Genomic DNA, 57,671 nt, shown 5'->3' on the forward strand with positions numbered 1-57,671 from the left:
TCGCCGCCTGTTCCGGATCGCCCGCGGCATCCTGCGCAACGACAGCGAGGCGGAGGACGTCGTGCAGGAAACCTATGTCCGCGCACTCACCCACCTGGACGCGTTTCGCGGCCAGTCCAGCCTGTCGACGTGGCTGGTTCGCATCGCGATGAACGAGGCGATGGGGCGGCTGCGCGGGCGGCGACCGGCACTGCAACTGGATGCGGAGCGAGAGAACAAGCCTCGGGCCGAGGTCATCCAATTTCCCGCCACGTCGAGCGATCCGGAGAAGTCGGTGGCGCAGCGCCAGATCCAGGCCGTTGTCGAACGGGCGATCGATGACCTGTCCGAGCCGTTTCGCCTGGTGTTCATCGCCCGCGTGATCGAGGAGATGAGCATCGACGAGACGGCGGACTTGCTCGGATTGAAGCCCGAGACCGTGAAGACGCGCCTGCATCGCGCCCGCGGCATGTTGCGCGAGAACGTCGAAAAAGAGATCGGTCCCGTCCTTCTGGACGCGTTTCCCTTCGCCGGCCCGCGTTGCGAGCGGCTGACCGAGGCCGTGCTCGATCGTCTTCGACGTCCGACCTGAAGATTCTCGGGAACGTCGGCTCCCGCTTTTCATCCAATCCCTGTGCAGTCATTCACCCGCCGGCCACGAGGTCCGGCGGCACAGGAGATGAGAACCATGTTCAAGCATATCGGTACGATCGCCCTCGCGCTCTGCCTCACGAGCAGCGCCGCCCTGTCGCAGGGCGCCAAGCTCAGCGATCCGCAGATCGCGCATATCGCCTACACCGCCGGCGAAATCGACATAAAGGCGGCGAAGCAGGCCTTGGACAAGTCCGGCAGCAAGGAGGTCAAGGAGTTCGCGCAAGGCATGGTGCGGGACCACGAGGCGGTCAACAAGCAGGCCCTCGCCCTGGTCAAGAAGCTGAAAGTGACGCCGGAAGACAACGACACCAGCCGCGCGCTGTCGAAGCAGGCGAGCGAGAAGCTCGACGAGCTCAGCAAGCTCAAGGGCGCGGCATTCGACAAGGCCTATATCGCCAACGAGGTCGCCTACCACAAGACGGTGAACGGCGCGCTGGAGACGCAGCTCATTCCGTCCGCAACCAACGCCGAGCTGAAGGAGTTGCTGCAGACCGGCCTGAAGCTCTTCCAGGGCCACGAGCAGCACGCCGAGCATGTCGCGGCGGATCTGAAGTAGGACGATCCGATGCTGTCGGGACGCATCACTCTCGTGAGTGTGGTTGTGCTCGCCGCCATGAGCGTTCCGGCGCGCGCTGCCACGATCCGGATCTTGGTGGACAAGCTCGAATTCTCGCCGGCCGTGGCTTCGGCCAAGGTCGGCGATACCGTCGAATGGGTCAACAAGGATGCGCTGGCTCATACGGCCACGGCGCGGGATGGCGCCTTCGATGTCACTTTGCCGCCGAGCAAGACGGTGAGCTCGGTCCTCAAGAAGGCGGGCACGGTCGACTACTACTGCCGCTTTCATCCCAACATGAAGGCGACACTGACCATCGCGCCGTGACGCCGTTGGCCTCAATGCGGGTTCTCCAGGCTGAAGGTCTCTGACTGCTCGTCATAGGCGAACAGCTCGGCATAGCGGCCCCATGACACGATGGTGTGCAAGGTCTCGTCGGCGTAGTGCTCGGACATGTAGTCCTCGAGCTCGATGCGGAAGCGCGCAGCCGGAGCGGCGTGCGAGGGGCGGTCGTCGAGCACGCGGCGGATCAGCCCCATCAGCGGCACGTTCTCCATCAAATGCTTCGCGAACAGCTTCTTGCGCTCGTCGGTCTCCTGATGGGCGAACCGCCGTCCGTCCTCGGTCAAGGTCAGGTCGCCTTCACTGAGCTGGGCGAAGCGCAAGAGCTGCAGCGCCTCGGCCAGCGGAAAGATCTCGTCGACCTCGAGCTGCAGATGGCCCGCCAGCACCGGCAGGTCGGCATGCCCATTATAGGGTTCGCCGGCTAGCGTCTCGATCAGGCCGGAGATCGAGTTCGAGGAGACGTGGTTGAGCACCATGCCCACGCCGGCGCTGGCGGTGCTCGGCAGCTTCGGCTCGGGCCGCTGCGTCATGCGGGCATAGAGACTGTCGACGAGCTGGCGGAACGCGGGATCGAGCCGGTTGCGCGGATGCGGCAGGTCGATCCTGAACTCGGCGGCGACGCGGCCGGGATTGGACGAGAACACCAGGACGCGGTCGCACATCAGCACCGCTTCCTCGATGTTGTGCGTCACCATCAGCACCGACTTGATCGGCAGCCGGCCGTCGGTCCAGAGATCGACGAGGTCGGTGCGCAGCGTCTCGGCGGTCAGCACGTCCAACGCCGAGAACGGTTCATCCATCAGCAGGAGGTCAGGATGCACGACGAGCGCGCGGGCAAAGCCGACGCGCTGGCGCATGCCGCCGGACAGCTCCTTCGGAAAAGCCGATTCGAAACCGTCGAGACCTATCAGGTCGATCGCGGCCAGCGCGCGTTTGCGCCGCTCGGCACTGTCGACACCGAGCGCCTCCAGGCCGAGCTCGACGTTCTGCAGCACGGTGAGCCAGGGAAACAGCGCGAACGACTGGAACACCATGGCGACGCCAACAGGGGGGCCGGCGATGATCTCGCCGCGGCATCGTGCTTCGCCTGAGGATGGCGACACCAGGCCGGCGATGATCCGCAGCAGGGTCGACTTGCCCGAGCCGGAGCGTCCGAGCAGGCCGACGATTTCGCCGGCTCGGATCGTGAGGTCGACCTTCTCCAGCACGACGAGATCCTCGCCGCTGCCCTTTGGGAAGAGCCGGCTGACGCTCTTGATCTCGATCAGCGATGTGTCCTTGACCTGGTCGCGCATGATGATCTCTCCCGGTCAGCCGAGCCGCAGCCGGCGCTCGCCGAAGGCATACAGCGGCCGCCACAGCAGCCGGTTGAACAGAGTGACGAGGATGCACATCACGGCAATGCCGAGTACCACGCGCGGAAAGTCGCCGCGCTCCGTCGCCGCGGCGATGTAGGCGCCGAGCCCCGACGCCGTCAGATGCGTGTCGCCCCAGCTCGCGACCTCTGCGACGATCGCCGCGTTCCATGAGCCGCCCGAGGCGGTGATGGCGCCGGTGATGTAATAGGGGAAGATTCCGGGCAGCACGACCTTGAACCACCAGCGCCAGCCGGTCAGGTGCAGGCTCGCGGCCGCCTCGCGCAGGTCGGTCGGGAAGGCGCTGGCACCGGCGATGACGTTGAATAGGATGTACCATTGCGTGCCCAGGATCATCAGCGGGCTCAGCCAGACATTGGCGTCGAGGCGAAAGCGCACGATCAGCACGACGAACACCGGGAAGGCGAGGTTGGCCGGGAAGGCGGCGAGGAACTGCGCCAGCGGCTGGATGCGCTCAGCGAGCTTGGGCCGCAGCCCGATCCAGACGCCGACGGGGACCCAGATCAGCGACGCCAGCCCGATCAGCACCACCACGCGGATCAGCGTGATCAGGCCATAGCCGATGGCGGAGAGGACATCGGCGGGCGCCAGCGTGGCCGAGAGGTAGAGGTACGTCTTCCAGCCGGCATAGGCGCAACCGAGAACGACGACGGCGAGCCAGAGGCCGTCGACGAGCTGCGACGGTGGCGCGTGCCGCACCGGGCCGCTCCAGGTTTTAGGCCAGTTGATCCGCAGGTTCGAGACGGCGCGATTGACCGCGGCGAACGGGACGGACAGCGAGCGCAGCGCGCGGGTGCGCCGGAACAGGTCGAGCATCCACGAGCTCGGCGGATTGCCCGAGGCGGTCTGCTCGAAGCGGAATTTGTCGGCCCAGGCCACGATCGGACGGAACAGCAGCTGATCGTAGGCGGTGATGACCAGCAGCATGGTCAGCAGCGCGGCGCCGATCGCGGCGAGATCCTTCTGCTGAATTGCCAGCGCGACGTAGGAGCCGATGCCGGGCAGGGTGACGGTGGTGTTGCCGACCGTGATCGCCTCGGAGGCCACGACGAAGAACCAGCCGCCGGACATCGACATCATCGCATTCCAGATCAGGCCGGGCATCGCATAGGGGACGTCGAGCCGCCAGAAGCGCTGCCAGCCGGAGAGGTGGAAGCTGCGCGTCGCCTCCTCCAGATCCTTCGGCACGTTGCGCATCGACTGGTACATGCTGAAGGTCATGTTCCAGGCCTGGCTGGTGAAGATCGCGAACACGCAGGCGAGCTCGGCGCCCAGCACCTTGCCGGGGAGCAGGTTCATGAAGAACACGACGGTGAAGGTGAGGAAGCCGAGGATCGGCACCGACTGCAGGATGTCGAGCAGCGGGATCAGCACGATCTCGGCGCGCCGGCTCTTGGCCGCCAGCGCGGCGTAGACGAAGGTGAACACGAGCGAGCACGCGATCGCGAGCAGCATGCGCAAGGTCGTGCGCAGCGCGTAGAGCGGAAGGTTGGCCGGATCGAGCGACACCGGGGCGGTATCCAGCGCCGACAGCGGCTGGGTGGTCTGCTCGCCGCCATAGACGATCAGCACCATCGCGCCCACCACGATCACCAGCGCGACCACGTCCCAGATGTTGGGACGGACGGCGTCGCGCAGCACTGTGGTCCGGAGCTCCTGAAGCATCATCGGCGTGTCTCGTCTCGTCGTCCGCAGCCATCGGCGGTGGCTGCGGACGGTGCTTGTCATGGCGTATGGGCTGGTTCGCGCCGGCTGGGGCTGCCGACCGAATCCGTACCCTAAGTGCCCTGTGTGATGGTTTGATATCAAGCGGCGGCGGCCGGGATCCGGTACCACATGTCGGCCTATCAAAGGATACGCAGGCCGCGTCTTCACGTTCCCGCGACATCGGCTGTCCGGGGTATGCCTGATCGCGCGCCACTCGCTCGATCTGCGCCTCCGCCGCGTGCGAGGGAGGTCGCATCGCATGGCAGATGCGAAGCGGGTGCGAGAATGCTCCGGCGGGGCGCACTGTCGTTGCGGCGACAGCACGGGTTCAGCTACCCCACATTCGGCTCGCCGCCCTCCGGCGCGAGCCTGGTCGCCAGGATCTTGTCGATGCGGCGGCCGTCGAGGTCGATGATCTCGAAGCGCCACCCCTGCAGCTCGAAGCTCTGGCCGACCTCGGGCACGCTGCCGAAGTGCTGCAGCACCAGGCCGGCGACGGTGTGATAGCCGCGATGTGGCGGCACCTCGATGGCGAGGACGTCGGCGAACTCGTCGAGCGGCATCCAGCCGGAGACCAGCAGCGAGCCGTCGTCGCGGCGGACGCAGGCGGGCTCGGGGGGACCCTGCTCGGACGAGAATGCGCCGACGATCGACTCCAGAATATCCGCCGCGGTCACGACGCCTTCGAACGCGCCGTATTCGTCGTGGACCAGCCCCATATGCACGGGCGCTACCTTGAGGATCGCGATCACGTCGCGCGCATCGACGGTGGAGGGAATGATCGGCACCTCGCGCACCAGGCTGCGCAGGTCCGGCGTCTCGTCGCGCAGATAGGCCGCCAGCAGGTCCTTGGCCTGGAGCACGCCGATCGGGCGGTCGCGCTCGCCGTCCGACACCGGCAGTCGCGAATGCGGGCTCCTGGCGAGCAGCTCGCGAATGGCCTTGGGATCGTCGTTGAGGTCGACGACGTCGACCTCGGGACGCGGCGTCATGATGGCGCCGACCGGGCGGTCGCCGAGCCGCATCACGCCGGCGATCATCTCCTTCTCGCCCGGCTCGAGCACGCCGGCAGTCTCGGCCTCGCGCACCAGATGATGGATCTCCGCCTCCGAGACCTTCTCCTCGGCCTCGCCGGAACGGCCGAGCAGCGTCAGGATCAGCTTGCCGGAAAGGTCGAGCAGCACGACCAGCGGCAGCGACACCTTGGCGAGCACCTGCATGGCCGGCGCGACGCGGACGGCAATCGCCTCGGGATCACGCAGCGCGAGCTGCTTCGGCACCAGCTCGCCGACGATCAGCGTGGCATAGGTGATGATGGTGACGACCAGGCCGACGCCGACGATGTCGGCGACGGAAGCCGACAGGCCGAGCTCCAGCAGCGATTGCGTCAGGCGCTGGCCGAGCGTGGCGCCCGAGAACGCGCCGGAGAGCACGCCGACCAGGGTGATGCCGATCTGCACCGTCGACAGGAACCGCCCCGGGTCGGACGCCAGCGTCAGCGCCCGCCGCGCGCCGGACACGCCTTTCTCGGCCAGCATGGCCAGCCGGGCCGGCCGCGACGAGACGATCGCGAGTTCGGACATCGACAACAGCCCGTTGACGACGATGAGGACGACGATGATGGCGAGTTCGACTGAGAGCATTTCGACCTGTGAGCGCCCGAAGGGGCGGGGAATGGAGACAGGTCCTAGCATATGGGGATGGCAAGCGCCCAATGCCGCATTGCGGTAAGCGCATGGGGGACTGCACCCTGCGGCAGGTCAGCTTGGCGCACCGACGGGCGCATCATCCTCCGCTGTCGTCCCGGCCTTGAGCCCGGACGACACCCATTTGTGGCGCGAATTGCGGCTCTCATCGGCGCTCGACTGCCGGCCTCGACGGCGGCGCAGCCTGTCGCCCTCAGAAATCCCCGTGCAACCGCCCGGAGAAGATCGACACCGGGCCGCGGTCGGCGTTGTAGGCGGGGTTGTTGACGAACTGGTAGTCCGCCGTGAAGGTCAGGTATTTGTTGATCGAGTAGGCGTAGTAGGCCTCGATGATGTTCTCGCGCCGATAGTTCAGCGCACCATCGCCGATCAGCGGGCCGAGGCCGCCGGCGGCGAGGAAGGCGCGGTGGTCGCGCGACAGCCCGTTGGTCACGCCGGCGAGGCCGATCGTATCATCGGGACGGCCCCAGCGCGTGCCCTTGATCGAGGTGCCGAACGACAGGCTGTTGTCGATGTCGGTGAAGGCCATGATCTCGGTCTTGCCGTCGTTCCAGCTCCAGCGGCCGAACAGGCCGAGCTCGTCTGACAGCGCCTGGTCGAAAGAGACGACGTAGCCGTATTTGGGGCGGCCGCGGCGGGTCTGGGTGATGTCGGCATTGAGCGCGGGATTGTCCAGCGTCTCGCGGTAGCTGCCGGAGAAGGTGTTGTTGAAGAAGCCGATGGTGCGCAGGTGGCCCGGCTGCGAGAACAGCTGATAGCGCGTCTCCAGCTCGACGACATAGCTGCCGCGCCTGAACACGTTCGTGTCGAAATTGTTGGAGTTCGAGGTGGCGTCGACCAGGAAATAGCCGGCGCGCAGCGCCCAGTTCCTCTGGTTCAGCTCGGCGGTGGCGCCATAGGTCAGGCCGAGCTTGTCGGCGGCGTAGTCGAAGGCACCGGGCGCCCAGATCGACCAGTTCATGAAGTCCTTGCGCGCATCCTTGGCGTAGGCGTTGCCGTCGAACACGTCGAGCACCGGAAATTTGCCGATCTGCACCGTGAGACGCGAGATGTCCTGCTTGCCGGAGAGCTGCAGCTGGCCGCTGCCGAGCTGCTCCTGCTCGCCGCCGAAGCCGAAGGTCTGGCGCAGGAACAGCCGCGAGGTGTTGTAGTGCGGATAGGGGAAGTCGGACTTCTGCGCTTCGCCATTGGGGAAGCCGCCGAGTCCGACGGTGTTGCTGAGGCCGAAGCCCTGCAGCAGCTCGGGATTGTAGTAGACCTCGCCGCCGTCCCACAGCCGCGCGTTGATGTACAGGCTGTTGCTCCAGGTCTCCTGGAATTGGCGCGCGGGTGTCAGGCTGTTGGCGCCGGTGTAGGCGGCGCGGAACGCCGGATAGCCCTGGCCGATCACGGTCGCCTGGCCGTGGATCTCCCAGCGGTCGGATTCGGGATCGGACGGATCGCTCTTGAGCTTCAGGTCGGGACCGCTGGCGAAGTCGAGCTTCCGGTTGAGCCCGACCCGCAGGGTCTGGAAGTCGAGTTGCGAATTGTAGCTGGCTCCGTTGGAGAAGCGGACGCCACCGTTCTCGAAATGGCTGTAGAGATATTCGAGGCGCCAGCTCCAATGCGGCGCAAAGCTGCGTTCGATGCCGGCGCCGGCGGCCCAGCCGAGCCGCGTCGTCAGCAGTTTCTCGGTGTCGCCGGCTGCATTGGTGTTGATGAAGCGGCCGCCGGTCCAGGCAAGGCCGCCGGTGGCATAGACCAGCCAGTCGCCCCTGATGTAGCCGACGCGGCCGCGGGCGGTGGCGACATAGTCCCACAGCTCCGAGACGTTCGAGCCGGGCGTGCCGAGCATCGCGACGGTGTGGTTGGAGGTGAGATAGTTCGGAAAGCTGAAATCACCCTCGAGCCCGAGCAACAGCCCGGAGCGGGTGACCCAGTTGTAGCCGGCCTGAACGCCGCCGGTGAGACCGCTGAACGGGCTGCCGGTGCTGACCGTGCCGCTCGGGTCCGTCAGGGTCGCCCGGCCGTGGTCACGTGTATAGCCGGCATGGACGCCGACATAGAGGCCGGTCCAGTCGAACACCGTTTGCGCCATCCGGGCCTTGACCGGCAGGTCGGCGGCAGCGGCGGGGGCAGCGAGCGCGGCGATCATGGCGCCGGCCGCGATCACTTCCCGGGTGCAGTTCGAACGGATCATGGCGGCGGATTCCCAAGGCAAGGCAAACGACACAGGCAACGTCACAACTGATTGCCCGCGCACAGTCACGAGAAGATTACGGAGTCGTCGATGTTTGATCGGAAGTGTGGATGACACGCGGCAATTCAGGGATGATTTATATTGCGATTAATTCGCAAGAGCAAGCGTGGGGCGATCTGACCCGGTTTCTGATCGAGGGTGTTGCGCCCACGCAACAATCGGCCCGCCCGGGCGGCCGGGCGGGCTGTCGAGATCGCAGATCGGGGCAGGTAGACGCCCGGCCTTGGCGAATTTGGCGAGGCGAGCCTTGGCCGCGGCTGGGCGGGGCGCGACGAAAGCCCAGCATCAATAGCCGCAGGCCCTGACCCGGCCGACATACTGGCCGTAGACGTTGTACTGCGGCACCCAGCGGCAGTACCGATAGCCACCGCCATAGTAGTAGCCGTCGTTGCTGGCGGCGATGGCGCTGCCGACGACGGCGGCGCCGACGAGGCCGGCACCGACGCCCCAGCCCCAATGGTGATGATGGAAGCCGTTGGCCGCGGCAGGCGTCGACGTTGCGGCGATGCTGCCGGTCACGGCGAGAGCGGTCAGCGCGAGGGCGGCAATCTTGGTCTTGATCGACATGGTGAAGGCTCCTGTTTGTTGTTGCGGCGGCCGGCGTCGGCCGCTTGCCAAATTGGACGGAGCCTTTTCGAAACCGGTTCGAATCGCCTGATCGCGATCGACGCCGTTCGAAGATTCATCAGAAGATCCAGAGTGTTATCTCTGGCTCAGCCGCCCGACAGGGGGCCGCGGCCAAGCGCGTTCACGTCGAAGTTATCGATGTCGTCCAGCAGCGCACAGAACGCCCGCGCGCCGTGGTCGAGCACGCGCTCGCCCTTCTCCGCCGACGCCTGCGTGGCATCGCCGACCGCGCCGCCCGCATTCAGGTCCTGCGTCTGCCAGGCCATCGGCGCCGGCCGCTGCGTCGAGAGCACCTTGTAGGTCGTTTCCATCTCAGCGCCGCGCGAGGAGAATGCGGCGATCGCATCGCTGCGCACCAGCGTGGGATGGCGGGCCAGCATGATCGAGGTCTCGACGGCGCCGCCGTGAATGCCGTGCCGCAGCTCATCGGGCGAGAACAGGCCGTCGGGCGCACCGAAGCGCGACCACGACGTCGTCACCACCAGCATGCGGTGATCAGCGCGCAGATCCTGTGCGACCAGGGTCATCGCGGCACTGTTGCCGCCATGGCTGGTGACGATCACGAGCTTCCTGATCCCGGCGCGCGCGACGCTGTCGCCGAGCGCACGCCAGCTCCGCAGCGCGACCTCGGTCGGCATGGTCAGCGTGCCCGGATAGTCGATATGCTCGGTCGAGATCCCCACTGGCTGCACCGGCAGGACCGTCACCGGCAGCGCCGGCGGCAGCAGCGCGCGCACCTGGGCGAGATAGGCCTCGGCGATGTAGACGTCGGTGCCGAGAGGCAGGTGCGGGCCGTGCTGCTCGGTGGCGGCGAGCGGCAGCACTGCGATCCAGCGCGCGCTCTCGGGCGTTCCCGCCTCGGGCGTTGCCAAAGCGGGCCAGTGCAGCTCGGTCCAGTCGCGGGGCGGCAGGGTCATCGCGCGGGCAGTTTCCTTCGTCCGTGGGGCAGGGTAGGTATCACCCGAACGATCTTAACATGTTCAGCCAGAAAGAACCGGGGAGACCAGACATGGCGCAGGCGCTTCTGCCGCGAACGTTAATGGCGGCATTGCTGGTCCTCGGCGGGACTTTGGGCGGGATGATCTCGGCGGCCCATGCCCAGACCCTGGACAAGGTCTCGTTCGGCACCAACTGGGTCGCCGAGGCCGAGCATGGCGGCTTCTTCCAGGCGGTCGCCGACGGCACCTACAAGCGCTACGGTCTGGACGTGACGATCGTGCCGGGCGGTCCGAACGAGAACAACCGCATGCTGCTGATCTCGGGCAAGATCGAGTTCTTCATGGCCGCGAACACGCTGATGTCGTTCGACGCGGTCGCCAACAACGTGCCGGTGGTGTCGATCGCGGCGATGTTCCAGAAGGACCCGCAGGTGTTCCTGACCCACCCGGAGTCCAGGATCACCAAGCTCGACGAGCTGAAGCCGCTGACCCTGTTCGTCTCCAAGGAAGGCATCTCCAGCTACTATCAATGGCTGAAATCGGAATACGGTTTCTCCGAGAAGAACGTCCGCCCCTACACGTTCAATCCGCAGCCCTTCATCGCCACGCCGCAGAGCGCAATGCAGGGCTATGTCACGTCGGAGCCGTTCGCGGTCGAGCGCGCCGCCGGCTTCAAGCCCGGCGTGATCCTGCTCGCAGACAACGGCTTCAACACCTATTCGACCCTGATCGAGACGCGCCGCGACCTGATCGAGAGCAAGCCGGACCTGGTGCAGCGTTTCGTCGATGCCTCGATCATCGGCTGGTACAACTACATCTACGGCGACAATTCCGCGGGCAATGCGCTGATCAAGAAGATGAACCCGGAGATGACCGACGACCTGCTGGCCTATTCGGTCGCCAAGATGAAGGAGTACGGCATCGTCGATTCCGGCGACAGCGTGGAGAAGGGCATCGGCGCCATGACGGAGGAGCGCATCGCCAGCTTCTTCGACAAGATGGTGCGGGCCGGCGTGGTCAAGTCGACGATCGACTATCGCAAGTCCTACACGTTGCGTTTCGTCAACAAGAGCGTCGGCATCGATCTCCGGCCGAAGAAGTAGGACGCTTGAGCGGCACTTTCAGCAAATGAGCTCACCCCTTTCGTCCGAGCGCGCCGTCGCGACCGCGGTACGCCTGCGCGGCGTCACCAAGGTGTACGAGTCCGGCGTCGCCGCGCTGGGGCCGATCGATCTGACCATCGCCAAAGGCGAGTTCGTCTCGCTGCTCGGCCCCTCCGGCTGCGGCAAGTCGACGGCGCTGCGGCTGATCGCAGGCCTCGCGCGCCCGAGCGGCGGCGCGGTCGATGTCGCGGCGTCCGCGTCCGAGACGCATCCGGGCCATCGCATCGGCTTCGTGTTCCAGGAGCCGACCTTGATGCCCTGGACCAGCGTGCGCGACAATGTCGGATTGCCGTTGAAGCTTGCGCATGTCCCGGCCATGGAGGCGCGGCCGCGGATCGATGCGGCCTTGGCGCAGGTCGGCCTGTCGGATTTTGCCGATGCTTTCCCGCGCGAATTGTCCGGCGGCATGAAGATGCGCGCCTCGCTGGCGCGGGCGCTGGTGACGCGGCCCGACATCCTGCTGATGGACGAGCCGTTCGCGGCCCTCGACGAGATCACGCGCTTTCGCCTCAACAACGACCTGCTGGCGCTGTGGCGCAGCCTGAACATGACCGTCCTGTTCGTCACCCATTCGGTGTTCGAGTCGGTCTACCTGTCGCAGCGCGTGCTGGTGATGACGGCGCGGCCCGGCCGGCTCAGTGCCGAAATCCGGATCGACGTCGACTCGCGCGATGATGCGTTCCGGGCCTCGCCGGACTACGCCGCATACTGCCGTCGCGTCTCCGACGCGTTGGCGCCGGCCTACACCGGAGTGCATGCGCTGTGAGCGGTGCCTCCGAGCGAGCGACATCCGTTGCGGGCGAGCGGCTGGCGAGCCTCGCCTTTCCGGCCTTGGTTTTCGTCGCAGCGATGACGGCGTGGGAGTTGGTGGTGCGCGTCAACGGCATCCAGCCCTATGTGCTGCCGGGCCCGCTGCTCATCCTGAAGACGTTGGTTGCCGACTGGGACATTCTGGCGCAGTCGCTGCTGACGACACTGGTCACCACGCTCGAAGGCTTCATCGCTGCCGCGCTCGGCGGCATCGCGCTGGCGCTGTTGTTCAACCAGTCGAGATGGCTGGAATGGGCGCTGTTTCCCTATGCCGTAGTGCTGCAGGTCACCCCTGTGATCGCGGTCGCACCGCTGCTCCTGATCTATCTGCCGCAGCAGACCGCGGTGGTCGTATGCGCCTGGATCGTCGGCTTCTTCCCGGTGCTGTCCAACACCGCGCTCGGGCTCAACTCGGTCGATCGCAATCTCGCCGGCCTGTTCCAGCTCTACGGCGCCTCGCGCTGGCAGACCTTGCGCTATCTGAAACTGCCCGCCGCTCTGCCCTACATTCTCGGCGGTCTGCGCATCGCCGGCGGCCTGTCGCTGATCGGCGCCGTCGTCGCCGAGATCGCCGCGGGCAGCGCCGGCGCGGGCTCAGGGCTCGCCTATCGCATCGCCGAATCCGGCTATCGTCTCAACATACCCCGCATGTTCGCAGCGCTGGTGCTGCTGTCGGTCGCCGGGATTGTCATCTATGGCTTGCTGGCGCTAGTTTCGCACCTCGTTTTGCGGCGCTGGCACGAGAGCGCGCTTGGAAAGGACAGCTGATGGCGGCTACTTCGTCTGACAAGATCGATGTTCTGATCTATGGGCCGCTGCGGCCGATCCTGGAGAAAGGGTTCCCGGACGGCTTCACCGTGCACCATGCGACGACGCAGGCCGATCTCGAAGCGCTGCCGGCGGACGTGAAAGGGCGGATCCGCGGCGTCGCCGTGACCTTCCATACCGTGAAGACCGATGCCGCCGTGATGGCGATGCTGCCGAAGCTGGAGATGATCGCAAGCTTCGGCGTCGGCTATGACCATATCGCGGCCGCCCATGCCGGCCAGCACGGCATCATCGTCACCAACACGCCGGACGTGCTGACCGAGGAGGTCGCCGACGTCGCGCTCGGCCTGCTGATCGCTACCTGCCGCGAGTTCATCAAGGCCGATCGCTTCGTGCGCTCCGGCGAGTGGACGTCGAAGCCCTATCCGCTGAGCGTCGGCTCGCTGCGCGACCGCACCGTCGGCATGGTCGGCATGGGCCGCATCGGCCAGGCGATCGCGCGCCGGCTCGAAGCCTCGCTGGTGCCGGTGGTCTATCACTCGCGCAACCCGGCGGCGGGCGTCACCAACAAGCACTATCCCGACCTGCTCGCGATGGCCAGGGACGTCGATACGCTGGTCGTGATCGTGCCCGGCGGCGCCGGCACCAACAAAATCGTCAACGCCGAGGTGCTGAAGGCGCTGGGGCCGCGGGGCGTCGTCGTCAACGTCGCCCGCGGCTCGGTGATCGACGAGCAGGCTTTGGTCGAGGCGCTGAAGTCCGGGACGATTCTCGGGGCCGGCCTCGACGTGTTCGAGAAGGAGCCGGCGGTGCCGGACGCGCTCAAGGCGATGGACAATGTCGTGCTGCTGCCACACATCGGCTCGGCTGCCATCGTAACCCGCAACGCGATGGATCAGCTGGTGGTCGACAATCTCAAGGTCTGGTTTGCCGGCAAGCCGCCGCTGACGCCCGTTCCGGAAACGCCGGTGAAAGGCCGCTGATGAAACGCTCGCTCCCAATGCTGATCGCGCTGCTGTCGTCAGTGGCGAGCGTCCCTGCCGTCGCGCAGGACGCCGCCGGCCTGAAGAAAGCGATGATCGGGCAGTGGGAGCTTGCGACCACCGAGCGCAGCAAGACCTGCGTCGTGACCCTGAAGCCGGACGCGGCGCCGCGCGGGCAGAAGCTCGAGCTGGAGCCGGGCTGCGCCGCCGCGCTGCCCTTCACCAAGGACATCGCCGGCTGGACCGTGAAGGGCCTCGACATCGTCAGTCTCCAGGCCGCCAACGGCGAGGCGGTGATCGACTTCACCGAGGTCGAGGCCGGCATCTTTGAAGGACTGCGCCAGGGCGAGGGCGTCTACATCCTGCAGAACCTGGCGGCGGCGCGGTCGCTGGCGAAATCGATGGACCAGATGATTGGCGACTGGGCGATGGTCCGCGGCAACGGCGCCACGATCTGCAGCCTGGTGCTGACCAACAACGACGCCGGCCACGACAATTTCCAGGTGTTCGTGAAGCCTAAATGCGACCCCATGATCGCAGCGTTCGCGCCGAGCCAGTGGCGGCTCGAGCACGGCCAGATGATGCTGATGTCGGACCGCGGCGAGACCTGGCGGTTCGAGGCGGACGACAATGCGCAGTGGCGGCTGGTGCCCGACAGCGCCAATCCGCTGATCATGCTCAGGCAGTAGGACGAGACGCGCGCCGTTGAGCGCCCTTGCCGCGCGGCGGGCAAGCCTCTTCCGGCATCGGATTGGTTAACGGTCGGTTACGCGCCGGTTCCACTGATTGGAACTTGTTGTTTACGCATCTTGCGTCTGATGGTTGTACTCCATCGAGGGGGACCGCCATGCGTGAGTTGTTGCGCCGGTTCAACAGGTCGCTGCCGTCGTTCAGCCTCAACGACAAGATCTCTGCGGCTGCGGCCGCGTTCGCCGTCCTGGTGATGCTGTCGACACTGGGCGCGCTGTCGGCGCTGCGCGAGCAGCGCCTGTTCTACGATCGGCTCGAAGCGCTTTCCATTGCAGCCCGCAACATCGAGCGCACCAACGCGCTGATCTACGCGGTCGTGATGGAATCGCGCGGCATCTACATGTCGTTGGACCGCACCGTCGCGCGGCGCTACGCCGACTCGCAGCTTGCGAAGATTGCGCAGCTGAGCAAAGTGGTCGACGAATGGGAAAGCCGGGTCACAGATGACGACGCCGCGCTGTTCGCCCCGTTCAGGAAGCGGATCGATCAGTTCGTCGCATTCCGCACCGAGATGGCGCGGCAGACGATCTCGGTCGGATCGTCGGCGGCGCGCGAGCTCGGCGACAATGACGAGAATCGCGCGGTGCGCACCGCGCTCAACGAGGACCTCGAGAAGTTGTCGCGGCTCTATTCCGACCGCACCCGCGAGCTCGGCGAGGCGGCCGACGCGCGCGGCATGGCCGCGTTCTATCTGGGCACGCTCGGGGCGGTGATCATCGTGCTGATCGCGGCCGCGGCGCTGGCGCTGCGCTGGGGCGTGCTGATGCCGCTGCTGGACATCGCCCGCGTCACCGACCGCATCGCCGCCGGCCGCATCAAGCTCAAGATTCCCCATGCGCGGCGCCACGACGAGATCGGACGGGTCGCGCATGCGGTGGAGACTTTCCAGAACGGCGCCTTCCGGATTCAGGAGCTCGAGCAGCACGAGGTCGAGATCGAGCGCCAGCACGCCGACATCCTGCGCGAGCACGAGCGGCTGGAGCGGGGCGCGCTCAGCAACCAGCAGCGTCTGGATGCCGCAGTCGCCAACATGGCCCAGGGCCTGATCATGCTCGACAGCTTCGGCTATGTGCTGATCGTCAACGAGCAGTACCGCAAGCTCTACGGCGTTCCTGCCTCGGTTGCGAAGCCCGGTGCGCATGTACGCGAGATTCTCGCACACCGCGCCAAGCTCGGCCTGCTGCGTGAGAAGCCGTCGGAGTTCCTCGCCGCGCTACGGGAGCGCATGAAGGCGCGAAGGGCCGAGATCGTCGAGGTCGAGCTCGCCGACGGCCGCATCATCCGCATCTCGGAGCGTCCGATGGAAGGCGGCGGCTGGATCGCCACTCATGAGGATTTCACCGCGCAGCGCCGTGCCGAGCGCAAGCTCGTGCGCGCCGAATATTTCCTCGCCGCATTGCTGGAGAACATCCCGCAGGCGGTGCTGGCCAAGGATGCGCAGTCGCTGCGCTACATGTTCGTCAATCGCGCCGCCGAGCGTCTGTTCGGCGTGCCACGCAGCGACATCATCGGCCGCACGCCGGGCGAGCTGTTCTCCGCGCCGACCGGCGCAATCCTCGAGGAAGCCGCCCGCGACCAGTTCGCAGAGCACGGCGACGATGAGCCGCGAGCCCATAGCATCCTCACACCCGGGAACGGTCCGCGCGACATCGTCGTGCGCCGGCTGCCGGTCTCGATCGGCGAGGGCGAGCCGAAATATCTCCTCAGCATCATCGAGGACCGCACCCAGGATCAGCGCGTGGCGGCATGATGCGTCACGTGGCAAGGCCGTGGATTGCCCTGCCTTGACGTCGCCTTGATCTGCATCAAGAACGGCCACGCCGGGCGGACTAGCGTGCCCGGAACGGAGGCCTGTCCATGATCCGACGTCTGGGGATTCCCTTTGCTACCCGCCTCGGCGCTGCGGCGCTGCTCACGCTCGCCGTCGTCGCGCCGGTGCATCAGGCTGCCGCGCAGGACGTACTCGGCGGAGCGATCCTCGGCGGCGCCGGCGGAGCGATCCTGGGCGGCGCGATCGGCGGCGGCCGGGGCGCTGCGATCGGCGCCGTGATCGGGGCCGGTACCGGAGCTGCAATCGCGGCCGATGGCGAGCGCCGTCGTGGCGGCTATTATTCCTATCGCAATGGCTGCTATTTGCAGCGCGGCGACGGCTCATGGGTCCGCGCACACCCGCGCTACTGCTACTAAGCCTTATCCGCCGGTCGAATCGGCCGCTTGGCGGCGCAACGAACGCGCGGCCGGTGGCTTTGTCGCGCGCTCCAGCGCGTTGATGACGCGCGGATCCTCGCAATGCGCGACGTTGAAGCGCATCATCGTCGCGGCGGATTGCGCCGCGCTGAAGACGTCGCCGGGCGCGAGCACCACGTGTTCATCGAGCGCGGCCTGGGCCACCTCGATTGCCGTACAGCCGTCCGGCAACCTGCACCACAGATGAAAGCCGCCGCGCGGCATCAGCCATGGGGCGATACCGATGCGCTGCAGCCGTGCCGCCACGCGCGGCCGTGCTCGCCCAAGCCGTGCGCGCAGCTCCTCGACGTGCTTGCGGTAGCTGCCGCTGGTCAGCACCTGGGTCAGGGTCTCCGCGGCGAATTGTCCGGGACCGCCGAAGCCGGTCGCGATCTGCAGGTCGATCAGCGGTTCGATCCAGTCCGCGCGCGCCGCGATGTATCCGCAGCGCACCGAGGCCGACAGTGTCTTGGAGAAGCTGCCGACCAGGATCACCCGCGTCAGCCCGTCGAGTGCGGCGAGCCGCGGCGACGGCTCGGGTTCGAAATCGCCGTAGATGTCGTCCTCGACGATGATCGTGTCATGCGCCGACGCGGCGTTGAGCAGCCGGTGCGCCGTCTGCAGCGACAGCGTCGCCCCGGTCGGATTGTGCAGGCCGGAATTGGTGATGTAGAGCCGCGGGCGCTCGGCCGCGAGTATCGCCTCGAACTGCGCGATGTCGGGTCCGCCCGGCGTCATCGGCACGCTGATGATCCGCGCCTGATGCGCGCGCAGCAGCGCGAGGAAGTTGAAATAGCAGGGATCGTCGACCAGCACGGCGTCGCCGGCACCCAGCAGCATGCGGCAGATCAGGTCGATCGCCTGCGTGCCGGACGAGGTCAGCACCAACTGCTCGCTGAACGCGTCGATGCCGATGCCGGCAAGGCGGCCCTGCAGCAGCCGTCGTAGCGCCGGCGATCCTCGCGCTCCGCCATAATCGCTCAGAACAGGGCCGGCGCTGCGCGCCAGCGCGCGGACCGCGCGCCGCAGCGCGTCCTGCGGCATCCACTCGGCCGGCAGCCAGCCGCAGCCGGGCGTCAGCGTTCCCGGTCCGGCGTCGAGCGACTGCCGCGACACCCAGAACGGGTCGACCGCGCGCGGACGGCGCGGCTCGCGATCGGCGAGGGCCAGCGGCGGCAGCGCCGTGTCGGCGACATAGAAGCCGGAGCCGCGCCGGGCACGGATCACGCCCTCGGCGGCGAGCCGGTCATAGGCCTCGACCACCGTGGCCGGCGACACGCCCATCGCCGCGGCGAAGGCGCGGATCGAGGGCAGGCGCTGGCCGGCGCTGAGCGCGCGCGTCGCCAGACGCTGCCGGATCGCATCGACCACGGCGATGGTCCGCGAGCCGCCTCGGCGGGAATCGGGCGTCCCTGGTCCCAAGTGTGTTGCCCTTTGCATCAGTACAGATTGTCAAAATTGTATCGGTCTGTCGCTGCCGCAACAAGCCCGATCGGGCTATGGGATCTGCAAGGAGGAGCCGTGCATGAAGGGATCGATCGAGGGCTGGGGGAGCGGCATCATCGGCATGACGATCTTCAGCGGCTCGCTGCCGGCGACGCGGGCGGCACTGGAGGGTTTTTCGCCGCTGTTCCTGACGGGCGCACGCGCGACACTCGCGGCCGTGCTGGGCGCGCTTTGTCTCACGCTGTTGCGGCAGCCGCTTCCCGGCCGGCGCGACCTGATGTCGCTGGCGGTCGTGTCGCTCGGTGTCGTCATCGGCTTTCCGCTGCTCACCGCCCTGGCGCTCCAGCACATCACCTCGGCCCATGCGATCGTGTTCGTCGGTCTGCTGCCGTTGTCGACCGCCTTGTTCGGCGTGCTGCGCGGCGGCGAGCGGCCGCGGCCGTTGTTCTGGCTGTTCGCAGCACTTGGCGCTGCGGCGGTCTCGGGCTTCGCCCTGTCGCGGGACGGCGTCGCGGCGCCGATCGGCGATCTCGCGATGATCGCTGCGATCGTCGTCTGCGGCCTGGGCTATGCCGAGGGCGCCATGCTCACCCGCCGGCTCGGCGGCTGGCAGGTGATCTCGTGGGCGCTGCTGTTGTCTGCACCGCTGATGCTGTCGATGGCGGTGCTGACGCTGCCCGGCGCGTCACACGACATCACGGCCGCGGCGTGGCTGGGCCTCGCCTACGTCTCCGTCTTCAGCATGTTCGTCGGCTTCGCCTTCTGGTACCGCGGGCTCGCGCGCGGCGGCACTGCGACGGTGGGCCAACTGCAACTGCTGCAGCCCTTCCTCGGCCTCGGTTTCGCGAGCCTGCTGCTGCATGAGCCGGTGTCGGCAACGATGATTGCCGCAGCCGGAATCGTCGTCCTCTGTGTGGCAATGGCGCGCCGCTGGGCATGAGCCGTCGGCGGCTATTTGCGATGATAGAGTCCAGTGAAGCTGACGCCGGCACCGCCGCAATCATTGTTGTCCTCGACCAGCAGAAGCGCGCCGATTCGCTGCAGGCGCACGCGGCACTCGTCGCCGGCATTCGGCCGCTCGAACGGTGTGCTGCCGTCGTCGACGAAGGCGATCAGGCCGCCCTTGGGCTCTGCCGTCGCGCCGAGCGATCCGTTGCGCAACTCGCGCCCGGCCGGCAACACCTGATCGCCTTCGATCCTGAGCCGGTTGCCGGCCTCCTTCCTGATCGTCAGTCCCCCTCCAGGGTGCTCCCAGCTTCCGGACCAGTCGGCCGTCGCCGGCGCGGCCATCGGCTCGACGGCGGTGAGGGCTGCGCGCGGCAACCAGCCGGTGGTCCAGATCTGGGCCTTCGCATGCGGCTGCTGGTAGCTGACGCAGACGAAATCGCCGCGGGTCCTTCCGACCAGCACGAGGTCGTCGCGGACGAGGTAAGCCTTCTTCCGGCAGGCGTCGGTCGCAGCGGGACAGCCTGCGGCCTTGAAGTCATCGTCATAGGCACTCTTGACGAAGTTCACGCGTGGCTGGCCGCTCACTTTGGCGACGACGAGCGGCCGCGCATCGTCCCAGCCGATGCCATTGCAATTGGCGGGGTCGTCGGCGTCGTAGGCGGCGGCCGCCGTGACGGTCAGGACGCCGAGGATCAGTCCGATGAAGGGCGCGCGCATCCGTCATTCCTCTCCACGCTTCGCCCGCATTAGCCGGCGCGGGAAGACGTCCGGTTCAAACCGGCCCGACGTTTCGTCCATCCCGCGGCGATCTTTTGGCAGCTCCGACCGCAGCACGCTGCATGCGTCGTCTCGTCGGCGTCGCGCCTTCACATCACCCCGATGCTCTTCAGGCTGGTATGGCCATTCCTTCCGACGATGATGTGATCGTGAACCGTGATGCCGAGCGGCTTGGCGATCTCCACGATCGTCTTGGTCATCCGGATGTCGGCCTGCGACGGCGTCGGATCGCCCGAAGGGTGATTGTGCATGAGCGTGGCGCCGCAGCTATCCAATTGATATATTGCAGCTTTTCGAAAATCGTCGACCTCATGGGGACGGGGAATGGGGACGGTAGCGCGTGACGAAACGTGATCATCATCCTTGATCAAACTCGGTCACGATCAGTCGTCTAGACGCACGCACGCCACCATGTTTCGCTTGTCCCAGGCGTCGAGTTGATCAATCGGATAGAGAACCGCTTTGCCGATTTTGACGAAGGCCGGCCCGACACGCATCGCTCGCCAATTCCGCAGCGTCCCTACGCTCACTGCTCCGCGATAGCGTTCCGAGACTTCCTCCGCAGTCAGATATTTTCGATCTCCCATGCTGTCACTCCAGATCACAATGGGCCCGATCGAGCATTTATGATCCCGGTCAGACATAGAACCTGAATGAATCATGGGTAGTGCGAGGGACGGTGAACGGCGGCGAATAGGCGTCCAATAGGTCGGCGCCGCTGACGTCGGCTATGCATCCGACAGTGACACTCGGTCCGACGAGTCTTGTCAGAGGCCGGGCCGTAAGCTGCCGTCGATGCACCCGACCGAGAAGGTCCGTAATGGGCCAACAGCGGACAAGAGAATGAAGTAGGCCGCGAGTAGAGCCGCACAGTTATCGATGGAATTGGCGTGCAAAAATGGACCGATTCCCGGGGTGATCGGCATCAAACGAGGCCCAGGTACAGCGGGCCGATTATCGTGTTCTTCAGCTCTTGAAAGTCGAGGTCAGCATGCTGGTGGCTGCTGCATTTCGGAGAGTTGCGAGGACGCGGGCCAGCTCTTAGACTGGTATTGTGACCTTTATCCTCATCCCAGGTGCGTGGCTCGGCGAATGGTGCTGGCGCGAAGTGACACGCCGGCTGGACGAGGCGGGTTGGCAGTCGATCGCCATCACGCTGCCGGGCCTTGGCGAGCGGGCTAATCTGCTCAACCCTGATATTGGGCTTGATGCCCACGTTTCTGACGTCGTGTCGCTGTTGAGCGACAGGGCCCTCCGCAACGTCACGCTTGTTGGCCATAGCTACGGCGGCACTGTCATCAGCGCGGTTGCTGAACAGCTGCCCGATCGAGTGAGCTGCCTGGTTTTTCTCGACGCTTCTATCCCGCAGGATGGTCAGTCGAATAATGACGTGCTGGGGTCCGAATGGGCGGACCGTATTCGAGCCACGGCTCGCGAGACGGGCGACGGATGGCGCGTGCCGCCACCCTCATCTCTGGATGTGCCGGACGACATCAACATCTGGGCCGCTCAGAAGCTGACGCCGCATCCTCTGCGCTCTTTCGAGGATCCTGTACGGCTGCGATCCCCAACCGCCGCTCGTATTAGGCGTGTGTTCTTGCGATCGTCGACGCACGTCCCACTCTATGATCGACTCATGGAACGCGCGCGAGCCGCAGGCTGGCAATGCGGGGACGTGCCAGGCGGGCACTACTCGATGCTGACCGCCCCGCAAGCCGTCGCCGAAGCCTTTGGCGCGCTCATGACATAGTTGATGCCGCTTGGCCATTAGGAGATGTACTGTGACGGAGCGTAGTCGTTCAACCACAATTCGCTTCGATAACCAGGTGGCTGTCGTCACCGGAGCGGGCCGCGGTCTAGGAGCTGCCTACGCGCATCTTCTTGCCAACCGTGGTGCGCGCGTCGTCGTCCATGATGCCGGCGTTGCTAAGGATGGCAGTGGCTTTGATCCCTCTGTGGCAGATGGCGTCGCGCGTCAGATTGTCGACGCGGGCGGCAGCGCAGTGGCCTGCCATGAGAACCTGGAGGAAGCCATTGGATGCAAGCGCGTCATCGAGTTTACGATGGACACCTTTGGTCGTCTCGACGTCCTGATTCACAATGCCGGGCTGGTAATCTTCGCACCCCTAGAGGAGACAACGCCGCAAGTCTGGAACCGAATGGTCAATCTTGGTGTGCACGCACCGTTCCATCTGCTCCAGTCGGCAATCCCTCATATGATCCGCCAAGCCTATGGACGCGTCGTGTTGACCACGTCGGGCCGCGCATTACGGGTCGCTGATAACGTGCCGGGGTTGACCGGCTATGCAGTCGGCAAGATGGCGCAACTTGGTCTGATGGTTGGCATCGCCGCCGAGACTCGGGATGCCGGCATCCGTATCAACGCGATCTCACCAGTTGCAGCAACGCGGATATTGCGTCGCCATGCGCCAGAACTCAAACCCGAGCTCGTTGCCCCTGGTGTTATCTTTCTGGCTTCGCCAGCTTGCGACGCGTCCGGCGTGGTTCTAAGTGCGGCGGGGGGACGGTTCTCGGGCGACCAGTGGAGCAGAGCCGCCGGCGTCGACTTCGGCCCTGAGCCAATAGCTCCGGAGATGATTGCGGCGCGCTGGTATGACATCGTCCAGCAAGGCTGAGCCCCCCGTAAGACATCCGTCCGCGGTGGTTGCAAGTCCGCTTTGGGTCGATTTCGTTGAAAAAGTCAGCAGTTGCGACGCAGAGATATCGGTGATTCAGTCTGTCTAGTGGGCAGGACTGAAGGTCATGATGGGGCATCGGCAAGTCGAACAGGCTGCGTTGTTCTATGAGTTCTCGCTGGAAAGGCACATCCCAGCCGACCACCTCGTGCGGTCGATCGATAGGTTCGTCGACCTTGAGGACTTACGGCGGGAGCTGGCGCCGTTCTACAGCAACATCGGGCGGCCCTCGATCGATCCGGAGCTGATGATCAGGATGCTCTTGATCGGCTATTGCTTCGGCATCCGATCGGAACGGCGCCTCTGCGATGAAGTCCATCTCAATCTGGCATACCGCTGGTTTTGCCGGCTGGGTCTAGATGGAGGCGTCCCCGATCACTCGACGTTCTCGAAGAACAGGCACGGCCGCTTCCGTGAGAGCGATCTCTTCCGTCGCGTGTTCGAGACCGTCTTGCGCCGCTGCATCCGGGAGCGCCTGATCGGCGGCGAAGGGTTCGCAGTCGACGCGAGCCTGATCAAGGCGGATGCCAATCGGCAGAAGGGAATCGAAGGCGATAAGAGGCTTCCGCCGGAGGCTGCGGGTCGAGCGATCGACGAGTATCTTGCCGTTCTTGATGATGCCGCGTTCGGTGCCGCGACGGAGGTCACGCCCAAGTTTGTATCGCCCTCCGACCCGGCGGCGCGCTGGACGGGAGCGCACGGCGGCCAAGCCTTCTTCGCCTACTCGACGAACTATCTGGTCGACGTCGAGAATGCGATCATCGTCGATGTCGAAGCGACCACGGCGATCCGCCAGGCAGAAGTATTGGCCGCCAAGCGCATGATTGAGCGTTCAATCGAAAGGTTCGATCTTTATCCAAGCCGGCTTCTCGGCGACAGCGCCTATGGCTCCGCTGAGATGCTCGGGTGGCTGGTCTACGAGCACGGGATCGAGCCGCACGTGACCGTCTTCGACAAGTCGGCCCGCACCGACGGGACCTTCTCGCGTGAGGCCTTCACCTACGACCATACCAGGGACGTCTATCGCTGCCCCGCTGGCAACCCCCTCACCACTACAGGGACGCTGGTGAACAACGACACGACGGTCCTCTACCGTGCGAGCAAGCGCGATTGTCAAGCATGCTCTCTAAGAAGCAGGTGTTGCCCCAACACCCCGGCTCGAAAAGTGCCGCGCTCGATCTACGAGGGCGCTCGCGACATGGCACGCGAGATCGCAAGCTCATGGGAAGGCCGCACTTCACGCCGGCTCCGCAAGAAGATTGAGATGCTGTTCGCGCATCTCAAGCGCATCCTCAAGCTAGATCGGCTGCGACTAAGAGGGCCGAACGGCGCACGCGACGAGTTCACCCTCGCTGCAGCCGCTCAGAACCTTCGTAAGATGGCCAAGCTGATCCCGATGCCCGCGCTGACGCCCGCGTGAACCACAACGCGCCAATTCGTCCTCGAAACAGATGGCGTTCACGACGAAACTACTGCCGACTTTTTCAACGGAATCGGCGAATTGCGGACGTGGCGGGGTCGCCCAACCGTGCCGTGAAAGGCCTGGAGCCTGCCGACTTGCGGCGCTGCATCAAGTCGGCAACTATCGCAGGTAAACAGGCCGTGACGCTAGCTCGTTCGGGAAAGCAGCTCGTGACCCTGGCTGTGTGAAAACGCTGCGCGGCTGTTATGATTCTCCAGTGATTCTTTTGGGGGAATCGATGAGGCGCTTCGTTGAAGAGGCGGATCGTGGGCAATGGACGCTGTTGCCTGAATGCCTCGATGATTTCATTGACGAGAGCAACCCCGTTCGCGTGATCGACGCATTTGTCGAAGCGCTCGATTTGTCTGAGATGGGTTTTGAAGGGGTGGAGCCGGCAGCCACCGGTCGGCCGTCGTACCACCCCTCGGTTCTCCTGAAGCTTTACATCTACGGCTATCTGAACCGGGTGCAGTCGAGCCGGCGGCTCGAACGGGAGGCCGGCCGCAATCTCGAGGTGATGTGGCTGCTGGGTCGGCTCGCGCCCGATCACAAGACCATCGCCGACTTCCGTAAAGACAACGGCCTGGCGCTTCGCATGGTCTGTGCGCGCTTTGTCGAACTCTGCCGTGGGATGGGCCTTCTGGCGACGGCGAGCGTCGCCATCGATGGCAGCAAGTTCAAAGCCGTGAACAACCGAGACAAGAACTTCACACGGGCAAAGGTCCAACGGCGGCGTGCTCAGCTGGAGGAGAGCGTCGCGCGTTATCTGAGCCAACTTGACACGGCCGACCGCCAGGAGCCGACAGAGGCGCTGGCTGCGAAGGTGACGAGACTTGCCGAGAAGCTCACGAAGCTGAAGGAGGAAATGGGCAAGCTTGCCGCGTATGAGAAGCAGATGCTTGCGTCGTCCGATCAGCAAATCTCTCTGACCGATCCCGACAGCCGCTCGATGGCAACGAGCGGCCGCGGCTCCGGCGTTGTCGGCTACAATGTACAGGTCGCCGTGGACACCGAGCACCATCTGATTGTGACGCACGAGGTCACGAACAGCGGTTCAGATCGCGCCCAACTTGCTAACATGGCCAAACAGGCAAAGGCCGTTCTCAAGAGCGAGACGCTCGACGCTGTAGCCGATCGCGGCTACTTCAATAGCCCAGAGATCCTCGCGTGCCACGAGGCCGGAATCACGGTGACGCTGCCCAAGCCGCAGACGTCAAATGCTAAGTCGGAGGGACGCTTCGGTAAGCAGGACTTTGTCTATTTGCCAGAACAGGATGCCTATCGCTGCCCAGCTGGAGAGCGATTACCGTATCGCTATACAAACGAAGAAGACGGCAAGGTGTTGCGGCGCTACTGGACCACAGCCTGTCAAACCTGTTCGCTCAAATCCCAGTGCACGCCGGGGCCGGAGCGGCGGATTACACGGTGGGAGCACGAGCATCTGCTTGAGGCAGTGCAGCAGCGCCTTGACGCAAACCCGGAAGCGATGCGCCAGCGGCGCGAGACGGTCGAACATCCGTTCGGCACGATGAAGGCCCGTATGGGAGCGACGCACTTCCTCACTAAATCGCTCCCAAAAGTAGCCGCCGAGATGGCCCTATCGGTTCTGGCCTACAACCTCACACGGGTCATGAACATCGTCGGGGTCAAGCCGTTGATCGCGGCAATCACAGCCTGAGAAACGCCCGCGTCCTCGTGGTCAGGACGGACGTCCGCAAGGCCGTTTTTACACGACCAAGACCCGTTGCTGACATTGGCAGTTAGAGTGAAGCGGGTTCTTCCTATTCGACAGTCGCCGGAAGATATGCTCACCGCCGGCATCATACTTTCCATCGGCATTAGAGTATTGATTTTAGCATTTTTGGCTGCTACGGACTGCTCATTCGCGCGACTGGCGACATCGGATGGAGCACCATCGGGAAGCGCGGAAGAGCAGCCGCTCGCCTGGGCAATTGGGAATTATCCCCAATCGAAACGCTTCTTTCGGAGCTGCCCATGCTGACATCGATTAAGATCTCCGGTCTTCAGACCTACGGCTACCACGGCCTCTTCGAGGAAGAGCGAGCACTCGGACAAAAGTTCAACTTCGACATTTTCGCGATGCTGCAGGAGGTGCGCTCCCACCTCAGCGATGATCTCGGTTCGTCTATCAGATATGACGCCGTCGTGGACGAGGTGGTTCGGAGTGCAGCATCAGGCAAGTTTCAGACGCTTGAAGCTCTCGGCGAGACGATCGCCACGAATCTACTGCGGCGCTTTATGGCGATGGAAAGCGTGACAGTTGCGGTCGCAAAATCGAGTCCACCGATTCCGCACTCGATAGAACAGGTCGGCGTTCAGGTGACCCTGAGCCGTGCTGAGCTTCTGCAGGGACTGAACGACATCGCTGGCGCCTGACACTCTCCCAGTCCGCCTCACCCGCCAAAAACGGAGATGAAAGGAGGAAAGGTCTTGGATTGGATCATTCGGCCGTTCCGAGCAGCGGACGCCTCGGGAGCTAGGCGGCTCATCGAAGCTGTGTGGCATGAACATTTTGACCAGCATGATGATCCTTTTGTCCGAAACTTCATCTACTCGCGCCTATCGGATGTCGACCATGCGGAAGAGTTTTACGGGGATCGCGCGATCTTCGTGTGTGCGATTGCCCGAGATGCTGTAGTCGGCACCGGTGCGATAAAGCGGGTTGACGATCAATCATGCGAAATGACGCGCATGTTCGTCGCGCCGAGCTATCGAGGTCGAGGGGTTGGACGCGCGATCGCGGGCGAGTTGATCGGGTTTGCACGGAGGACGGGCTACGATCTTATCAGGCTGTCGACCAATAACGCATTGGTGGCCTCGCATCGTCTGTACGAAACGCTTGGTTTTCAGCCTGTATTGCCCTGGGAGCCAGGCAGCGAGGCGCACTCGCGCCACTTTGTTCTCTGGCTATCAGGCCACAACTATTGCGACGTCTAGCTCGCGTCTGAAATAGGCTACTAAGCTGGCTCAAACTAAGCCCGCTCCTGGCGCAGAACGGGCCTGCGGTTTGGCGCTCGCAACGCCTGCTATTTGGGTGCAGCAGGACGCTGGTAACCGTGGAAGGAGAAGGCCGCTTTTGAGCGGTTGCTGAGTTATCCTAACAGCTAGATGATCGACGAGCGGTTTGACTGGAGCAGTTATGAAAGCTTTCTGGGCGAGCACAGCCGCTGCGAACATTCTCTATCACGATCTTCCGGGCAGCGGATCGCCCGTGGTGTTTATCCACGGGCTGGGCTGCGCTTCTTCCTGCGACTATTTAGGTATGGTCTTCGGAACTGTTTTCACCGGTCGGCGTGCCATCTTGGTGGACTTATTAGGCTCAGGCTTCAGTGAGCGTCCTGTTGAATTTAGCTGCTCCGTTGATGCCCATGCACATTCTGTTGCTGAGCTTGTTCAATATGTTTGCCCTAGTTCGATATGCATTTTTGGCAATAGCATGGGTGGCGCCGTCGCCATCGCGCTGGCCACCATTCTCGGACCGCGGGTCGAAAAGCTCGTGCTGAGTGAACCCAATCTGGATCCAGGCGGCGGTCCCTTCAGTAGGAAAATTGCTGCGATACCGGAAGCTGAATACGTGGCATACGGCCATGACAGAATTGTCAAAGCGGCGGCGGCGGAGGGCAACGTCGTGTGGGCGGCTTCGATGGCCATCAGCGCAGCTTTCGCAATTCACCGTGGGGCTAGTTCGCTAACCGCCGGACGCGAGCCGACATGGCGCGAGCTGCTTTATGGACTGAAGATACCGAGAACCATTCTCTTCGGAGAACATTCCCTACTAGATACCGAGTTCGACCGGCTGCCGCGGCACGGCGTCAGCGTTGACATAGTTCCGGCTGCAGGACACTCAATGGCGTTGCAAAACCCAGCTGGGCTGGCAGCTGCTTTGGTTCGAGCGCTCGGCTGAAAGCGGCTATTTGCCCGTTGCGGCCCTTTTCGGCCACCTTGGAGAGCATGTCCGCTCTCGGTGCTTACCGGAATTAAGCGGTCTGACGGCCGGTAGGGCGCTTTTGGCCCGCTACGGACGTGCCGGCCGGTTCGCGCGAAGTTTGCTTCTGGCCCTTCTCGGGCCCGCCGGTCGGCGCGGGCGATGGCCGGTCACAGGACTCAACCGGAAGTTACCAGGGCAGAACCGTGAGGCGAGTTTTGACCGATGCTGTCGAAAAAGGACTTGAGAAGTCAAGCGAGCAGTGATTCCTGATTAAAGGGCGGCAGGAGAATCGGGGATGATGGGGCGGCAGGACCGAGATCAGGGCCAGCTCTTTTATGAGTTTAGCCTCGACGAGATGATCCCGACTGATCACCTGTTGCGACGGATCAATGTGTTTGCGACGGCGGTTCTGGCCGATTTGCACGACCAACTAAGGGCTTTTTACAGCGATATCGGCCGGCCCTCGGTTGATCCGGAGCTGATGATCCGGATGCTCCTGGTGGGTTACTGCTATGGCATTCGTAGTGAGCGGCGGCGGTCGTGTCCCCGGAGGTGGTGTAGCTCGGTGGAGCAAAGCCGCCCGGACGCGCGCTCCCAAATAGCGCCGTAGCGGGCGGGCGGCTTTGCGGTGGTCACCGGCAGTTCTCCGGTAGGATCGGGTTGCGACACGCCAACGCAACCGAGGAACCACCGATGACCGAAGACATGATGAACCTGCGCACGCTGGTAGAGAAGACCCCAGACGCCGATCTGCTGCGCGAGATGATCGGCTTTGCGGCCCAGCGCCTGATGGAGCTGGAGGTCGAGAGCCAGACCGGGGCTGCCTATGGCGAGAAGAGCCCCGAACGTCTGGCCCAGCGCAATGGCTACCGCGACCGGATCTGGGAGACCCGCGCCGGTGCGGTGGAGCTGCGCATCCCAAAGCTGCGCAAGGGCTCCTATTTCCCCGGCTTCCTGGAGCCGCGGCGCATGGCCGAGAAGGCGCTCACCGCCGTGGTTCAGGAGGCTTACGTTCAGGGCGTCTCGACCCGTTCGGTCGACGATCTGGTGCAGGCGATGGGCATGACCGGCATCTCCAAGAGCCAGGTCAGTCGGTTGTGCGGCGAGATCGACGACAAAGTGAAGGCCTTCCTCGGCCGTCCAATCGAGGGTGACTGGCCCTATCTTTGGATCGACGCCACCTATGTGAAGGTGCGCCAGCAGGGGCGCATCGTCTCCGTCGCGGTGATCGTTGCAGTCGGCGTCAACAGCGACGGCCGGCGCGAGGTTCTCGGCATGGACATCGGGCCGTCCGAGGCCGAGACGTTCTGGACCGCCTTCCTGCGCAAGCTGGCCCGCCGCGGCTTGCGCGGCGTCAAGCTGGTGGTGTCCGACGCCCACGAGGGCATCAAGGCCACCGTGACCAAGGTGCTCAACGCCAGCTGGCAACGCTGCCGCGTCCACTTCATGCGGAACGTGCTGGCTCATGCCGGCAAGAGCGGACGGCGCGTGGTCTCCGCCTTCATCGCCACGGCCTTTGCCCAGGACGATGCCGAGGCCGCTCGCACCCAATGGCGCAAGGTCGCCGATCAGCTCCGTCCCAAGCTGCCCAAGCTTGCCGGCTTCCTCGACGAGGCCGAGACCGACGTGCTTGCCTACATGACGTTCCCGCCGCAGCATCGGACCAAGTTGCACTCCACCAATCCGATCGAACGCCTCAACGGCGAGATCAAACGGCGCACCGAGGTGGTCGGCATCTTCCCCAATGAGGACGCTATCGTCCGCCTCATCGGAGCTGTCCTGCTCGAACAGAACGATGAATGGGCGGTCCAACGCGCCCGCTACATGACGCTGGAAACCATCGCGCCATTGAGCGATGATCCGAACGTCAGCCTCACGGCTATCGCCAGCTGACAGGCCCGGCTCCAGCCGGCGAACGCGGTGGGCCGCCAGCTACACCACGCTTGGGGACACGATCGCGGCGGCTGTGTCAGGAAGTGGCGCTGCACCTTGCTTACCGCTGGTTCTGCAGGCTCGATCTCGACGATAAGGTTCCGCACCATTCGACCTTCTCGGTGAACCGGCTCGGCCGCTTCCGCCAGAGCGAGATCCTGCGCTACATTTTTGAGCGCGTGGTTGCAGCCTGCATGGTTGCCGGGCTCGTCAAGGGCGAGGGGTTCGCTGCGGATGCGAGCGTGATGGAAGCCAATGCCAGCCGCTATCACGGCAAAGCGCCGGACGAACTGGAATGGACCGACACGCAACGTCAGAAGCGTGCAGTGAGCGAGTATCTTGCTGGACTTGAGGCCGAGGCGCGGGTCCAGCAAGGCGGTGATGCTCGCGGTGGCGGCTCTGATGGGACCCCCACGGCAGCGTCCGATCGCAAGCCGCCGAAGGTGATCTCGCCTTCCGATCCGTCGTCGGCGTGGACGGCAAAAGCCAACAAGCGCGTGCTGTTCGGATATGGCCTAAACTACCTTATCGACCTCAAGCACGCGATCATCGTCGACGTTGAAGCCACGCCGGCGCGGACCTTTGACGAGGTGGCGGCGACCTCAACTATGATCGAGCGCACCAGACGACGATTCAATCTGAAGCCGAAGCGGCTTGCCGCCGACACGGCCTACGGGACCGGCAAGCTCCTTGCCTTTGTTGTCGGTGCAGGCATCATACCGCATATCCCGGTCTGGGATAAGAGCGCGCGAGAGGACAACACATTCTCTCGCTCTGACTTTGTCTTCAAGAAGAAGAGTAACGTCTACATCTGCCCCGCCGGCAAGACGCTGGGCACCACTGGGCATGCCGGCAGCGATCACACAATCCGCTATATTGCCTCGGTGCTGGACTGCCGCGCCTGCTCCCTGAAGCCGAGGTGTTGCCCGAACATGCCTTCGCGCCGCATCCTGCGCGATATTAATGAGGACGCTCGGGATCTCGCTCGGAGCAAGATGAAAACGAAAGCGTTTCTGAAGTCGCGCGACGAACGAAAGCGCGTTGAGATGCGTTTCGCTCACCTCAAAACTCACCACGGTTTCGAGCGCATGCGGCTCAGAGGCCTTTCCGGCGCCCGCGACGAGTTTCACCTTGCAGCCATTGTGCAGAACCTCAAGACGATGGCGTTGCGTTTACTCCGCCCGCCAACAGGTGGAGTGTGCACCTCGATTGGGTGAATGCCAGGCAGCCGGGCGTGATGTTCGCGACTAGGCCTCGACGCTGACCAGAAACAAGCCGAGAGGCTCTTCCAACAGCAAACCCAATTGAAACAGTGCATTTTTCGACAGCATCGACCCGAAGCGGACCATTGCCACGACATGGCAATATGGTATCCCGATGCTGGTCAAGGGCCATTTTCAAGCCGGGGGTTACGCAGTGATCAACCGAAGATACTTCATGGGCGGGCTAACGCTCGTGGCGACCTCGCACCCTCTGTTCGCAGCACCTCCTGAGGAGCTTACAGCGATGAGTGTGGAGGGCTCCATCGCCCTGAAACGCTACAGTCCAGAGTCAACCGGAAAGCGGCCAGGAGTCGTAGTCCTGCATGGCGCGAGGGGCATTGAACTTAAGCCGCGTGCTTATGAGCGCTATGCTAATGCTTTGACTGCGGCAGGCATTGATGCCTACCTGATCCGCTACTACAGCCGCGCAGACGAACAAGTGCTGGACAAGCTAAGCACACAGGAGGAGCGGGAAGCATATCGAACGGACCGGTTCGATATATGGGCCGACCGCGTATCTTCCGCTCTGACTGGCATCCTAGAAAGGCCTGATAGCTCTGGACGGGTCGGCCTGCTTGGGTTTTCACTCGGCGGTTACGTGGCTGCGGCAGCTGCGGCGCGAGACGACAGAGTCTCAGCTTTGGCCGTGCTCTACGGCGGGATGCCAAACAAAATGGTATCTCGCGTGAAGCGTCTGCCGCCTCTGCTCGAACTTCACGGCGACGCTGATCACAACGTTCCTCTTGCGCAAGGCGAGGCGTTGGTCAAACTCGCAAAATCGGTGGGAGCACAAGCCGAACAGGTCGTTTATCCAGGGAAAGATCATGGCTTCGACTTTTCGGATAACGATCCCGCGACAACCGACGCGATAGATCGAGTGGTTCGGTTCTTTCGATCCGACCTACAAACCGGGTAAGTCTCTCTACGTCGCGCTTGGTTGGTCTGCCTTTGGCCCATGGCTGCCGACTTGCGGCGCTGCGGCAAGTCGCCTGTTATCTGGGGTACACCGGCCATAGCGCCACTCCATTTCGGAGGACAGCCCATGGCCCGGCAGAGAAAGGCCGTCAAGGCCATGCCGTGTCGGTTATTCGAGGTTGTGCAGAAGAGATTTGCTCGGCATGAGAATTTCAGTCTTTGACCCTGAACGGGACGTCGCGAGCCGATTGCTGCATGCAGATCACTGAGGCAGCGCCACCCCGGCGATTTGCATGACGCCAAGCTGGTCGAACAACTCAATCTGCTCACCGTTCAGCACTGGAATGTAGCAACGACGTCTAGCAGCCGAGATCAAGATACAGAGCTTATCCTCCGCGACCGCCCATGTCCCCGTTGCGGGCCCAAAGGACTCGTCCCAGTGCGGATAAGTCATCCGGCCGTCGGGCTCGAATCGCATGGATAACGGACCATTCTTGAGCTTCGGACCGAAGCTGATCGTCTTGCCCTTGAATTTTGCGGCCAGGGTCTCACCTGTCGGTCTTTCGCCGGTTGCTGCGGTGAGCGAGGCATCGGGCCCCGGATCATAGCCATCGGCCTTCAGGATGAGCCAGAAGAGCCTGGCCATGTTGCGAAATGAAGGTTCGACGTACGGCGCATCGCGGTCGACACGATGCACCACGACAAGGTCGAGTGCGGGTACGACTAAGGCGTATTGGCCGCCGGCACCTTGGGCCATAAAGCTTCCCTCGGGCAAAGTCACCGTAGGCGCAACGTCACCGCCCAGAAAACCGATCCACCAGAGATAGCCATAGCCCATCCCGAACGCTGCTTTCGAATAGCTGCGCGTGCTCTCTTCCACCCACTCCCGCGGCACGATCTGGTGTCCGGCCCAATTGCCTTTGTGAAGATAGAGAAGTGCAAAACGCGCCAAGTCCCGTGCGCTCATGCGGATCTCATAGGCGGGGTGGATAGACGCTTCGCCGCGGACGTAGCTGCCATCCTGTGGCCGGTAGTCCTGCATGCCGATTGGCTTTGCGATCTTTTGGTCGAGCGCCTCGAAGAGGCCGGTGCCAGTTGCGTGCTCGTAGATCGTGCCAAGCGCGTTGAAGTCCCAATTGTTGTAATACCAGAAGGTGCCGGGCGGGTGACTGCCGCGCGGCGGTCTCATCTTGGCATTGTCCGGCGTCTCATAGAGCGCCGCGTGGTAGACCCCGGAACGCGCTTCGAGGAGTTCGCGCACCGTCGCGCCCTTCTCGACCCCGGTCAAGCCAGGCGGGTTATCGTCGATGCCAAGTTCGCCAAGCGTGCTGTCAAGGTTGATCTGGTGATCCGACACTGCGATGCCGATCAGGGCGCTGAGCATGCTCTTGCGGATTGAAGCGACTTCCATCGGCTTCGTCGTACTGCCCCACTCGGCCACGACCTTGCCGTGCTGAACGATCACAACTGCGCTCGAATGAATCTGATCCGAAAAGGATCGCGCTTGGGCCAATCCGGTTTCTGACCAACCCAATTCTGCAGGCGTGACGCGCTCCCACTCCGCTGCTGGGAAGCCATCTTCAGCTTGGGCATGCTCGAACCGAACCAAAGCGCCGAGCAGCACGACGGCGAAAACAATCTGGCGAATATGCATAGGATGATCCCACCCGTTGCGAGCTTGACCAGATTGCTAAACACTAATCATTAACAGAATTAAGCAGAACGCCTGTTGAAGTGTTTTCTTTGGATACCCGCCAACCATCCTCATAGCGACGTCTCTTGTTGGCCCATGGCTGCCGACCTTCGATGTCCGCGCTGACGGTCGCGACCAGAGGTAACCCGGACATAGTGATCCAGCCCGGTTCGATCGTGAATACCAGCAGCCCTCCACGTCCGTAATGGGCTGTTTGCGGACGTCGGTCACATGATCGCGACGGTTCGCAATGGGGCACTCGCGCTACGTTCGGTGCCTCGGATCATTTCCGGTCATCAACTAGAAAGCTGACCCCAACGGGGCTCCGCCTGTTCGTCAGTCGAGCGCCTGTGCTCACAAGAATCCTTAAGCGCATGGAGGCCAAGAGCCGGGCCACAGAAGCTCAGTCAAGGCCGTGAGCCGGCTCCGAGGGCCGGGCGCAGCGCGAGCCTGGACGGAGCTCCGTTGGTCCGGCAGCGGCCTTCCGGGCGCTCATGGATAGGACTGTCCCAATCTGCGAACCAGTTCGCCAGGCTGCGAATGGTGCCGTTCGGGGCGCTGATTTTCCTCGCTTTTGATCTTCAAGCAACTCTACGAAGTCTGCTTTGGTGCCATGCTGCTCTGAGTGAACGCAAAGACATACGACCGCCGATTCTTCGCCACGGAGAGGCGCTTTTATCTTGCCGGGAGTAATCGGGCGCTTCTCCGCGTTCTGCTCCGACATGATCGTCTCCTCTGCTTGATATTATACGGCTGCACACGAGCGGTCGACAACGTGGCATTGGTCCGGCTTTCGTCATGATCTGGGGGTGATGACATCTGGTGGTCCATCCAGGAGTTCGTGCTCAGCCCCGCCAGCCATGCGGGCGCACATGTCGTCGTCAGGATCGCGGGGCAACACAGACACAGTAGCGCGCTCGACGTCTCAATCGAGCTGTCGTCGCCGGCAAGATAACGTGCTCTCCGCATCCGCTTCGATCCACCAAACGCCTCTCCGCCGACCGGCGGAAGCTCAGCCAATCTTCTGTCGTCGCACTGTCTGTCAGACGGCGCTCGCCAGAGCTCTCACATAGCGGCGGCGAGCGCCGTCGGGTTGCTAAAACTCGGTTCGGCTGCACTTTCATCTTCGGCTGCGAACCGGAACACAGATCCATCGATCCACATGCGATGCATGACCACCGCCAGCTTACGCGCAACGGCCACCACCGCGCGTTTGTGGCCACGTTTGGCTGCGATCCGAACACCCCAGGCCTTGATGCCGCACCATTTCTTGGAGCGCACCAGCATCGCGCTCGCAGCCTCGTAGAGCACGGTACGAACCTCCCCATCGCCGCACTTCGAGATGTGCCCTTCGATGTCGATCGATGTGCCCGTCTGTATGCGGCGGGAGGTCAGCCCAAAATGCGCCCCCACGGTCTTGGACTTGCTGAACCGGTGCGGATCGTCGATCGCTGCCTTGAAGGTCAAAGCGGTCACGGGACCAACGCCTGGAATGGCGCAGAAGCGCCGGCAGAGCTCGTCCCGGCCGACCATTTGAACCAGCAAGTCGTGCAGCCTCTTGTACTCGGCCCATAGTGCTTCCCAGGCCCGTAACATGCATTCCGTTATGCCCCCAATCAGACTGTCATGAGCCACCAGGTCTCGCACCCGCGCCGTAAACGAGGCCCGCTGAACCCGCGGTCCAACCAACAGACCGAACACCTTCAGCGACTGTCTGATTTCGTTTTCGATATCGAGCAGCTTGCGCTTGAGCGTCCGGCGGTGAGCGAGGAGCAGCCGTAGTTTATGGCTCTCCGGGCTCTTGACGTGGACCGGTCGATACCAGCCCGCCCGCACCAGATGCGCCAGACCGCGCGCGTCATTCTTGTCGGTCTTATTGCGCTGCGCCTGCAGGGCGGCCGCTGCCTGCCGTGCTTCCAACAGCACCATGGGAAGGCCCAGGGACACGAGCTCACGGTGCAGCCAAGGTGCTACACTGCCTGCTTCATGGCCGACCTTGTCGAGCCGCGGCAGATACGGCGCAAGCGCTTCAAAGATGATCGCCGGATCGGTCAAAACGCTGGCTTCGAACACAATGGTGCCGTCGCGGCTGTTCATGACGCAGATCGCGGTCTTCGTGCTCGAGGTGTCGAGTGCTGCTGAGAGTTTCATCGGCGGACGTCCTCTTCGGCGAATCAATGTTGATTCACCGCAATGCTGCGCCTTTGCCGCCAAGACTGTCTCGTCTTGCGCGCGCCCGATTACGCCGACAGAGTAATCGGGCGTCTCTCCGCCTTCTTCTTCGACATGATCGTCTCCTCTGCTTCATACTATACGGCTGCACCCGAGCGGTCGACAACATGACAATGGTCCGGCTTTCGTCGTGATCTTGCGGTGATGACATCTGGTGGTCCATGCAGGAGTCCGTGCTCAGCCCCGCTCGCCATGCGGGCGCACATGTCGTCGTCAGGATCGCGGGGCAACACAGGCACTCACGCGCGCTCGCAGCCTCGATCGGGCTGTCGTCGCCGGCAAGATAGCGTGCTCTCCACATCCGCTTCGATCCACCAAACGCCTTTCCGCCGATCAGCGGAAACTCAGCCATTCTTCTGTCGTCGAGCTGTCTGCCAGACGGCGCTCGCCAGAGCTCTCACATTGCGGCGGCGAGCGCCGTCGGGTTGCTTAAATTCGGTTCAGCGGGGCTTTTATCTTCGGCTGCGAACCGGAACACAGATCCGTCGATCCACATGCGATGCATCACCACTGCCAGCTTGCGTGCAACGGCCACCACCGCGCGCTTGTGGCCTCGCTTAGCTGCGACCCGGACACCCCAGGCCTTGATGCCGCACCATTGCTTGGAGCGCACCAGCATCGCGCTCGCCGCCTCGTAGAGCACGGTGCGCACCTCCCCGTCGCCGCACTTCGAAATGTGCCCTTCGATGTCGATGGATGTGCCCGTCTGGATACGCCTGGATGTCAGTCCGAAATGCGCGCCGACGGTCTTCGACTTGCTGAACCTGTGCGGATCATCGATGGCCGCCTTGAAGGTCAGTGCCGTCACCGGGCCGACGCCGGGAATGGCGCAAAAGCGTCGACAGAGTTCGTCCCGGCCGACCATCTGCACCAGCAGATCATGCAGCTTTTTGTACTCGGCCCACAGTGCTTCCCACGCTCTCAACACGCAGTCTGTCACGCCGGCGATAAGCCGGTCACAAGCCACCAACTCGTGCACTCGCGCTACAAATGTCGCGCGCTGGACCCGCGGTCCGACCATCAATCCGAAGACCTTCAGGGACTGTCTGATCTCGTTCTCTATGTCGAGCAATTTTCGCTTCAGCGTTCGCCGGTGTCCCAGCAGAAGCCGTATCTTGTGACTCTCCTGACTCTTGACATGAACCGGTCGATACCAGCCCGCACGCACGAGGTGCGCCAATCCTCGCGCGTCATTTTTGTCAGTCTTGTTGCGCTGGGCTTCCAGCGCAGCCGCGGCCTGCCGCGTTTCCAACAGGACCATGGGCAGGCCAAGAGACACGAGCTCGCGGTGCAGCCACGGTGCTACACTTCCTGCTTCATGGCCGACCTTGTCGAGCCGTGGCAGGTACGGTGACAACGCTTCGAAGATGATCGCAGGATCGGTCGCCACGCTGGCTTCGAACACGACGGCGCCGTCACGGCTGTTCACAACGCAGATTGCGGTCTTGGTGCTGGATGTGTCGAGTGCTGCTGAGAGTTTCATCGGCGGACGTCCTCTTCGGCGAATCATTTTTGATTCCCCGCGATGCTGCGCCTTTGTTGCCGCGACTGTCTCATCTCGCACTCGCCCGATTACGCCGCCAGTCGAACCCGCCCTACGTTCGCTCCTCTCAAATTCCAATCTGAACTGCGCTCGGACACCGCGCCGTGGCTACACGAGTAGTAAGTCTCAGGCAGCATCTTTGCTGCTGCTCCGATCTGACCATTGGCATCCGGCCGCAGGGTCTTGGCGATCTATCGACAGAATCCAAGCGAGCGAACTGCATCGGCGATGCTATTCGTCCGCAGATCCGAGATGGAATGCCGGACGACCCGCTAGCATCAATCCAACACGGATCGGTCCAGCATCGAGGAAAACTGGTGTTTAAGCCGCACGCAAATCGCTGATCTGGATGGCTGAGACCGAGCGTCGATCGCAGCAGGTCGGCAGCAACGGCGCATCGTGGCCGTTAAGGGGAGGGCTGTAGCGTGCGGCGTCGCGCAATTCGGCCGTTCCGCTCTGGCTTCGGACGTGCCACCTTTGCGGGACACCTGCGCACAGGGCGGGGCTCGCGAGGCTTGATCCGCTTTCGCCAAGCGGCGGGCAGAATCGTCCGCCATCCGGCACCACTACGCTCAAGCCTCTCCGTATTCTCCCCACGGGGCGAGCAGGAGAGATGACCGGTCCCGGTCTGGGCAGGCGGCTCCCCGTTCTGGCCACTGAGGTCAGCCTCATCGTTTTGGAGCAGCCGGCCTTTCGCGCGCCTCCGATCTAGCGGGCCGAAACGCAAGGAGCAGCATCTGATCATGACCGAGTCCGTTCCGCCCCATCCATTCGATGACATGGAGGCGCTGGCCTGGCTGCGCTCCCAGCCCGAGGGACACGTGACGGTCAGCGCCGCTGAGCTCGGACGCCAATGGGGCTGGAATAGGATGCGGACCAGTCGTCGCCTGAAAGCCTGGGAGCGCGCGGGCCTGATCAGTCGTAACGCTGAAGCGATCATTGTAACGGGGACCGTAACACCGACCGCTACAGATGGTACCGCCGGCGTTACGGACGCCGCCGGCGTCACAGGAATGTCCAGAGCGGAGGAAGCCCATCGTTCCCCGACACGCGTCAAGCTCGCCGCTTTGATTGTGGCTCTGGCGCTGGCTTGTGTATCGGCTGCCTTTTCCATCGACGGCCTGACCGCGATCTTTGCCGGAGCCTTCTGGCCTGTCATCATCATGGGCGCCGTGCTGGAGGCTGGAAAGCTCGTGGCGGCGGCCTGGCTGACTGAGCATTGGACGTCTGCGCCGTCCCTCCTGAGGTTCGTCCTCGTCCTGATGATTGGCGTGTTGATGGGCCTGAACGCCGTTGGCGTATTCGGCTTCCTCACCCGCGCTCACCTCGACCATATGGCATCCATAGATCTCACCCTTGCCGACAGAACCGCAGACGTCGAGGCCCGCCTCGGGATGCAGAACCGAATGGTCACCGACATTGACCGGCGTATTGCCCAGATCGACGCGGCCATCGACGAGGCGACGCGCCTTGGCCGGCCGGTCGGAGCGATGACGATTGCTGACCAGAGGCGTCGCGAGCGTGCCGACATCGCGGCGGAACGCCAGCGTGAGTCCCAGGCTCTCGCCAATCTACAGATCGAAAAAGCCAAGATTGACGCGCAACGCAGGCGTGCCGAGGCCGAGGTCGGACCGATACGATATCTCGCCGAGCTGATTGGCATACCCACCACGGACTTTGAGCGAGCGGTCCGGCTGCTCACGCTGGCGCTCGTTGTCGTCCTTGATCCGATGGCAGTGGCGCTGCTGCTCGCTGCTGGAGTTCACGCGAGGCGCGCAGGTTCATTCTGACCGGCGCCGCGTTGCTTCCCACTATAGGTTTAAGCGAGCAGAATGACGCGGCGGCGCAGCCGCAGATCATCCCAGCCGCTGACGTGCGGCCCCACAACCGGCCAATATCATGGTTCGGCTCCTGATCTTCTTTCTGGGGAACGAAGCAGCGTTTGAGGTCGAGAAAAGCCATCGCCGCCTAAACTTCAATTTCGATCGGAACGCCAATCTGATTAGCGACCGGCGTATAGATGTCGGTCTCGATACCGGGCGTCTCGATCGTTACGATGAGTGAGTAGCGCGCGGTTCTGTTCCACGCGTTGAGGTGCGGACGCTTATTCCACCAGCCCATGGTGGGATAGACCGCAAGATGGCCGCGTGCCGCGAGGCTCGCAGCGGTGCCCCGCCAGACATCGGAATGCAGCGAGCCGACCGACGTGAGGCCGCTCAAACGGCCAAACTGCCAGCCTGGGTCGGCAAGGCCGGGCGCCCGATATTCTTCATCACGCGCGAATTTGTTAATCCGGCGCTCGAAGTCGGCGATCGTCTCAAGGGGGTTGCGCACGGCGAAGCGCAGTCCGTGCGACTGGTACCCGTAACGCGGCGCCCAACCACGACCGCCGGGGCTAGGTTCGACGAAATAGGAGAGCGTGACCCGCATCATGACTTCGGTGTCGCCGAGCTCGGCGAGTTCATCAATCGGCCAGGGCAGGGGATGCGGCCGCATCTCACGCGTTTTGACCGTGCCGCCTTCCTTGAAGAAAGGCTCAAGCTCCGTTTCGGCGACAAGCGTGAGACAATTGTCCAGACTGGAGAGCAGGCGCGGCAGGTTTGGGACGCCATAGCCGCAGCAACGGAGCAACGTTTTGTAGTCGACGCGGCCGTTCTCATGGCTGAAGCGCGCGAGCATAGCCGGTGTCCATTCTGCGAAGTGGGCCATAAGCGCCCTGACCGTCTCAGGCCGCATATGGGGGTATTTCGCCCACAGCATCGCGGCAAAACGGCTCGCGAGCGCCGCGGCGGCGCTTGTGTCGCCGAAAGTGATGAGCGGCGGCCGCCCGGCAAAGTTGTGCGCCGTCGTAAGCAGCTGAAGATCGTCCAGATCGGCGGGATCGGCGACGTCTGGGTTCGATGCGAGATTGCCAGCCTCCATTACGATATCCGGCTTGAAAGGCCACCTTGTCCAGGTAGTTGAGGTGCAGCTGCACGCCGCGAGATCGCCACGCGGCGCGAGCGGTTGCCATTGAGGCCACTTATTGCCGTCGATCGTCACCTTGTCGGTATATCCGCCCACCGTCAGAGCGTTCCATGATTGGGCGGGGTCATGGATGCCGTCGGTAAGATTCGAGGCGGGATAGTTGCGCCGTTGGTCGGCTGCGGTGTTGCCGGCCGAAACGAGGAAGAGACGTTTGGGTGCGCCGTCGAGGCCCGCGGCAAGTGCATCGACCGCGGCTGACCAGGACGATGGCCGTCCCCGGTCGCGTCCATCAGTTGAAGTCACGGACATGCAGAAGACGCGGTTGCGGTCGGCGGTGACTTCGACGCGTGCCGCGCTTTCTTCTGTAACGGCCCCGTAAAGCTCGGGTTCGTGCGGATCATCCTCGTTGAAGATCTTCACCGACTCGATGCGGTGCGTGCAGACCACAGGTCCCTGTGCGGCAAGCACGTCGGTCAGATCACCAAACGAGGCGAGGCCTGCCATTTCCGTGCCGTGACCGTAGCGGTCATCGACGTTCCAAGCGGGTTTGTAGGTATGAAGATCGGTCTCGTCGATAAGAGGCGCAAGCAGCGCATGAGCCCGGTTAACGCCCGTATCGAGTAGGCAAACGTAGGGGGCGCCCGCGGCAGGTGCCGTGAGATCGTCGATCCATTGCCGTTGCTCGACGGAGGTCATCTCTGTGAAGAAGGTGGCCGTCACCTTAGGTAGGCGCAGCTCGGCAATCATGCCGAGAATCTCGACCGATCGCGCGAGGTCGATCGCAGTTCCGCGCACGAGGACTACCGTGCGGTCGACAAAGTTCAGAACTTGCTCGCCAACGGTGAGATTGAAATGTTCGGCATAACCGCGCAGGCGAGCCAAATGATCGATGCGCGCTTCCCGGCGCAGCCATAGTTCCCAGGTGATGGCGGCATCGGGTAAAGGAAACGGTAAGGTCTCCTCGGTCCATAAAGCCTCGAGCGCCGCAAGCTGGATATTGCTGATACTCTCGACGAAATCCTGGTTCTTGGGGCGTGCGATGCCGTGCTCGGTGCGAGGTTGTGTGTTCTCGTCCCGGTAGGCCTCAATCTTGCGGAGGAATAGCTCAAGCTTGTTCTCGGGAACGAACACGGTTGCTTGCATCGTGTTGTCTTGAAGTGTCTTGACGCTGCAAAGCTGGATGCCGCTGCCGGTAATATCCAGACTCTCGAACTTGAGCGGAAAGTTCGGCTCACTGTCAAAGCGCAGATAGATGCCGAGGCCTGCATCAATTCCGATGGCGCGCTGCTCCTCGGCGCGAGCCGCGGCTTGAGGTTTGATCGCGTCGAGTTGCTCAGTCAGCGTTTGCGCATGGGCCGCGCGATCGCGGGCCGGCAAGTTGATGCGCTCCCGCGGGCCGGTGCTGGGGCTAGTAAAACGGGATGGTTCGCTGGTGGTTGGAACAAAGAGATGAGGATGTGGTGCCATGCCGCCCCTATCGGCACAAGGTTATCATTTGCTGTTATGCGTAACGGCAGTCTTTCGGTCTGAAATGGCGTGGACGAGTTCGCTGTGCGTAACGGACGTGCGATCGTGAATGATGGCATCCTTGATCGCGTCCTCGCAGGCGCGTGTGATGTCCGCAAAATTGAGCCCTTGCGCCGTCACAGCGACCTTGGGCCATTGGATTCTGCCGGTTGCGAAAGCTCCCAGTTTAATTTTTAGAGCTTCGACAATACGAGCCTTGTCGGGAAGGTCGTACTGGATGACATCGTCAAAACGACGGAATAGGGCTTGATCAAGGATGCGGACATGATTTGTAGCGGCAACGATCAGGCTGTCCGAATGGTCTTGCTCAACCATTTGCAGGAAGCTGTTGAGCACACGGCGGATCTCACCGACATCGTTGGCCAAGCCGCGGGCCGAGCCGATACTGTCGAATTCATCGAAGAGATAAACGCCGCGTGTCTGATTGAGGGCTTCGAAGATCAGCCGCAACTTGGCGGCGGTTTCACCCATGAACTTCGTAATCAGCCCGTCAAGGCGAACGACGAAGAGCGGCAAGCCGAGCTCGCCGGCAAGCGCCGAAGCAGTGAGCGTCTTACCAGTGCCGGGTGGGCCGACCAGTAGCAATTTGCGACGGGGGGAAAGGCCGCTGTTGCGAATGAGTGAAATCGCGCGCTGTTCGCGGATGACGCGGTCCAGCTTTTTCCGCGTCGGAGCACCAAAGACCAGGTCTTTGAGATGAACATTGGGGTAGGAGACGGAGAGAAGCTCCGCGACTTCGCCGCGTGGTCGCGCAAGTGGGATGGGTTGCTTCGGGGGTATCGCGATCCTCGCCTTGGCCTTGTCGATCAGCGCGCGGATTTCTTCGGCGAGCTTGCCATGACCAAGACGCGCTTCATGCGCGGCTATCTGCATTGCAACAGAGTAAAAATGTCCTTCGTCGCCCTCCATAAGAGACGAGATCAGTGCTTTGACTTGGTCGGCGCTTGGCATGGTGTCAGTGGCCCCAGCCTCACTCTAATACAGAATCAGGCACATGATAGAGGGTATCCGTTTCATCAACTTTAAAGTTAGGGTGGTGCGGGCGGCCGGATTTGAACCGGCATAGCTCTTTCGAGCCGAGGGATTTTCATACCACTACGACTTTCGTCGCCTTGCCCGGCGCGTTCGCGCTTGCTCGTCTAGTCTCGACACCTCGCGCCGGCCGTTCGGCCGGAGCGCTCGGCTCGGGATTGCCTTTGACCGGTTTCCCTGAGTTTGAGCAGTTTTGCACATCGGGTCTCCCCGGGGGCACTCAAGTTGCGTCTAAGTCCCTTGCGTCCACCAATTTCGCTACGCCCGCGTCGTTCCATCCTAGCGGGGTGTAAGCGCGCAGGAAAACGGAGAATTGCTATAGCGGATTCTGCGGTAATTGCAGTGCTTTTTTAGTTTTTCCAGGCTTCTTTGGTTTGGCGCGAACGCGGTCTCGAGGTTGCTTCGCCGGATGGAGCACCGCTCAGAGGCACGCCGACCGCCCACGTCCAGCGGTCGAACGACTAAAAGATGGGCCCAATGTCGCGGTGGTGGTCGTAGGACAGACCAGTCATGGCGCCGAGTCTCTCCGCCGATGACGCAGGGATTGAGGTGCCAGCTCATGTCGTGGAGTGGATCAGATCATGAGCGCGAACAGGGCCGCGATACTGGCGACGACCTTCAGCGAGCGCGCGCCAAGCGCGATCCTGCGATCGCCGTCACGACGGTAATGATCAGGAGGATGACGACGAGCCATAGCCAAGACAAGGCGCTACTCCGAGTTCCACGGAGCGTAGTCTACTCGTTCGGAGGCGTTAGACAAATGTGGGCTGCTTGGATCGTTTTGGATCGCTAAATTCATGGGCTTTAGACAGAAAACCGCAGCAGTCTTACAGGGGGCAATGAATTTTCACACCCTATGCACCTGTGGTGCTGACGCTTCGCGAGCCGGATGCGGCCATCTCATTGGGGTGAAACAAAAGATCCTGTTAAGCGGGGTTTACGGAAACAGGATCGAGCGAATACAGCATGGTCTCTAAGGATCAATAGACAAAGGTGGGTCAACAACTTGCAGGCGCTCGGACGCGTACCCGGGGGGCGTGCTGCAGGATCAATGGACGAAAGCGCGTTGGGTGATGCAGCCAGTTGCGGATCGAAAACCGCCCTGCCTGGCTTGAGAACAAAGGTGGCCCAATCTAAAAAGCTAAGCCGCGTTCCCTTGCCCGTATGCTCGCTTTCGATGGTGAACTGTCAGTTTGGGGCTATGGATGCAATCTGCTGGCCTATCCCCTGCATGACATGGGAGTTGGCGTTGATGTCCAAGATTTGCGTCTGCCTTTCCGGCGGCAGGACAACCACGGCGTTTTCAGGCTTTGAATGAAACCAGCTCATGCACCCCTCCACTGATTGTGGAGGGAATCGGCGGAAAGTCAGAAGTGCTTAACGGGGCATAAGAAAGAGGAGCTTCGTCATTTCCAGAACTTCAGCAGATCAGAAAGCTTCTCACTCTTGACAACAGACGCGGATACCAAGACGCCTAAGACAGCCGGAACCCCAAGGCATCCAAGCAAGTAGGTCCCAAGAGAGACGGCCGCGATTTTTCCGAACATGTCGACAAGCTCCGGATGGCTGTGGTCGAACGCTATAAGCCCATCTCGGAGAGACAACACGACCTCAGCCGCTTTGTCATAAGTTTTAGCGGCAATGAGCTGGGCCATCTGTCCAAAGCCTTGCTCCAGCTTCTGAAGCTCACCCCTGATGACGTGCTGGGTGTTGCCAGAGCCCGTATGGATCGCCGTCTCACGTGCTAATTCGGACGCGATGGTCTCGGCCAAGCGCCGGTAGAACTCCGGATTCTCGGCTAACTTCTCTGCTATACCAATGGGACTAAAGGGTGCACGAACAACCTCGGGGATGACGGTTACGGTCGCATCACTCGTAATAGGATCGAGCGCAATAGTTGCTTGCGCATTGACGGCGGTTTGCAACGTGGCATTTGACGTCACGGGAGTCAGCTGACCGGCTTCTCCGACCCCGACGACACCGCGAAAGTTGGCGACATCACCTCCGCCAACCCGGCCTTCACCAGCCACGCCATGGAACGACGCTCGGTCACTGGGTTCCCCGCCTTGGTGTGGATTGGATTCCTTGTCGTCCATCGCATCGTACCCAGCCTTCGAAAAACTCTAGCCCAGTCGCTTACCTGAGATCTACGGGCTGGACTCTTCGTTCTTGTTTTGTTTCTATAATGGCCTTCCATCTAAGGGCGGACAATGCCGGACATTGATTTTATCCGGGAAGAAATAGCGTGTATGCGCACCCACGTCGGCAGGGAGAGGAGAGAGATCTTTCTGCTTAAGCGAGCTGGCATACCCACGGCCTCGGCGGAGGTTCTCCTCCAGAGGATGCTGGACACCATCGATAACCTCTGTGCCGTGAGGGACAAGCTCAACGACAAGAAACCAGGCCATAACGCGGGCAGGCTTCTTGGAGGGCGACCATGGTGAGATACTTCAGCGATGAGCCCGAGCTGTCGCCATTCCTCAAGGCGCTGAACGACGTCCGAAACAAAGCGACGCGAGAGGGCTGGTGCTATGCACACGTCCAGGTGATCATTGTGTCGATCGACCAGTACGCCGAAGCCGCGACGGGAAATCGGGACTATTTCCTGAATAAGCCCCATTCAATCGGCGGGTCGCGAAAGGGTGACGTGCCTTGAATGATGATTTCGGCTGGGGTGGAGACCACGTTGGAAAGCTTATCGCGCTTCAAACCGCCGTGCGAAAGCTCGCTGGTCAAGGAAAGCTGCGCGACCGTTACGATGCCGCGACTTTCGCGCTGGCGACATATCATGAACGGGACTTCCCTGAGCATCTTCGCCCAGCGTTCAATCGCATCATGGAGGCGAGACGCAAAGCGAGGGAAGATGTCAATGAAAACTACGCCTATTTTGCTTTTGATGCTCTGACGCCGACCGAGCGTAAGCAAGTCGTAGCCGACATCACCGCGCTTTACGAGGCTTGTTTGATCGACATTGGCCGTTCGTGGCCACAGTGGGACTTCATGTATCCCAAGGGGGATCTCCTGCCTAAACCGGTTCGGCGGCGGCGTAAGAAAAAAGAAACCTGATCCGCGCCTGCTTTCTCTCCACGGAGGGGTGGCAGGACACACCAGTGCTCTAGAGGGCCGGACTGTCCTGCGATGAGAATCGGCCACGCTTCCATGGATGGAGTGCGTGATAAACGCCCGCGCACTTGGCGAGAATATAGTAGATTGTGTCATCGTCCTCTCTAAGGAGTTTGAACGCTTCGCGTAGCTCTATTCGGGTCGGCGGCATGGGTTCACCGTCGTCCAGCGAAGGTGCGAAAAACCACGGAAGCCGAGCGGCAGCGGTCGCGATGGGATTAGGAAGTTATGCGCCAGCGCAAGCGACCTGAGAACTGGCGAAAAACGGACGAGGGGATTAGAAAGCTGGTAGAAGCCAGGCTGTGGGGGGATCAAAATGCCTAAGTCGACGTTCACTCGAGTTCGCAGGAAGATCGATATCCTCAGACATGAAGCTGGCCACCTCGTCATCGCGAAATTGCTAGGTTTTGAAACCGGAGAGATTCGGTTTGGCCAGAAAGACGCGGGAGCCGGGATAACCCTTGTCCCGGATTTGCGCGACATCGAGGCCATCAAACAATACGTAGCCAGACGCGTGGTCGTGCTCTACGCTGGCGTTGCAGCCGAAGCATTGCGTGGAGTAACGATCGATCAGCAACAGGCGTTGAAAGACTTTTCGTCTGAAGTCGGCATGAACGATTTTGCGAAGATCCGTGAGTTGTTGCTTTTGCTTGCGGGACTTGAGAGCGAGGATGACGACCGGCAAAAGCTTCTCGATAAGTACGTCGAACAATATGCCAACCGGACTGGCGAACTTGTACAGAAGCACGCTCTCACTATCCATGAGGTGGCGAAAGAGCTTGCCGCTGGCATTCCGGCTGCTGGTGGACATTTATCTCAGTCGCAAGTCGACGCCCTCTCTTCAGTGAAGAAGATTGAAGTTGGTAGCGAGCTCTGAGCAAGCCTAGCCCAGCGGATATACTTCGACCAGCTCGGCTCCTGGCTGTAAAGCGACTGGCGTCCTTGCCCGATCTACGTGCTGTGGCACGGATCGGCACGGTGAGCCCGCGAGTTGGGATGAGGTCGGGTGTCGGCAGAATTAACCTGGGGGAAGTAGGCCATAGTGCTGGAGCACCCATTTGGTGGCCGCTTGCTTTGCGACCTCGAATCCAGCTTTAGCGCCTTCCTTCGCGATGTATTTTCGCACATCGGCAAGCCAGCCTTTAGTCTTGGTTCCTATGCTCTCCTGGCCTGAATCCCTATCCGCCTTCATAGCGGCTTGGAGAGCGGATATGCCTTCTTGCGTAACGCCAAGCTCCGCAAGAGCCTTTACGAGGCCTGCAGAGTCGCCCTCGGCCAAATTGGTCTGAGAAATCTGCGAGAAGTTCTGGGCGTGAGATGCGATAAGGATGTTCCCGCCGTAGATGTTGTTGACCACGGAGTGCTCTACGACGCTCTTCGGAACCTGAGAGGCATCCGTGCTATTGGCCGGTAACGCATCCTTCAATTCTAGAGCGAATCTCAATACGCGATTCCGCACCTGCTCCAAAAGCCCAACGAGCACTGAGCCGGGGATCTCTTGCCACGCTCTATTGAGGACCAGGTCGCTGTCCTTGAAAAACTTCGTTTGGTATTTCGTGGTGATGTGTGGATTCCACGGAAGAGACGCATCGGTGGTCTTATCGGGTCGTCCTTCATATGCGGCCGCGGGCTGATGGAGGACACATTTTTCGACGAGCTTCCTGTCCTTTTCCTGCATGATATGAAGGGAAAGGGGTTGATCGTTCAATTGATAAGCTGATCCGATAAAGTTGCCCCTGTTGACGCAGTTGAACACGCGATAGCTCGGCATTTCATCCTGGCCGCCCGTATAACCATCAAGCTCTTGGTCAAGCCATCTCTTGAATTTCTCATTCCTAACCTGGTGTTCAAGCACGAGGCATTTCCGCAAAAGCGTGCCGACCGGCACTTTATCGTCGGTTGCGGCCTCAATGATTTCGTTAAGCAGCGCCATGGGGAATCGCCTCGGATTGAAAACCTTGCCAGTATCACCTTTCGGGTGTGAATTGAAGCCACTACGACGGGAAGGTCTACTCACTTGGTGACTGGAGCCGTGGCACAAAGCCGAGTAGTAACCACTGGCACCGCTGCCGCTACAATCCTGCCAAGAGACAAGTTGAGCGCGTCAGCCTTGGAGATGGCACGCAAAACCTTGAAGGTGGGAAGCAAGCGCTAACCAGTGGTTTATCAAGAACCGTATACCCGTAGATGAGAAGTCGGAGGACGTCGAACTTGTCGATGTCCTCCGGCGCTATTACGAGGCGCACGCGAAAAACATCCGTAGCTCAGGCGGAACGAAGTCCGGCCTTAAAAATTGGCCGGGCTTCTACAAAGAAGCCACGGTCTCAGACCTGAACGTCCGTAAGCAAGAGGAGTTTCATGCCTACCTTCGTGGGTTGGGCATGAAGGACTCGACGGTCAGACGTGTCATCACGATTGGTGAGGCTGCTTTGAACTGTGCGCATAAGCGAGGTGAGATTAAATCAATCCCTTGGATCCTCACGGTCTCTGAAGGGCCTCAAGCTCCGATGGGCCGTCCTATGGAGCTTCAGGAATCAAAAAGTATTGCGAAGCATCGCCGGGCCACGTTCAGATCTTCATCGCCTGGATGCTCGGGACGCTCGGAAGGAGTGAGGCCATTCTCGAACTCCACTCTCGGCAGGTGAACTGAAAGGATGGGCTTGTAAATCTCTGCCCACCAGGTCGGCCGCGAACCAAAAAGTATCGGCCTATCGTTGGTCTTCCTTCATACCTCGCTGAAAGCCGTTTTTGACGGGCTTCTCGTCGTGACGAGGGGAAAGCATGTCGAGAGCATTAAAACGGCCCGGAACGCCGTCCGTGAGTCTACGGGGATAGACGTAACGACCTATAGCCCTAGGCACTCAGGAGGCATCGAGCTTAGGCGTAACGGCGTGAGCATGGATGACATCGAAGTCCAGCTAGGGCATCGAAGGCCAGGACTCACGGAAGCGTATGTCGCCTTCCGCCCGGACTGCCTCAAACGTGTCGGAGAGTCCTCGACTAGGTCGTGCGTGCGGCTTGCGTGCGGCTCCCCGTTTGGGGAATGGTCGAGCGCAAACGAAACGGCGTGAAGGTTGAGGCAGAGGACTGGTGCTGCCGGACAGGATTAAACTGTCGACCTCTCTCTTACCAAGGGAGCGCTTCAGAGCGCAGCGATAAAACTTACCTAAGCCACGTAGGCTATGCGGGAGCCTCGAACAGCAATTTGAGATGGTTGCAGGTCCGCGCAACCAGTGCTCTCTTGCAACGACTTCAATGGCCCTCGTCAGATTGACCGCCTTGTTCAGCAACGAGTTCCGCGATCCGGCTTACCGCACCGGCATGATTCCGGACCATCGCGCTCCATGTCATGCCCTCCCATGTTTGGCCGGCAAGTGGCCCTCCCAGAACCATGGTGACGAAGGTCCCAGAGATTACGGATGGCGACGAACTCTCGGATTCTCGAACCAAGCTCACGATGGTGATGACAATATTGCGGTGTTCGATGGCCGTAACTGCAACTGTCCGGTCTAGAGGATTTCTTGGCATCGCGCCTCTCCCGCGCGATCAGCTTGGACCGCGGCGTCACACACTTCGGCGGCTAGAATTGGACAGCTGATAAACCGAGCGCGCGCATTGAGCTGGCGTCAATCGTGGTGCCAGCTAATTGCACGCGGACCGTGTCCGTTCGCAACTTTTGCTTCGCTCGCATCGAGCCTTTCATGAGAATGAGACCGTGGGGCATCCGTCGCTACGCAGGCTTGTCAGCTCTGAGGATATCAATCTGAATATACGTAATTACGTATAGATAGCAAGAGATTCTGGTGCGTCTCTTGCTGCATGGTTCGGCGGGACATTCATGCTGCGCGGCAGATATTAGCGCGGAATTTACGGCGTCTTCGGCTTGCCCAGGGCTTGACTCAAGAGGAATTGGCTAACGCGGCTGGTCTGCGGCAGGCTCTTGTCAGCGAGCTGGAGGCAAGTAAGCTCGACGTTCGGCTAGACACCTTGAGCCGGCTTGCGATCGCGTTGGATGTAAGCATGTCTGACCTATTTGCCGAAGCCAAACGAGGTTAGTTTCAGATTTGAAGCGCCTTGAGACTTGTGCGCGTCGTCGGAGTTCTTTGGAGGCCTAACTCGTGTCGCTGTTTCGTTCGCCGTGCATGCCTTTCTCTCGATCCTGCGTGTAGGAACGTAGGGACCTCGGAGGCTTCTAAGGCCTCGGCCGGAAACGAATCTAGGCAGTGAATTTTTGAACAGGGAAAAGCCGTCCAACGGGTGCAATAAGGTCCTGCTCTCCGCAAAGATCGTCGCCGAAGCATTTGGCGACGTCACGGCGCGTGATCTCGGTGATGGAGGCGCCGCCGCCTTCCAGCACCGCAAGGCCCATCTCCTCCAGGTCATCGTCGCTGGGGTGAACGCCGAGCCGGCGGGGATATACCAAACTCTTGCGGGATCTTGCCGGCAATCGCCTCACGCGCGCAGCGGCGTTGCCGACACCTTCCTCACCTCCGGAGAGCGTTACGAGAATGCGCGCCTCGGCGATCTTCTGCGTTAGGCGTGGCGAGCGAGAGTTTGGCCGGACGGCGGCTCATGCGGCCACCTTCAGCCGCTTCTTCGCCAGCATGGCGCGGACGAACCTGTCCCATTTCGCCATGCCGGCACGCTTTTCGACCATATAGTGCCAGCGGTCGTAGTGCTTGGAGCTGACGTCCTGCAGGGCGTGGTTTTGGAGGCGATCGCGGATCTCCTTCAAAACGCCGGCTTTGCCGGCGAGCGTTTTGAACGTCCGGCGGAGATCTCGGTTTGTTGCATAAGGGATCACGCCGCGGTCTCGCTGACGCCAGACGAAGCTATATAGCGTGCCGTGGCTGACGGGCTTCTTCGGATCCTTGGCCGAAGGGAAAAACCAGCCGTATTCGTTCGGCTTGATTGACTCGATCAGCTCCGCGGCAAGCAAGGGCACAGGGACGGAGTGAGGCTGGTCGTTCTTGGTCTTGGACCAGTCGATGATCCGTTCCTCGGCGTCCCATTGATCGACATGGAGTCGCGCGATCTCCTCAACGCGCTGGCCAGTCAACATGATGAGTTGCACGGCGCGCGGATAGGAGGGATGGACCGGCGTGTCGGGGCATTCCAACCAGCGATAGAGCTGCACGAACTCGTCTTCGTCAAGCCAGCGCGTGCCCTTGACCTTGGGTTCGGTCGGGATGCCCGTCGCCGGATTGAAGGGGAGCCGGAAGCGGCGAACGGATTGCTGCCGATAGTCGTTGTCGGACTTCATACCCCAGCTAAAGGCGGCATGTAGGTAAGAGCGAACATGATCGGCCATCGACTTGGCGCCGCGCTCATAGATCGGGCGGATCAGCTCGATGATTTCCTCGGCCTCGATCTCGCGGGCAAGGCGATTACGCCCGAGCGTGTCGGCGATCTTGTTAAGGCCCTTTTCAGTTTCCTTCCAGGATGGCTTGTCCGCGTCCTTGAGCGCCGCGACGTAACCCTCAAACAGATCGGCAACGGTGCCGGGGCGGGTATCGGTGGCGATCTTGATGCTTCGGCCCTTCTGAATGACGTCAGCAAAGTCGCGCTTGTAGATCTCGCGGGCCTGGGCGAGCGACAGCGAGGGATAGGCGCCGATCTTCTTCTTGGTGCGTTTGCCGTCCCGCCATTGCTGCGCCATCCAGTCGGCGGTGACACGCTTCGGCATGGGCTTGAGAACGAGAACGAGACGGCCGGTGCCACGCCCTTCGCCATCGGCGAGGTTCTCTTGCTTGCGGCTCATCTCGACGCGCTTCAGCGCATGTCGGATCGCGGTGTCGGTTAGGGCGGGCATAGCGTTTCCTCCTTTCCGGAACTGGGATCGGTCGAGGAGAAGAAGGGATCGCTAACTGGGAACGGAAGGCCGTTTTCTACCCCTTTTACAGCCCCCAGTTTGCCAAGACCGCCCCCACTACGCAACGCCAAAAAATACGCGATTTCAGAGGTGCTTCAATGTGGTTGAGCGTGATCGAGCTTGATGGAAAAGGGGGTAGTGGGATGGTTGTGCACCAGGATGATCGCAGTGGCCGACAATTCGAGCGCGCGCTTGATCACCTCGCGCGGATAGACCGGCGTGTGATCGACGGTGCCGGTCTGCTGCACCTCGTCGGCGATCAGCTGGTTGCGCTTGTCGAGAAATAACAGCCTGAACTGCTCCTTGTCGGCGAACGCCATGCTGGTGCGGCAATAGGTGATGACGTCCTGCCATGACGCCAGCGCGTGCTTCTGCCGCACCTCGCCCTTGGCGATGCGGTGCGCGGCGGCGGCGATCAGCTTGAGCTGGGTGATCGAGGCGTCGCCGACGCCGTCGATCTCGCGCAGCCGCGGCTCCGGCGCGTGGATCACCTCGGCGAACGATCCGAACGTCTTGAGCAGCGCCTTCGCCAGCGGCTTGACGTCGCGCCGCGGCAGCGCGGCGAACAGCACCATCTCCAGCAGCTCGTAGTCGTTGAGCGCGTCGGGACCGGCGCTGTGAAAGCGCTCGCGCAGCCGCTGACGGTGGCCGTGATAGTGCGGCGTGTCCGGCGGCGTATCGTTGGGAGGAGGGGCTTTCTCGGGCATCGGCGTCAGCATGCCGTGACGCCGCATTTTTGCAACCTCGAAGTGCTCGCGCCCCGCAGGGCGCGCCTTGCTAGGCCGCGCGTCCGGTCAACACGATGGCGAAGCCGACGATGAGCGAAAATGCTGTGGGGTAGAAGGTGAGCGCAAAGCCGAAGGCGCGGCCCGCGCCGCCGCTGGCATAGCCGAGCCAGAACAGCAGCCGCCCGAGACCGAACAGGATCACGAGCGTGAGCAGCACCGGACGACGTCCTTCTCGTCCGTCGGGCGATCCTGCTTATGGCTGCAGACTGCCGATGAAGGCGTCGATGCTGGCGAGGGCCGGCCTCTGGTCGCCGGCGAACATCCAATGGTCGGCGCCGTCGAGCTCGACGAAGCGCGCGTGACGGATATGGCTGGCGAGATGCCGCCCGGCCCCGACGAGCACGGCGCGATCGTGGCGACGGTGCAGCACCAGGGTCGGTGCAGCGACCCGGGCGAGCAGGTGGCGGACGTCCGTATCCCTGAAGGCTTCGAGCAGGCCCTTGATGGCGCCCGGGCTGGATGCCGCGCGAAGCAGTCCGGCCCACCAGGCGCGCGCCTGGGGATCGCCAGCCAGACTCGGTGCGAATGTTTCGATGCCGGCGGGGCCGCCCCATTCGGCCACCAGCTGCCGCAGCCAGATGCCGTACTGGCTGGCCTGCAGCGCATGCGGATAGCCGGGCGCGGCGCTGCCCTTGGCGAGCGAGGCGAACAGGATCAGCCCGGCGACTCGTTCGGGATGGTCGGCCGCGAAGGTGATGCAGGCCGGTCCGCCCTCGGAGGCGCCGAGCAGCACCGGGCGCCGGCTGCCGGCGGCGTCGAGCACGGTCGCGATGTCGCGCGCCGTCGCCTCCACGCTGGGGCTGAAACCGACCCGGTCGGAGAGCCCGATGCCGCGGCGATCGAACAGGATCAGGCGGCCGATTCTGGCGAGCGCGGACAGCAAGGCCCGACAGTGCGGCTCCTCCCAGATCCGCTCGACATGCGAGACGAAGCCGGGCAGCAGCAGAATGTCCTGCGAACCTGTGCCGTAGGTCTGATAGGCGAGATGAACGCCGCCGCCCAGGACATAGCGCGTCGGCGGTGCGCTGTCGCCTTGCGCCGCAACGCCCTGCGCCAGCAGCGCCAGCGTCTCCGCTTCGGGAGCGACACCGAGCTCGTCGCGCAGGCGCTGCGTCAGGGCGTCGAGATGGCGCTGGGCGGCGGCGCGGTCGCCGGCCAGCATCAGGCTGCGGATCAGGGCGCGGCCATAGACCTCGCTGAGCGGGTCGAACGCGACGAGGCGTCCGGCGTGGACCGCAGCCGCGGCATGGTCGCCGGCCGCGCTGCGATCCCGCACCACGCGCTCCAGCGCCTGGACCGCCCGGCCGCGCAAGGCTTCACGCCGGAAGAACGCCCATTCCTCGAACTGCGGACAGTCGCCGGGCGTGAAGCCGTCCAGGAAGTCGCTGGAATAGAGGCGGCAGGCCAGCTCGAATTCGCCGCGGTCGCACGCCGCCTCGAACAGCCGGGATTCGACCTCCAGCTCGACCGCTTCCGCCCACCGAATCGTCGCGCGATCGATGGTGAGGCAGCCGTCGCCGAGTGTGAGCTGGAGCCGGTGCAGCAGGCGGCGCAGCCGCGCCCGCGCGACCTCCTCGGAACACTCCGGCCAGAGCATCGTCGCCAGAATGTCCCGCGCGACAGGGCCTTTGGCCTCCGCCAGATAGACCAGCAGAGCGAGGCCCTTGCGCAGCGCCAGCGGGCACGGCTGGCCGTCGCGATGCAGCTCGGGAAAGCCTAATGTCCGGACGCGGAACTGAACCATCGGGGGTGCGACCTGGGTGGCTGCGTCCGGGGGACGCTCGGGGGACGGTCGATTGATAGGGCTCAGGCTCGCGCGAGTCGCGACCGGTCCCAGGATCGGGCGTCTCGATCACGGCCACGCCGTCCTCGCAGCAACAAGGAAACCTTCATGTCCGGGCGTCTCCTCATCATGCTCTACGCCGTCGCGAGCTATGCCGTCTTTCTTGGGTCGTTCGTGTGGGCGGTCGGTTTCGTCGGCAATTACAACTATCTCACGGCCAAGTCGATCGACGTGGGCGTGTCCAGCGCCGTGACCGAGGCCGTCGTCGTCGACGCGCTGCTGCTGGCGCTGTTCGCGATCCAGCACAGCGTGATGGCGCGGCCGGCGTTCAAGCGCGCGTTGACGCGCATCATTCCGGCGGCGGCCGAGCGCAGCACCTATGTGCTGCTGTCCAGCCTGATCCTGCTGCTGCTGTTCTGGCAATGGCGTCCGATCCCGAGTCCGGTCTGGCACGTCGAGGGTGTCGCCGCGGGCGTGCTGACCGGCGTGCATTGGCTCGGCTGGCTGATCGCGCTCTCCTCGACCTACATGATCGATCATTTCGACCTGTTCGGCCTCCGCCAGGCCGTGCTCGCCCTCCGCGGCAGCGCCGGGACGGCGCAACCTTTCAGAACGCCGCTGCTGTATCGGCTGGTGCGCCACCCGCTGATGCTGGGCTTCCTGCTGGCCTTCTGGGCCACGCCGGAGATGTCGGTCGGCCACCTGCTGTTCGCCGCCCTCAGCACAGCCTACATCCTGGTCGGGCTGCAGCTCGAGGAGCGCGATCTGATCGCCCAGTTCGGCGACACCTACCAGCGCTACCGCCGGCGGGTGCCGATGCTGCTGCCGCGACTGATCGGCGGCCGGCGGACCGCCGAGACGGAGACGGAGGCGGAGGCGCGCGGCGCGCAGTAGCCGGCGCCGGCTCGAGGTCCGCAGGGCTCGTCGGGCACGCTCGCTTTTGATCACGGCTTGCCCGGTGCCGCGCCCACGCAGACGTGAATTGGTGCGGGGACCTCAGCACCTATGTCGGGCTTGAATGCTGCGATGCAAAATCACAGCTCGACAGCCTCCGTTCTCATAAGGCCCTATGGCCTGCCTGTTCAGTCCGAGAGAGATCCGCGTTGACCACCATCACGTCCGATTCCGGCGACTCGCTGTCGGCCTGGATCACGCTGTTATTGGCCTTTTCCTGCGGGCTGATCGTCGCCAACATCTATTACGCGCAGCCGCTGATCGGGCCGATCAGCGCCGAGCTTGGGCTGCGGCCGCAGCTCGCGGGACTGCTGGTGACGATGAGCCAGATCGGATACGGCGCAGGTCTCTTGTTCGTGGTGCCGCTCGGCGATCTCATCGAGAACCGCAAGCTCGTCATCATGACCATCATCGTCGGCGCGGCCGCGCTCGGTTGTGCGGCCCTGGCGACGAGCCCGTCGACATTCCTGCTCTCGGCGCTGCTGATCGGCTTCGGCTCGGTCGCGGTGCAGATCCTGATCCCCTATGCCGGGCACATGGCGCCGGAGGCGATCCGCGGCCGCACCGTCGGCAACGTCACCACCGGCCTGATGCTCGGCATCATGCTGGCACGGCCGCTCGCGAGCTTCGTCGCGGCGCATGCCTCCTGGCACGTGATCTATGCGGCCTCGGCCCTCGCCATGGTGATCCTGGCCGGGGTGTTGCGCCTCGCCCTGCCGCCGCGCGAGCCGCGGGCGCGGCTGAGCTACGGCCAGCTGCTCGGCTCGATGGTCGAGCTCTATCGCGACACGCCGGCGCTGCGCCGCCGCGCGCTCTACCAGGCCGCGCTGTTCGGCGGCTTCAGCGTGTTCTGGACCACGTCCCCGCTGCTGCTGGCCGGGTCCGATTTCCGGATGTCGCAGACCGGCATCGCCCTGTTCGCGCTGGCCGGCGTCGCCGGCGCGATCATGGCGCCGGTCGCCGGCCGCATCGCCGATCGCGGCTGGACGCGACCGGCGACCGTCGCATCGATGCTGATGTGCGCGATCGGCTTCGCGTTGACGCTTTCGGTTCCACTCGGAACGAACGGGTCGCTGGCCACGCTGGTGATCGCCGCCATCGCCATCGATTGCGGCGCGCAGCTCAGCCTCATCCTCGGCTATCGCGTGCTGTTCGTGCTCGGCGCCGGCCAGCGCAGCCGGCTGAACGGGCTCTATATGACCACCTTCTTCGTCGCCGGGGCGGCGGGCTCCGGGATCGGTGCCTGGGCATATGCGCATGGCGGCTGGACGGCCGCCGCCGCGCTCGGCACGGCGCTGCCGCTCGCGGCGCTAGCCTATCAGTTCACCGAGCCGAAATGATCAGAACGGGCTGCGCTTGAGCCCGGGCACCAGCGCCGCCAGCCGGTCCTTGATCCAGGGTGCGGGCGGCAACTTGCCAGTGGGCATCTCGACCGCGGCGGCCGGGTTGCGGCTTACGGCCAACGTGAGGGTCGCCAGATAGTGATCGCGCTCCTCCTTCACCGCGCAATGCGCGCGGTGTTCGGGATCGGCCTCGGTCGCGACGCGGTCGTTGGCATTGATGACGAGCCGTTGCTTCGGCCGTCCCGTGTAGTCGGGCACGTTGGTGTAGATGAACTCGTTCAGCGCCTCGGGAAAGAAGGTTTGTCCGGTCAGCACCGTGGCCTCGTCGACAAACACCCTGAAGTGGATGTGGGTGGCGCGGCCGGCATACCAGCCGGGATAGATGGTCCTGAAGCCGGCCCAGCCGGCGGCGTCGGCCATCTGCGTGCCGCGCAGGAACGTCTTTCCGCTCTGGTCGAGCTTGTGAGTGTCGCTCTGGCCGGGATAGCCCGAATAGATGCCGCGGGCATCGCAGTGCCAGATGTCGACGCGCGCGCCGGGGAGTGGCGCGCAGGAGCCGGCCTCGATGACGCGAAGGCGCAGCCTGAGCGGCACGCCCGG

52 protein-coding genes, 1 tRNA gene, 1 pseudogene and 1 riboswitch (2 of these 55 running past the window's edge) are annotated in these 57,671 nt (G+C 62.9%); of the genes and pseudogenes, 30 read left to right on the plus strand and 24 right to left on the minus strand.

Annotated elements, in window-relative coordinates:
• From QX094_RS14560 to QX094_RS14570, 3 genes are all read left to right on the plus strand, one after another.
• Positions 1–571, plus strand: the 3' portion of a protein-coding gene (locus QX094_RS14560) for an RNA polymerase sigma factor (RefSeq protein ID WP_316174503.1). 116 nt of this gene lie to the left of the window's left edge; 571 of the gene's 687 nt are visible here — the last part of the coding sequence; its start codon lies beyond the left edge, outside the window; its stop codon occupies positions 569–571.
• Positions 572–667: 96 nt separating this feature from the next.
• The gene (locus QX094_RS14565) at positions 668–1,189 is read left to right on the plus strand and encodes a DUF4142 domain-containing protein (protein ID WP_316174505.1); all 522 of its coding nucleotides are present in this window, start codon (positions 668–670) and stop codon (positions 1,187–1,189) included.
• Between the two features lie 9 nt (positions 1,190–1,198).
• Positions 1,199–1,516: a cupredoxin domain-containing protein gene (locus tag QX094_RS14570; protein WP_315825486.1), complete on the plus strand. Its 318-nt coding sequence runs from the start codon at positions 1,199–1,201 to the stop codon at positions 1,514–1,516.
• Positions 1,517–1,527: 11 nt separating this feature from the next.
• On the opposite strand, the gene QX094_RS14575 is transcribed toward QX094_RS14570, so the two are convergent.
• The 6 genes from QX094_RS14575 to QX094_RS14600 form a co-directional block, all read right to left on the minus strand.
• A complete protein-coding gene (locus QX094_RS14575; protein WP_315752264.1) occupies positions 1,528–2,829 on the minus strand; it encodes a nitrate/sulfonate/bicarbonate ABC transporter ATP-binding protein in 1,302 nt (433 codons plus the stop codon).
• 15 nt (positions 2,830–2,844) lie between these two features.
• Positions 2,845–4,578: an ABC transporter permease subunit gene (locus tag QX094_RS14580; RefSeq protein WP_315825485.1), complete on the minus strand. Its 1,734-nt coding sequence runs from the start codon at positions 4,576–4,578 to the stop codon at positions 2,845–2,847.
• Positions 4,579–4,949: 371 nt separating this feature from the next.
• Positions 4,950–6,260 (minus strand): hemolysin family protein, encoded by a 1,311-nt coding sequence (locus QX094_RS14585; protein WP_316166208.1) that lies wholly within the window; start codon positions 6,258–6,260, stop codon positions 4,950–4,952.
• A gap of 256 nt (positions 6,261–6,516) precedes the next feature.
• Positions 6,517–8,502: a carbohydrate porin gene (locus tag QX094_RS14590; protein ID WP_315825484.1), complete on the minus strand. Its 1,986-nt coding sequence runs from the start codon at positions 8,500–8,502 to the stop codon at positions 6,517–6,519.
• Positions 8,503–8,847: 345 nt separating this feature from the next.
• Positions 8,848–9,129, minus strand: coding sequence for a hypothetical protein (locus tag QX094_RS14595; protein ID WP_315752260.1), 282 nt, complete (start codon positions 9,127–9,129; stop codon positions 8,848–8,850).
• A 146-nt stretch (positions 9,130–9,275) separates the two neighbouring features.
• Positions 9,276–10,106: a creatininase family protein gene (locus tag QX094_RS14600; RefSeq protein ID WP_316174507.1), complete on the minus strand. Its 831-nt coding sequence runs from the start codon at positions 10,104–10,106 to the stop codon at positions 9,276–9,278.
• A 122-nt stretch (positions 10,107–10,228) separates the two neighbouring features.
• Here QX094_RS14600 and QX094_RS14605 point away from each other — a divergent pair, with 122 nt between their 5' ends.
• The 7 genes from QX094_RS14605 (at position 10,229) to QX094_RS14635 (ending at position 16,788) form a co-directional block, all read left to right on the plus strand.
• Positions 10,229–11,230: an ABC transporter substrate-binding protein gene (locus QX094_RS14605; protein WP_315752323.1), complete on the plus strand. Its 1,002-nt coding sequence runs from the start codon at positions 10,229–10,231 to the stop codon at positions 11,228–11,230.
• A 25-nt stretch (positions 11,231–11,255) separates the two neighbouring features.
• A complete protein-coding gene (locus tag QX094_RS14610) occupies positions 11,256–12,056 on the plus strand; it encodes an ABC transporter ATP-binding protein (RefSeq protein WP_315752258.1) in 801 nt (266 codons plus the stop codon).
• An 83-nt stretch (positions 12,057–12,139) separates the two neighbouring features.
• Positions 12,140–12,868, plus strand: a complete 729-nt coding sequence (locus QX094_RS14615; RefSeq protein ID WP_316174643.1) for an ABC transporter permease — start codon at positions 12,140–12,142, stop codon at positions 12,866–12,868.
• A complete protein-coding gene (locus QX094_RS14620) occupies positions 12,868–13,851 on the plus strand; it encodes a 2-hydroxyacid dehydrogenase (protein WP_316174509.1) in 984 nt (327 codons plus the stop codon). Before QX094_RS14615 ends, QX094_RS14620 begins: the two co-directional genes overlap by 1 nt.
• Before the next feature lie 92 nt (positions 13,852–13,943).
• On the plus strand, positions 13,944–14,540 hold the full coding sequence (locus QX094_RS14625) for an AprI/Inh family metalloprotease inhibitor (RefSeq protein WP_316174645.1): 597 nt from the start codon (positions 13,944–13,946) through the stop codon (positions 14,538–14,540).
• Between the two features lie 158 nt (positions 14,541–14,698).
• Positions 14,699–16,351, plus strand: a complete 1,653-nt coding sequence (locus QX094_RS14630; protein WP_316174510.1) for a PAS-domain containing protein — start codon at positions 14,699–14,701, stop codon at positions 16,349–16,351.
• Between the two features lie 107 nt (positions 16,352–16,458).
• A complete protein-coding gene (locus tag QX094_RS14635; RefSeq protein ID WP_315715302.1) occupies positions 16,459–16,788 on the plus strand; it encodes a hypothetical protein in 330 nt (109 codons plus the stop codon).
• 3 nt (positions 16,789–16,791) lie between these two features.
• Here the strand turns inward: QX094_RS14635 and QX094_RS14640 are convergent, their stop codons facing one another.
• Positions 16,792–18,267, minus strand: a complete 1,476-nt coding sequence (locus tag QX094_RS14640; RefSeq protein ID WP_316170953.1) for a PLP-dependent aminotransferase family protein — start codon at positions 18,265–18,267, stop codon at positions 16,792–16,794.
• Between the two features lie 85 nt (positions 18,268–18,352).
• Here QX094_RS14640 and QX094_RS14645 point away from each other — a divergent pair, with 85 nt between their 5' ends.
• Complete coding sequence (locus QX094_RS14645) at positions 18,353–19,213, plus strand: DMT family transporter (protein ID WP_315715304.1); 861 nt, start codon at positions 18,353–18,355, stop codon at positions 19,211–19,213.
• 11 nt (positions 19,214–19,224) lie between these two features.
• Here the strand turns inward: QX094_RS14645 and QX094_RS14650 are convergent, their stop codons facing one another.
• The 3 genes from QX094_RS14650 to QX094_RS14660 form a co-directional block, all read right to left on the minus strand.
• Entirely contained in the window at positions 19,225–19,938 is a 714-nt protein-coding gene (locus QX094_RS14650; protein ID WP_316174511.1) for a hypothetical protein, read from the minus strand.
• Positions 19,939–20,087: 149 nt separating this feature from the next.
• Positions 20,088–20,369, minus strand: a complete 282-nt coding sequence (locus QX094_RS14655; protein ID WP_316187952.1) for a JAB domain-containing protein — start codon at positions 20,367–20,369, stop codon at positions 20,088–20,090.
• 12 nt (positions 20,370–20,381) lie between these two features.
• Complete coding sequence (locus QX094_RS14660; protein WP_316187953.1) at positions 20,382–20,585, minus strand: helix-turn-helix domain-containing protein; 204 nt, start codon at positions 20,583–20,585, stop codon at positions 20,382–20,384.
• Positions 20,586–21,052: 467 nt separating this feature from the next.
• Here QX094_RS14660 and QX094_RS14665 point away from each other — a divergent pair, with 467 nt between their 5' ends.
• The 11 genes and pseudogenes from QX094_RS14665 to QX094_RS14715 all read left to right on the plus strand — a co-directional run bounded on the left by QX094_RS14665 (position 21,053) and on the right by QX094_RS14715 (position 32,215).
• Positions 21,053–21,748 (plus strand): alpha/beta fold hydrolase, encoded by a 696-nt coding sequence (locus QX094_RS14665; RefSeq protein ID WP_315826139.1) that lies wholly within the window; start codon positions 21,053–21,055, stop codon positions 21,746–21,748.
• Positions 21,749–21,779: 31 nt separating this feature from the next.
• Positions 21,780–22,634 (plus strand): SDR family NAD(P)-dependent oxidoreductase, encoded by an 855-nt coding sequence (locus QX094_RS14670; RefSeq protein WP_315826138.1) that lies wholly within the window; start codon positions 21,780–21,782, stop codon positions 22,632–22,634.
• A 127-nt stretch (positions 22,635–22,761) separates the two neighbouring features.
• A complete protein-coding gene (locus QX094_RS14675; protein WP_316167505.1) occupies positions 22,762–24,114 on the plus strand; it encodes an IS1182 family transposase in 1,353 nt (450 codons plus the stop codon).
• Positions 24,115–24,394: 280 nt separating this feature from the next.
• The gene (locus QX094_RS14680) at positions 24,395–25,834 is read left to right on the plus strand and encodes an IS1182 family transposase (RefSeq protein ID WP_315716201.1); all 1,440 of its coding nucleotides are present in this window, start codon (positions 24,395–24,397) and stop codon (positions 25,832–25,834) included.
• Between the two features lie 199 nt (positions 25,835–26,033).
• Positions 26,034–26,113: riboswitch (ZMP/ZTP riboswitch) on the plus strand.
• A 38-nt stretch (positions 26,114–26,151) separates the two neighbouring features.
• A complete protein-coding gene (gene folB / locus QX094_RS14685) occupies positions 26,152–26,553 on the plus strand; it encodes a dihydroneopterin aldolase (RefSeq protein ID WP_316173173.1) in 402 nt (133 codons plus the stop codon).
• Between the two features lie 54 nt (positions 26,554–26,607).
• The gene (locus tag QX094_RS14690) at positions 26,608–27,114 is read left to right on the plus strand and encodes a GNAT family N-acetyltransferase (RefSeq protein ID WP_316187954.1); all 507 of its coding nucleotides are present in this window, start codon (positions 26,608–26,610) and stop codon (positions 27,112–27,114) included.
• 202 nt (positions 27,115–27,316) lie between these two features.
• Positions 27,317–28,081, plus strand: a complete 765-nt coding sequence (locus tag QX094_RS14695) for an alpha/beta hydrolase (RefSeq protein ID WP_316173175.1) — start codon at positions 27,317–27,319, stop codon at positions 28,079–28,081.
• A 319-nt stretch (positions 28,082–28,400) separates the two neighbouring features.
• A pseudogene (locus QX094_RS14700) lies at positions 28,401–28,640 on the plus strand (transposase); the annotation flags it as partial.
• Positions 28,641–28,798: 158 nt separating this feature from the next.
• Entirely contained in the window at positions 28,799–29,998 is a 1,200-nt protein-coding gene (locus QX094_RS14705; protein WP_315714240.1) for an IS256 family transposase, read from the plus strand.
• A 50-nt stretch (positions 29,999–30,048) separates the two neighbouring features.
• Complete coding sequence (locus QX094_RS14710) at positions 30,049–31,254, plus strand: IS1182 family transposase (RefSeq protein ID WP_316187955.1); 1,206 nt, start codon at positions 30,049–30,051, stop codon at positions 31,252–31,254.
• Between the two features lie 160 nt (positions 31,255–31,414).
• A complete protein-coding gene (locus QX094_RS14715; protein ID WP_316187956.1) occupies positions 31,415–32,215 on the plus strand; it encodes a dienelactone hydrolase family protein in 801 nt (266 codons plus the stop codon).
• 261 nt (positions 32,216–32,476) lie between these two features.
• Here QX094_RS14715 and QX094_RS14720 read toward each other — a convergent pair whose 3' ends face one another.
• From QX094_RS14720 to QX094_RS14730, 3 genes are all read right to left on the minus strand, one after another.
• A complete protein-coding gene (locus QX094_RS14720; RefSeq protein WP_316167925.1) occupies positions 32,477–33,868 on the minus strand; it encodes a serine hydrolase in 1,392 nt (463 codons plus the stop codon).
• 1,104 nt (positions 33,869–34,972) lie between these two features.
• Complete coding sequence (locus QX094_RS14725; RefSeq protein ID WP_316187957.1) at positions 34,973–36,058, minus strand: IS110 family transposase; 1,086 nt, start codon at positions 36,056–36,058, stop codon at positions 34,973–34,975.
• Positions 36,059–36,536: 478 nt separating this feature from the next.
• Complete coding sequence (locus QX094_RS14730) at positions 36,537–37,622, minus strand: IS110 family transposase (protein ID WP_316187958.1); 1,086 nt, start codon at positions 37,620–37,622, stop codon at positions 36,537–36,539.
• 803 nt (positions 37,623–38,425) lie between these two features.
• On the opposite strand from QX094_RS14730, the gene QX094_RS14735 reads away from it, so the two are divergent.
• Positions 38,426–39,472, plus strand: a complete 1,047-nt coding sequence (locus QX094_RS14735; RefSeq protein WP_316187959.1) for a hypothetical protein — start codon at positions 38,426–38,428, stop codon at positions 39,470–39,472.
• Positions 39,473–39,650: 178 nt separating this feature from the next.
• On the opposite strand, the gene QX094_RS14740 is transcribed toward QX094_RS14735, so the two are convergent.
• The 4 genes from QX094_RS14740 to QX094_RS14755 form a co-directional block, all read right to left on the minus strand.
• Entirely contained in the window at positions 39,651–42,026 is a 2,376-nt protein-coding gene (locus QX094_RS14740) for a S8 family peptidase (protein WP_316187960.1), read from the minus strand.
• 114 nt (positions 42,027–42,140) lie between these two features.
• Positions 42,141–43,127: an ATP-binding protein gene (locus tag QX094_RS14745; RefSeq protein ID WP_316187961.1), complete on the minus strand. Its 987-nt coding sequence runs from the start codon at positions 43,125–43,127 to the stop codon at positions 42,141–42,143.
• A 1,269-nt stretch (positions 43,128–44,396) separates the two neighbouring features.
• A complete protein-coding gene (locus QX094_RS14750; protein WP_316187962.1) occupies positions 44,397–44,537 on the minus strand; it encodes a hypothetical protein in 141 nt (46 codons plus the stop codon).
• A gap of 77 nt (positions 44,538–44,614) precedes the next feature.
• Positions 44,615–45,304, minus strand: a complete 690-nt coding sequence (locus tag QX094_RS14755; RefSeq protein ID WP_316187963.1) for a hypothetical protein — start codon at positions 45,302–45,304, stop codon at positions 44,615–44,617.
• A 341-nt stretch (positions 45,305–45,645) separates the two neighbouring features.
• On the opposite strand from QX094_RS14755, the gene QX094_RS14760 reads away from it, so the two are divergent.
• From QX094_RS14760 to QX094_RS14770, 3 genes are all read left to right on the plus strand, one after another.
• Positions 45,646–45,864, plus strand: a complete 219-nt coding sequence (locus tag QX094_RS14760) for a hypothetical protein (protein WP_316187964.1) — start codon at positions 45,646–45,648, stop codon at positions 45,862–45,864.
• A complete protein-coding gene (locus QX094_RS14765; RefSeq protein ID WP_316187965.1) occupies positions 45,861–46,274 on the plus strand; it encodes a hypothetical protein in 414 nt (137 codons plus the stop codon). Before QX094_RS14760 ends, QX094_RS14765 begins: the two co-directional genes overlap by 4 nt.
• Positions 46,275–46,647: 373 nt before the next feature.
• Complete coding sequence (locus QX094_RS14770; RefSeq protein WP_316187966.1) at positions 46,648–47,208, plus strand: hypothetical protein; 561 nt, start codon at positions 46,648–46,650, stop codon at positions 47,206–47,208.
• 141 nt (positions 47,209–47,349) lie between these two features.
• Here the strand turns inward: QX094_RS14770 and QX094_RS14775 are convergent, their stop codons facing one another.
• Together QX094_RS14775 and QX094_RS14780 are read right to left on the minus strand one after the other, a co-directional pair.
• On the minus strand, positions 47,350–48,264 hold the full coding sequence (locus QX094_RS14775; RefSeq protein ID WP_316187967.1) for a hypothetical protein: 915 nt from the start codon (positions 48,262–48,264) through the stop codon (positions 47,350–47,352).
• Positions 48,265–49,419: 1,155 nt separating this feature from the next.
• Positions 49,420–49,506, minus strand: a tRNA-Thr gene (locus QX094_RS14780).
• A 644-nt stretch (positions 49,507–50,150) separates the two neighbouring features.
• Here QX094_RS14780 and QX094_RS14785 point away from each other — a divergent pair.
• Together QX094_RS14785 and QX094_RS14790 are read left to right on the plus strand one after the other, a co-directional pair.
• A complete protein-coding gene (locus tag QX094_RS14785; protein ID WP_316187968.1) occupies positions 50,151–50,387 on the plus strand; it encodes a helix-turn-helix transcriptional regulator in 237 nt (78 codons plus the stop codon).
• A gap of 175 nt (positions 50,388–50,562) precedes the next feature.
• Positions 50,563–50,868: a hypothetical protein gene (locus QX094_RS14790; protein WP_316187969.1), complete on the plus strand. Its 306-nt coding sequence runs from the start codon at positions 50,563–50,565 to the stop codon at positions 50,866–50,868.
• 33 nt (positions 50,869–50,901) lie between these two features.
• Here the strand turns inward: QX094_RS14790 and QX094_RS14795 are convergent, their stop codons facing one another.
• From QX094_RS14795 to QX094_RS14810, 4 genes are all read right to left on the minus strand, one after another.
• Positions 50,902–52,143 carry a site-specific integrase gene (locus tag QX094_RS14795; protein ID WP_316187970.1) on the minus strand — a complete coding sequence of 414 codons (1,242 nt, stop codon included), beginning with the start codon at positions 52,141–52,143 and terminating at the stop codon, positions 50,902–50,904.
• 155 nt (positions 52,144–52,298) lie between these two features.
• A complete protein-coding gene (locus tag QX094_RS14800) occupies positions 52,299–52,910 on the minus strand; it encodes a RadC family protein (protein WP_316188212.1) in 612 nt (203 codons plus the stop codon).
• Between the two features lie 70 nt (positions 52,911–52,980).
• Complete coding sequence (locus QX094_RS14805; RefSeq protein ID WP_316174512.1) at positions 52,981–53,148, minus strand: hypothetical protein; 168 nt, start codon at positions 53,146–53,148, stop codon at positions 52,981–52,983.
• A gap of 36 nt (positions 53,149–53,184) precedes the next feature.
• On the minus strand, positions 53,185–54,735 hold the full coding sequence (locus tag QX094_RS14810; protein WP_316174513.1) for an alpha/beta fold hydrolase: 1,551 nt from the start codon (positions 54,733–54,735) through the stop codon (positions 53,185–53,187).
• Between the two features lie 147 nt (positions 54,736–54,882).
• On the opposite strand from QX094_RS14810, the gene mddA reads away from it, so the two are divergent.
• Both mddA and QX094_RS14820 read left to right on the plus strand, forming a co-directional pair.
• Positions 54,883–55,668 (plus strand): methanethiol S-methyltransferase, encoded by a 786-nt coding sequence (gene mddA, locus QX094_RS14815; protein ID WP_315825844.1) that lies wholly within the window; start codon positions 54,883–54,885, stop codon positions 55,666–55,668.
• Between the two features lie 209 nt (positions 55,669–55,877).
• Positions 55,878–57,068, plus strand: a complete 1,191-nt coding sequence (locus QX094_RS14820) for an MFS transporter (protein WP_316174514.1) — start codon at positions 55,878–55,880, stop codon at positions 57,066–57,068.
• Here the strand turns inward: QX094_RS14820 and QX094_RS14825 are convergent, their stop codons facing one another.
• On the minus strand, positions 57,069–57,671 hold the 3' portion of the coding sequence (locus QX094_RS14825) for an intradiol ring-cleavage dioxygenase (RefSeq protein WP_315752320.1). It continues 201 nt past the right edge of the window; the window shows 603 of its 804 coding nt (coding positions 202–804); its start codon lies beyond the right edge, outside the window; its stop codon occupies positions 57,069–57,071.

Source organism: Bradyrhizobium sp. SZCCHNS1050, assembly GCF_032484785.1.
In the GTDB taxonomy this organism is placed as follows: Bacteria; Pseudomonadota; Alphaproteobacteria; order Rhizobiales; family Xanthobacteraceae; genus Bradyrhizobium.

Bases quoted from the DNA above. Each gene is read 5' to 3' on its own strand.
- QX094_RS14645 (WP_315715304.1), top strand. From the start codon at position 18,353: ATGAAGGGATCGATCGAGGGCTGGGGGAGCGGCATCATCGGCATGACG.
- QX094_RS14750 (WP_316187962.1), bottom strand. From the start codon at position 44,537: ATGAGCTGGTTTCATTCAAAGCCTGAAAACGCCGTGGTTGTCCTGCCG.
- QX094_RS14755 (WP_316187963.1), bottom strand. From the start codon at position 45,304: ATGGACGACAAGGAATCCAATCCACACCAAGGCGGGGAACCCAGTGAC.
- QX094_RS14695 (WP_316173175.1), top strand. From the start codon at position 27,317: ATGAAAGCTTTCTGGGCGAGCACAGCCGCTGCGAACATTCTCTATCAC.
- QX094_RS14585 (WP_316166208.1), bottom strand. From the start codon at position 6,260: ATGCTCTCAGTCGAACTCGCCATCATCGTCGTCCTCATCGTCGTCAAC.
- QX094_RS14610 (WP_315752258.1), top strand. From the start codon at position 11,256: ATGAGCTCACCCCTTTCGTCCGAGCGCGCCGTCGCGACCGCGGTACGC.
- QX094_RS14630 (WP_316174510.1), top strand. From the start codon at position 14,699: ATGCGTGAGTTGTTGCGCCGGTTCAACAGGTCGCTGCCGTCGTTCAGC.
- QX094_RS14565 (WP_316174505.1), top strand. From the start codon at position 668: ATGTTCAAGCATATCGGTACGATCGCCCTCGCGCTCTGCCTCACGAGC.
- QX094_RS14795 (WP_316187970.1), bottom strand. From the start codon at position 52,143: ATGCCCGCCCTAACCGACACCGCGATCCGACATGCGCTGAAGCGCGTC.
- QX094_RS14580 (WP_315825485.1), bottom strand. From the start codon at position 4,578: ATGATGCTTCAGGAGCTCCGGACCACAGTGCTGCGCGACGCCGTCCGT.
- QX094_RS14720 (WP_316167925.1), bottom strand. From the start codon at position 33,868: ATGCATATTCGCCAGATTGTTTTCGCCGTCGTGCTGCTCGGCGCTTTG.
- QX094_RS14635 (WP_315715302.1), top strand. From the start codon at position 16,459: ATGATCCGACGTCTGGGGATTCCCTTTGCTACCCGCCTCGGCGCTGCG.
- QX094_RS14640 (WP_316170953.1), bottom strand. From the start codon at position 18,267: ATGCAAAGGGCAACACACTTGGGACCAGGGACGCCCGATTCCCGCCGA.
- QX094_RS14745 (WP_316187961.1), bottom strand. From the start codon at position 43,127: ATGCCAAGCGCCGACCAAGTCAAAGCACTGATCTCGTCTCTTATGGAG.
- QX094_RS14575 (WP_315752264.1), bottom strand. From the start codon at position 2,829: ATGCGCGACCAGGTCAAGGACACATCGCTGATCGAGATCAAGAGCGTC.
- QX094_RS14570 (WP_315825486.1), top strand. From the start codon at position 1,199: ATGCTGTCGGGACGCATCACTCTCGTGAGTGTGGTTGTGCTCGCCGCC.
- QX094_RS14605 (WP_315752323.1), top strand. From the start codon at position 10,229: ATGGCGGCATTGCTGGTCCTCGGCGGGACTTTGGGCGGGATGATCTCG.
- QX094_RS14675 (WP_316167505.1), top strand. From the start codon at position 22,762: ATGATGGGGCATCGGCAAGTCGAACAGGCTGCGTTGTTCTATGAGTTC.
- QX094_RS14760 (WP_316187964.1), top strand. From the start codon at position 45,646: ATGGTGAGATACTTCAGCGATGAGCCCGAGCTGTCGCCATTCCTCAAG.
- QX094_RS14615 (WP_316174643.1), top strand. From the start codon at position 12,140: ATGACGGCGTGGGAGTTGGTGGTGCGCGTCAACGGCATCCAGCCCTAT.
- QX094_RS14625 (WP_316174645.1), top strand. From the start codon at position 13,944: ATGATCGGGCAGTGGGAGCTTGCGACCACCGAGCGCAGCAAGACCTGC.
- QX094_RS14680 (WP_315716201.1), top strand. From the start codon at position 24,395: ATGAGGCGCTTCGTTGAAGAGGCGGATCGTGGGCAATGGACGCTGTTG.
- QX094_RS14595 (WP_315752260.1), bottom strand. From the start codon at position 9,129: ATGTCGATCAAGACCAAGATTGCCGCCCTCGCGCTGACCGCTCTCGCC.
- QX094_RS14725 (WP_316187957.1), bottom strand. From the start codon at position 36,058: ATGAAACTCTCAGCAGCACTCGACACCTCGAGCACGAAGACCGCGATC.
- QX094_RS14600 (WP_316174507.1), bottom strand. From the start codon at position 10,106: ATGACCCTGCCGCCCCGCGACTGGACCGAGCTGCACTGGCCCGCTTTG.
- QX094_RS14800 (WP_316188212.1), bottom strand. From the start codon at position 52,910: ATGCCCGAGAAAGCCCCTCCTCCCAACGATACGCCGCCGGACACGCCG.
- QX094_RS14775 (WP_316187967.1), bottom strand. From the start codon at position 48,264: ATGGCGCTGCTTAACGAAATCATTGAGGCCGCAACCGACGATAAAGTG.
- QX094_RS14810 (WP_316174513.1), bottom strand. From the start codon at position 54,735: ATGGTTCAGTTCCGCGTCCGGACATTAGGCTTTCCCGAGCTGCATCGC.
- QX094_RS14660 (WP_316187953.1), bottom strand. From the start codon at position 20,585: ATGGGAGATCGAAAATATCTGACTGCGGAGGAAGTCTCGGAACGCTAT.
- QX094_RS14730 (WP_316187958.1), bottom strand. From the start codon at position 37,622: ATGAAACTCTCAGCAGCACTCGACACATCCAGCACCAAGACCGCAATC.
- QX094_RS14620 (WP_316174509.1), top strand. From the start codon at position 12,868: ATGGCGGCTACTTCGTCTGACAAGATCGATGTTCTGATCTATGGGCCG.
- QX094_RS14590 (WP_315825484.1), bottom strand. From the start codon at position 8,502: ATGATCCGTTCGAACTGCACCCGGGAAGTGATCGCGGCCGGCGCCATG.
- QX094_RS14735 (WP_316187959.1), top strand. From the start codon at position 38,426: ATGACCGAGTCCGTTCCGCCCCATCCATTCGATGACATGGAGGCGCTG.
- folB (WP_316173173.1), top strand. From the start codon at position 26,152: ATGCTGACATCGATTAAGATCTCCGGTCTTCAGACCTACGGCTACCAC.
- QX094_RS14770 (WP_316187966.1), top strand. From the start codon at position 46,648: ATGCCTAAGTCGACGTTCACTCGAGTTCGCAGGAAGATCGATATCCTC.
- QX094_RS14705 (WP_315714240.1), top strand. From the start codon at position 28,799: ATGACCGAAGACATGATGAACCTGCGCACGCTGGTAGAGAAGACCCCA.
- QX094_RS14650 (WP_316174511.1), bottom strand. From the start codon at position 19,938: ATGCGCGCGCCCTTCATCGGACTGATCCTCGGCGTCCTGACCGTCACG.
- QX094_RS14715 (WP_316187956.1), top strand. From the start codon at position 31,415: ATGCTGGTCAAGGGCCATTTTCAAGCCGGGGGTTACGCAGTGATCAAC.
- mddA (WP_315825844.1), top strand. From the start codon at position 54,883: ATGTCCGGGCGTCTCCTCATCATGCTCTACGCCGTCGCGAGCTATGCC.
- QX094_RS14785 (WP_316187968.1), top strand. From the start codon at position 50,151: ATGGTTCGGCGGGACATTCATGCTGCGCGGCAGATATTAGCGCGGAAT.